The organism is Streptomyces sp. NPDC051173 (assembly GCF_040689515.1).
GTDB lineage: Bacteria > Actinomycetota > Actinomycetes > Streptomycetales > Streptomycetaceae > Streptomyces.
This window is the reverse complement of sequence record NZ_JBFBBD010000002.1, coordinates 228,587-284,892: the sequence shown is the minus strand read 5'-3', so window position 1 is coordinate 284,892 and position 56,306 is coordinate 228,587. Positions and strand designations below refer to the sequence as shown.

52 protein-coding genes and 1 pseudogene (2 of these 53 running past the window's edge) are annotated in these 56,306 nt (G+C 72.5%); 22 read left to right on the top strand and 31 right to left on the bottom strand.

From position 1 onward, the window contains the following. The 3 genes in view from AB0435_RS02755 to AB0435_RS02745 are tightly spaced (at most 49 nt apart) and all read left to right on the top strand, a layout consistent with a single transcriptional unit that may run on beyond the window. On the top strand, positions 1-1,241 hold the 3' portion of the coding sequence (locus tag AB0435_RS02755; protein ID WP_366426029.1) for a glycosyltransferase family 87 protein. It extends 214 nt beyond the left edge of the window; the window shows 1,241 of its 1,455 coding nt (coding positions 215-1,455); the start codon falls outside the window, past its left edge; the stop codon is at positions 1,239-1,241. A 44-nt stretch (positions 1,242-1,285) separates the two neighbouring features. Further along, a complete protein-coding gene (locus AB0435_RS02750) occupies positions 1,286-3,691 on the top strand; it encodes an excinuclease ABC subunit UvrA (RefSeq protein ID WP_366426028.1) in 2,406 nt (801 codons plus the stop codon). A 49-nt stretch (positions 3,692-3,740) separates the two neighbouring features. After that, positions 3,741-4,604: a DNA-formamidopyrimidine glycosylase family protein gene (locus AB0435_RS02745; RefSeq protein ID WP_366006773.1), complete on the top strand. Its 864-nt coding sequence runs from the start codon at positions 3,741-3,743 to the stop codon at positions 4,602-4,604. Positions 4,605-4,608: 4 nt separating this feature from the next. On the opposite strand, the gene AB0435_RS02740 is transcribed toward AB0435_RS02745, so the two are convergent. Together AB0435_RS02740 and AB0435_RS02735 are read right to left on the bottom strand one after the other, a co-directional pair. Next, on the bottom strand, positions 4,609-6,057 hold the full coding sequence (locus AB0435_RS02740; RefSeq protein WP_366426027.1) for an amino acid permease: 1,449 nt from the start codon (positions 6,055-6,057) through the stop codon (positions 4,609-4,611). 93 nt (positions 6,058-6,150) lie between these two features. Further along, positions 6,151-8,496, bottom strand: coding sequence for a GH92 family glycosyl hydrolase (locus AB0435_RS02735; protein ID WP_366426026.1), 2,346 nt, complete (start codon positions 8,494-8,496; stop codon positions 6,151-6,153). A 195-nt stretch (positions 8,497-8,691) separates the two neighbouring features. Here AB0435_RS02735 and AB0435_RS02730 point away from each other — a divergent pair, with 195 nt between their 5' ends. After that, on the top strand, positions 8,692-9,405 hold the full coding sequence (locus AB0435_RS02730) for a (2Fe-2S)-binding protein (RefSeq protein WP_366426025.1): 714 nt from the start codon (positions 8,692-8,694) through the stop codon (positions 9,403-9,405). Here AB0435_RS02730 and AB0435_RS02725 read toward each other — a convergent pair. Next, complete coding sequence (locus AB0435_RS02725) at positions 9,339-10,031, bottom strand: PAS domain S-box protein (RefSeq protein ID WP_366006777.1); 693 nt, start codon at positions 10,029-10,031, stop codon at positions 9,339-9,341. The genes AB0435_RS02730 and AB0435_RS02725 overlap by 67 nt on opposite strands. Before the next feature lie 314 nt (positions 10,032-10,345). Here AB0435_RS02725 and AB0435_RS02720 point away from each other — a divergent pair. The 3 genes and pseudogenes from AB0435_RS02720 to AB0435_RS02710 form a co-directional block, all read left to right on the top strand. Further along, a pseudogene (locus AB0435_RS02720) lies at positions 10,346-10,471 on the top strand (dodecin family protein); the annotation flags it as partial. 85 nt (positions 10,472-10,556) lie between these two features. Further along, complete coding sequence (locus AB0435_RS02715; RefSeq protein ID WP_366426024.1) at positions 10,557-11,060, top strand: recombinase family protein; 504 nt, start codon at positions 10,557-10,559, stop codon at positions 11,058-11,060. Between the two features lie 75 nt (positions 11,061-11,135). Beyond that, the gene (locus AB0435_RS02710; protein WP_366426023.1) at positions 11,136-12,227 is read left to right on the top strand and encodes a recombinase family protein; all 1,092 of its coding nucleotides are present in this window, start codon (positions 11,136-11,138) and stop codon (positions 12,225-12,227) included. Here AB0435_RS02710 and AB0435_RS02705 read toward each other — a convergent pair. Next, positions 12,224-12,445 carry a dodecin gene (locus tag AB0435_RS02705; protein WP_366426022.1) on the bottom strand — a complete coding sequence of 74 codons (222 nt, stop codon included), beginning with the start codon at positions 12,443-12,445 and terminating at the stop codon, positions 12,224-12,226. The genes AB0435_RS02710 and AB0435_RS02705 overlap by 4 nt on opposite strands. A 165-nt stretch (positions 12,446-12,610) precedes the next feature. On the opposite strand from AB0435_RS02705, the gene AB0435_RS02700 reads away from it, so the two are divergent. After that, on the top strand, positions 12,611-13,291 hold the full coding sequence (locus tag AB0435_RS02700) for a PLAT/LH2 domain-containing protein (protein WP_366006781.1): 681 nt from the start codon (positions 12,611-12,613) through the stop codon (positions 13,289-13,291). 399 nt (positions 13,292-13,690) lie between these two features. Here AB0435_RS02700 and AB0435_RS02695 read toward each other — a convergent pair whose 3' ends face one another. The 4 genes from AB0435_RS02695 to AB0435_RS02680 are packed head-to-tail and all read right to left on the bottom strand — an operon-like array spanning position 13,691 to position 15,651. Continuing rightward, on the bottom strand, positions 13,691-13,876 hold the full coding sequence (locus AB0435_RS02695; protein ID WP_366002194.1) for a DUF397 domain-containing protein: 186 nt from the start codon (positions 13,874-13,876) through the stop codon (positions 13,691-13,693). Positions 13,877-13,890: 14 nt separating this feature from the next. Continuing rightward, the gene (locus AB0435_RS02690) at positions 13,891-14,736 is read right to left on the bottom strand and encodes a helix-turn-helix transcriptional regulator (protein WP_366426021.1); all 846 of its coding nucleotides are present in this window, start codon (positions 14,734-14,736) and stop codon (positions 13,891-13,893) included. A 10-nt stretch (positions 14,737-14,746) separates the two neighbouring features. Next, positions 14,747-15,271, bottom strand: a complete 525-nt coding sequence (locus AB0435_RS02685) for a DUF6879 family protein (protein ID WP_366002196.1) — start codon at positions 15,269-15,271, stop codon at positions 14,747-14,749. Continuing rightward, positions 15,262-15,651, bottom strand: coding sequence for a hypothetical protein (locus AB0435_RS02680; RefSeq protein ID WP_366002197.1), 390 nt, complete (start codon positions 15,649-15,651; stop codon positions 15,262-15,264). Before AB0435_RS02680 ends, AB0435_RS02685 begins: the two co-directional genes overlap by 10 nt. Positions 15,652-15,946: 295 nt before the next feature. Between AB0435_RS02680 and AB0435_RS02675 the strand changes: the two genes are divergently transcribed. Next, on the top strand, positions 15,947-16,075 hold the full coding sequence (locus tag AB0435_RS02675; RefSeq protein ID WP_366002198.1) for a hypothetical protein: 129 nt from the start codon (positions 15,947-15,949) through the stop codon (positions 16,073-16,075). Between the two features lie 439 nt (positions 16,076-16,514). On the opposite strand, the gene AB0435_RS02670 is transcribed toward AB0435_RS02675, so the two are convergent. The 5 genes from AB0435_RS02670 to egtA are packed head-to-tail and all read right to left on the bottom strand — an operon-like array spanning position 16,515 to position 21,259. After that, positions 16,515-16,901, bottom strand: a complete 387-nt coding sequence (locus tag AB0435_RS02670) for a hypothetical protein (protein ID WP_366002206.1) — start codon at positions 16,899-16,901, stop codon at positions 16,515-16,517. Then, on the bottom strand, positions 16,898-17,872 hold the full coding sequence (gene egtD, locus AB0435_RS02665) for an L-histidine N(alpha)-methyltransferase (RefSeq protein WP_366002207.1): 975 nt from the start codon (positions 17,870-17,872) through the stop codon (positions 16,898-16,900). Before egtD ends, AB0435_RS02670 begins: the two co-directional genes overlap by 4 nt. Then, on the bottom strand, positions 17,869-18,651 hold the full coding sequence (gene egtC, locus AB0435_RS02660) for an ergothioneine biosynthesis protein EgtC (protein WP_366002209.1): 783 nt from the start codon (positions 18,649-18,651) through the stop codon (positions 17,869-17,871). Before egtC ends, egtD begins: the two co-directional genes overlap by 4 nt. Then, positions 18,651-19,979: an ergothioneine biosynthesis protein EgtB gene (egtB, locus tag AB0435_RS02655; protein ID WP_366426020.1), complete on the bottom strand. Its 1,329-nt coding sequence runs from the start codon at positions 19,977-19,979 to the stop codon at positions 18,651-18,653. Before egtB ends, egtC begins: the two co-directional genes overlap by 1 nt. Next, entirely contained in the window at positions 19,976-21,259 is a 1,284-nt protein-coding gene (gene egtA, locus AB0435_RS02650) for an ergothioneine biosynthesis glutamate--cysteine ligase EgtA (protein WP_366426019.1), read from the bottom strand. The genes egtB and egtA overlap by 4 nt, the downstream gene beginning before the upstream one ends. Before the next feature lie 156 nt (positions 21,260-21,415). Between egtA and AB0435_RS02645 the strand changes: the two genes are divergently transcribed. Then, a complete protein-coding gene (locus AB0435_RS02645) occupies positions 21,416-22,717 on the top strand; it encodes a cytochrome P450 (RefSeq protein ID WP_366002212.1) in 1,302 nt (433 codons plus the stop codon). Here the strand turns inward: AB0435_RS02645 and AB0435_RS02640 are convergent. The 4 genes from AB0435_RS02640 to AB0435_RS02625 all read right to left on the bottom strand — a co-directional run bounded on the left by AB0435_RS02640 (position 22,695) and on the right by AB0435_RS02625 (position 26,886). Next, on the bottom strand, positions 22,695-23,450 hold the full coding sequence (locus AB0435_RS02640; protein WP_366002213.1) for a hypothetical protein: 756 nt from the start codon (positions 23,448-23,450) through the stop codon (positions 22,695-22,697). The two genes, AB0435_RS02645 and AB0435_RS02640, sit on opposite strands and share 23 nt — an antisense overlap. 78 nt (positions 23,451-23,528) lie before the next feature. Continuing rightward, positions 23,529-24,281 (bottom strand): hypothetical protein, encoded by a 753-nt coding sequence (locus AB0435_RS02635; RefSeq protein WP_366002214.1) that lies wholly within the window; start codon positions 24,279-24,281, stop codon positions 23,529-23,531. Between the two features lie 197 nt (positions 24,282-24,478). Then, positions 24,479-25,243, bottom strand: coding sequence for a crotonase/enoyl-CoA hydratase family protein (locus tag AB0435_RS02630; protein WP_366426018.1), 765 nt, complete (start codon positions 25,241-25,243; stop codon positions 24,479-24,481). After that, complete coding sequence (locus tag AB0435_RS02625) at positions 25,240-26,886, bottom strand: acyl-CoA dehydrogenase family protein (protein ID WP_366002216.1); 1,647 nt, start codon at positions 26,884-26,886, stop codon at positions 25,240-25,242. The genes AB0435_RS02630 and AB0435_RS02625 overlap by 4 nt, the downstream gene beginning before the upstream one ends. A 90-nt stretch (positions 26,887-26,976) precedes the next feature. Between AB0435_RS02625 and AB0435_RS02620 the strand changes: the two genes are divergently transcribed. The 5 genes from AB0435_RS02620 (at position 26,977) to AB0435_RS02600 (ending at position 31,669) form a co-directional block, all read left to right on the top strand. After that, positions 26,977-27,717: a PaaX family transcriptional regulator C-terminal domain-containing protein gene (locus tag AB0435_RS02620; RefSeq protein ID WP_366002217.1), complete on the top strand. Its 741-nt coding sequence runs from the start codon at positions 26,977-26,979 to the stop codon at positions 27,715-27,717. Between the two features lie 42 nt (positions 27,718-27,759). After that, entirely contained in the window at positions 27,760-28,848 is a 1,089-nt protein-coding gene (locus AB0435_RS02615; protein ID WP_366002218.1) for a glycosyl hydrolase family 18 protein, read from the top strand. Positions 28,849-28,911: 63 nt separating this feature from the next. Then, the gene (locus tag AB0435_RS02610; RefSeq protein ID WP_366426017.1) at positions 28,912-29,610 is read left to right on the top strand and encodes a response regulator transcription factor; all 699 of its coding nucleotides are present in this window, start codon (positions 28,912-28,914) and stop codon (positions 29,608-29,610) included. A 29-nt stretch (positions 29,611-29,639) separates the two neighbouring features. Further along, on the top strand, positions 29,640-31,106 hold the full coding sequence (locus tag AB0435_RS02605) for an ATP-binding protein (RefSeq protein WP_366426044.1): 1,467 nt from the start codon (positions 29,640-29,642) through the stop codon (positions 31,104-31,106). Further along, entirely contained in the window at positions 31,103-31,669 is a 567-nt protein-coding gene (locus AB0435_RS02600) for a hypothetical protein (RefSeq protein ID WP_366002220.1), read from the top strand. The genes AB0435_RS02605 and AB0435_RS02600 overlap by 4 nt, the downstream gene beginning before the upstream one ends. 6 nt (positions 31,670-31,675) lie before the next feature. Here AB0435_RS02600 and AB0435_RS02595 read toward each other — a convergent pair whose 3' ends face one another. From AB0435_RS02595 to AB0435_RS02575, 5 genes are all read right to left on the bottom strand, one after another. After that, on the bottom strand, positions 31,676-32,428 hold the full coding sequence (locus AB0435_RS02595) for a polysaccharide deacetylase family protein (protein WP_366426016.1): 753 nt from the start codon (positions 32,426-32,428) through the stop codon (positions 31,676-31,678). Positions 32,429-32,605: 177 nt separating this feature from the next. After that, positions 32,606-34,864, bottom strand: coding sequence for a heavy metal translocating P-type ATPase (locus tag AB0435_RS02590; protein WP_366426015.1), 2,259 nt, complete (start codon positions 34,862-34,864; stop codon positions 32,606-32,608). A 234-nt stretch (positions 34,865-35,098) separates the two neighbouring features. Beyond that, positions 35,099-36,112: an acyl-CoA dehydrogenase family protein gene (locus tag AB0435_RS02585; RefSeq protein WP_366426014.1), complete on the bottom strand. Its 1,014-nt coding sequence runs from the start codon at positions 36,110-36,112 to the stop codon at positions 35,099-35,101. Positions 36,113-36,145: 33 nt separating this feature from the next. Continuing rightward, positions 36,146-37,315 (bottom strand): acyl-CoA dehydrogenase family protein, encoded by a 1,170-nt coding sequence (locus tag AB0435_RS02580; RefSeq protein ID WP_366426013.1) that lies wholly within the window; start codon positions 37,313-37,315, stop codon positions 36,146-36,148. After that, positions 37,315-38,169: an enoyl-CoA hydratase gene (locus AB0435_RS02575; protein WP_366426012.1), complete on the bottom strand. Its 855-nt coding sequence runs from the start codon at positions 38,167-38,169 to the stop codon at positions 37,315-37,317. The genes AB0435_RS02580 and AB0435_RS02575 overlap by 1 nt, the downstream gene beginning before the upstream one ends. Positions 38,170-38,207: 38 nt before the next feature. On the opposite strand from AB0435_RS02575, the gene AB0435_RS02570 reads away from it, so the two are divergent. Genes AB0435_RS02570 through AB0435_RS02560 form a run of 3 tightly spaced genes read left to right on the top strand, consistent with a single transcriptional unit; the run spans position 38,208 to position 40,845 of the window. Further along, positions 38,208-39,038 (top strand): SDR family oxidoreductase, encoded by an 831-nt coding sequence (locus tag AB0435_RS02570; protein WP_366426011.1) that lies wholly within the window; start codon positions 38,208-38,210, stop codon positions 39,036-39,038. Between the two features lie 14 nt (positions 39,039-39,052). After that, positions 39,053-39,667: a TetR/AcrR family transcriptional regulator gene (locus AB0435_RS02565; protein WP_366426010.1), complete on the top strand. Its 615-nt coding sequence runs from the start codon at positions 39,053-39,055 to the stop codon at positions 39,665-39,667. 20 nt (positions 39,668-39,687) lie between these two features. Further along, on the top strand, positions 39,688-40,845 hold the full coding sequence (locus AB0435_RS02560; protein WP_366426009.1) for an acetyl-CoA C-acetyltransferase: 1,158 nt from the start codon (positions 39,688-39,690) through the stop codon (positions 40,843-40,845). A gap of 193 nt (positions 40,846-41,038) precedes the next feature. On the opposite strand, the gene AB0435_RS02555 is transcribed toward AB0435_RS02560, so the two are convergent. After that, positions 41,039-41,257 carry a hypothetical protein gene (locus AB0435_RS02555; protein WP_366002230.1) on the bottom strand — a complete coding sequence of 73 codons (219 nt, stop codon included), beginning with the start codon at positions 41,255-41,257 and terminating at the stop codon, positions 41,039-41,041. Between the two features lie 106 nt (positions 41,258-41,363). Between AB0435_RS02555 and AB0435_RS02550 the strand changes: the two genes are divergently transcribed. Together AB0435_RS02550 and AB0435_RS02545 are read left to right on the top strand one after the other, a co-directional pair. Next, the gene (locus AB0435_RS02550) at positions 41,364-42,200 is read left to right on the top strand and encodes a helix-turn-helix transcriptional regulator (RefSeq protein WP_366426008.1); all 837 of its coding nucleotides are present in this window, start codon (positions 41,364-41,366) and stop codon (positions 42,198-42,200) included. Further along, a complete protein-coding gene (locus AB0435_RS02545; protein WP_366002232.1) occupies positions 42,197-42,412 on the top strand; it encodes a DUF397 domain-containing protein in 216 nt (71 codons plus the stop codon). Before AB0435_RS02550 ends, AB0435_RS02545 begins: the two co-directional genes overlap by 4 nt. Before the next feature lie 66 nt (positions 42,413-42,478). On the opposite strand, the gene AB0435_RS02540 is transcribed toward AB0435_RS02545, so the two are convergent. The 4 genes from AB0435_RS02540 to AB0435_RS02525 are packed head-to-tail and all read right to left on the bottom strand — an operon-like array spanning position 42,479 to position 45,901. After that, a complete protein-coding gene (locus AB0435_RS02540; protein ID WP_366426007.1) occupies positions 42,479-43,528 on the bottom strand; it encodes a nitronate monooxygenase in 1,050 nt (349 codons plus the stop codon). Then, on the bottom strand, positions 43,525-44,277 hold the full coding sequence (locus AB0435_RS02535; RefSeq protein ID WP_366426006.1) for a CoA-transferase: 753 nt from the start codon (positions 44,275-44,277) through the stop codon (positions 43,525-43,527). Before AB0435_RS02535 ends, AB0435_RS02540 begins: the two co-directional genes overlap by 4 nt. Further along, positions 44,274-45,140 carry a CoA-transferase gene (locus tag AB0435_RS02530; RefSeq protein WP_366426005.1) on the bottom strand — a complete coding sequence of 289 codons (867 nt, stop codon included), beginning with the start codon at positions 45,138-45,140 and terminating at the stop codon, positions 44,274-44,276. The genes AB0435_RS02535 and AB0435_RS02530 overlap by 4 nt, the downstream gene beginning before the upstream one ends. Next, positions 45,137-45,901, bottom strand: a complete 765-nt coding sequence (locus AB0435_RS02525; protein WP_366002236.1) for an enoyl-CoA hydratase family protein — start codon at positions 45,899-45,901, stop codon at positions 45,137-45,139. The genes AB0435_RS02530 and AB0435_RS02525 overlap by 4 nt, the downstream gene beginning before the upstream one ends. A gap of 79 nt (positions 45,902-45,980) precedes the next feature. Between AB0435_RS02525 and AB0435_RS02520 the strand changes: the two genes are divergently transcribed. Together AB0435_RS02520 and AB0435_RS02515 are read left to right on the top strand one after the other, a co-directional pair. Continuing rightward, a complete protein-coding gene (locus tag AB0435_RS02520; protein WP_366426004.1) occupies positions 45,981-46,766 on the top strand; it encodes an SDR family oxidoreductase in 786 nt (261 codons plus the stop codon). Between the two features lies 1 nt (position 46,767). Beyond that, positions 46,768-47,688 carry an SDR family oxidoreductase gene (locus AB0435_RS02515; protein WP_366426003.1) on the top strand — a complete coding sequence of 307 codons (921 nt, stop codon included), beginning with the start codon at positions 46,768-46,770 and terminating at the stop codon, positions 47,686-47,688. A gap of 31 nt (positions 47,689-47,719) precedes the next feature. On the opposite strand, the gene AB0435_RS02510 is transcribed toward AB0435_RS02515, so the two are convergent. From AB0435_RS02510 to AB0435_RS02495, 4 genes are all read right to left on the bottom strand, one after another. Beyond that, positions 47,720-48,586: an ABC transporter permease gene (locus tag AB0435_RS02510; RefSeq protein ID WP_366002239.1), complete on the bottom strand. Its 867-nt coding sequence runs from the start codon at positions 48,584-48,586 to the stop codon at positions 47,720-47,722. Next, complete coding sequence (locus AB0435_RS02505; protein ID WP_366426002.1) at positions 48,583-51,333, bottom strand: alpha/beta fold hydrolase; 2,751 nt, start codon at positions 51,331-51,333, stop codon at positions 48,583-48,585. The genes AB0435_RS02510 and AB0435_RS02505 overlap by 4 nt, the downstream gene beginning before the upstream one ends. A 170-nt stretch (positions 51,334-51,503) precedes the next feature. Further along, positions 51,504-54,515 carry a glycoside hydrolase family 38 C-terminal domain-containing protein gene (locus AB0435_RS02500; RefSeq protein WP_366426001.1) on the bottom strand — a complete coding sequence of 1,004 codons (3,012 nt, stop codon included), beginning with the start codon at positions 54,513-54,515 and terminating at the stop codon, positions 51,504-51,506. A gap of 26 nt (positions 54,516-54,541) precedes the next feature. Beyond that, positions 54,542-56,306: the 3' portion of an endo-beta-N-acetylglucosaminidase gene (locus tag AB0435_RS02495; RefSeq protein ID WP_366426000.1), read on the bottom strand. It continues 257 nt past the right edge of the window; only the last 1,765 of its 2,022 coding nucleotides appear in the window; the start codon falls outside the window, past its right edge — the gene reads right to left on this strand; it ends in the stop codon at positions 54,542-54,544.

Here is a 56,306-nt window from a genome sequence, read left to right as displayed (position 1 = left end):
TCGCCGTCGCCGCCACCGGGCTGCTCGCCGAACCCCGCACCAGCTCGGACGCCTTCCGCTACGTGTGGGACGGGCGGGTGCAGGCCGCGGGCATCTCGCCGTACGACCACGCACCGGCCGACCCCCGGCTGGCGCACCTGCGCGACCCCTGGCTCTTCCCCCAAGGCGCCCAGTGCGAGCGGCCGGAGCGCTTCCGCATCGCCCCGGACACCGGGCAGGGGGCGTGCACGCGCATCAACCGGCCGTACGCGCACACCATTTACCCGCCCGTCGCCGAGGGGTACTTCCTCCTCGTCCACGCGCTGTCCCCGCCCGGCACCCGCCACAAGCCCTTCCAGGTGGGCGGCGCGCTGCTCGCCGTGGCCACCTCGGGGCTCCTGCTGTACGCGCTGCGCAGGCGCGGCGACGGCCGGGCCGCCGCGTACTGGGCGTGGTGCCCGGCCGTCGCCGTCGAAGCGGTCAACAACGCCCACGCCGACGCGCTGAGCGTGCTGTTCACCGTCGCCGCCTTCACCGTCGTCGCCGGCCGCCGCCCGCTCGGCGGCGCCCTGCTCGGCGCGGGCATCGCCACCAAACTGCTGCCTGCCGTCACCCTGCCGGGAGCGCTGAGCGGCCTCGCCCGCCGCCCACGCGAGGCGCTCGCGGTGCTGCTGCCCGCCACCGCCGTCGTCGCCCTCGGCTATCTGCCCTACATCCTCGTCTCGGACAGCTCCGTCCTCGGCTATCTGAGCGGCTACACCCAGGAGGAGGGCTACGACGACGCCACCGTGAAGAACCGGTACGCCCTCCTGCGCCTGGTGCTCCCCGACTCCTGGGCCCTGCCCGCCACGCTCGTCGTGCTGGCCGCGGTGGTGGCGTACGTGCTCCGGCGCGGCGACCCCGGGCGGCCGTGGCGCGGCGCGCTGCTGGTCACGGGGACGGCGTTCCTGCTGCTGACCCCCGGCTACTCCTGGTACGCGCTGCTCCTCGTCGGCCTGGTGGCCCTCGACGGGCGGTGGGAGTGGCTCGGCGTCGCGGTGGCCGGGGCGGCGAAGTACATCGGCGGCCGGGCCGTCGGCGACCCGAACCTGCTCGGCACGGTGGCCTACGCGGTGGCCGCGCTCGCGGTGACGGGCGGCTGGGCCCTGCGCCGCGCCGCGGCGAAGCGCGCGGGCCGGGCCGCACCCGAGGCGGCACCCGAGGCCACCGGCCGGACCCGGCGTACGGCCCCCGAGCGCGAACCCGAGCCCCCACGCCCATAAAATCGGGGCGAAACGTACAGCGCCTACCCGCGGAGAGCACCCCGATGACGACCCCCGACGGCGGCGCGCACGACCCCTACGTGCGGGTCCGCGGCGCGCGCGAGCACAATCTGCGGGCCGTCGACGTCGACATCCCGCGCGACGCCCTCGTCGTCTTCACCGGCGTCTCCGGCTCCGGGAAGTCCTCGCTCGCCTTCGGCACCGTCTACGCCGAGGCCCAGCGGCGCTACTTCGAGTCCGTGGCCCCCTACGCCCGCCGGCTCATCCACCAGGTGGGCGCGCCCAAGGTCGAGGAGATCAGCGGGCTGCCGCCCGCCGTCGCCCTCGAACAGCGCAGGTCCGCGCCGACCTCCCGGTCCTCCGTCGGCACCGTCACCACCCTCTCCAACTCCCTGCGCATGCTCTTCTCCCGCGCAGGTACCTACCCCGAGGGCGCGGAGCAGCTGGACTCCGACGCCTTCTCGCCCAACACGGCCGCCGGGGCGTGCCCGGAGTGCCACGGCCTGGGCCAGGTCCACCGGGTCACCGAGGAATCGCTGGTCCCCGACCCGTCGCTGTCCATCCGCGACGGCGCGATCGCCGCCTGGCCGGGCGCCTGGCAGGGCAAGAACCTCCGCGACATCCTCGGCGCCCTCGGCCACGACCTCGACCGGCCCTGGCGCGACCTGCCACGGGCCGACCGCGACTGGATCCTCTTCACCGAGGAACAGCCCGTCGTCACCGTCCACCCCGTACGCGACGCCGACCGCATCCAACGCCCTTACCAGGGCACCTACATGAGCGCCAAGCGCTACGTCCTGCACACCGTCGCCGACTCCAAGAGCGCCTCCCTGCGCGCCCGCGCCGAGCGGCACCTCGTCAGCGGCCCCTGCCCGGTGTGCGGCGGGCGGCGGCTGCGGCCCGAGGCGCTGGCCGTCACCTTCGCCGGGCGGGACATCGCCACGCTCGCCGCCCTCCCGCTCGCCGACCTCGCGCGGACCCTGCGCCCGGCGCGCGAGGGCGACGGAGTGGCCGCGGCCCTCGCCACCGACCTCGTCGCCCGCATCGAGGTGCTCACCGAACTCGGCCTGGGCTACCTCGCCACGGACCGGCCCACCCCCACCCTCTCCGCGGGCGAGCTCCAGCGGCTGCGGCTCGCCACCCAGCTGCGCTCGGGCCTCTTCGGCGTCGTCTACGTCCTGGACGAGCCCTCGGCCGGACTCCACCCCGCCGACAGCGCCGCGCTGCTCACCGTCCTGGACCGGCTCAAGGCCGCCGGGAACTCGCTGTTCGTCGTCGAGCACCACCTGGACGTCGTGCGCCGCGCCGACTGGATCGTCGACGTCGGACCACGGGCCGGAGAACACGGCGGCGAGGTCCTCTACAGCGGGCCCGTCGCCGGGCTGGCCGGCGTGGCCGGCTCCGCGACCCGGCGGTTCGTCTTCCCCGACGGGGCGGCGCCCCCGCCGCGTACGCCCCGCGAGCCCACCGGCGCGCTGAGGCTGCGCGGCGTCGCCCGGCACAACCTCCGCGGCCTCGACGTGGACTTCCCCCTCGGCGTCTTCGCCGCCGTCACCGGGGTCTCCGGCTCGGGCAAGTCGACCCTGGTCGGACAGGTCCTCGCGGAGAAGGCGACCGCCCACCTGGAGGGCGAGACCGTCACCGGCGCCGAGGGGCTGGAGGCCGTCGACCGGCTCGTCACGGTCGACCAGAAGCCGATCGGCCGCACGCCGCGCTCCAACCTCGCCACGTACACGGGCCTGTTCGACGCCGTGCGCAAGGTCTTCGCGGCCACCGACGAGGCCCGCGCCCGCGGCTACACCGTCGGCCGCTTCTCGTTCAACGTCACCGCCGGGCGGTGCGAGGTCTGCCAGGGCGAGGGCTTCGTCGCCGTCGAACTGCTCTTCCTGCCCGGCACGTACGCACCGTGCGCCGCGTGTCAGGGGGCGCGCTACAACCCGGAGACACTGGAGATCGCCTACCGCGGCGCGAACATCGCCGAGGTCCTCGACATGACCGTCGACGCCGCGGCCGGCTTCCTCGCCGACGTGCCCGCCGCGGCCCGCAGCCTGCGCACCCTCCAGGACGTCGGCCTCGGCTACCTCCGCCTGGGCCAGCCCGCCACCGAACTCTCCGGCGGCGAGGCACAGCGCATCAAACTCGCCACGGAACTCCAGCGCACCCGCCGGGGCCACACGCTCTACCTCCTCGACGAGCCCACCACCGGCCTCCACCCGGCCGACACCGAACTGCTCCTGCGGCAGCTGCACGGGCTGGTCGACGCGGGCAACTCCGTGGTGGTCGTGGAGCACGACATGACGGTGGCCGCGGGCGCGGACCACGTCATCGACCTGGGGCCCGGCGGCGGGGACGCGGGCGGGCGCGTGGTGGCGGCGGGCCCGCCGGCCGCGGTGGCCGGGGCACCGGACAGCGTGACCGCGCCATATCTCAGGGCGGCGCTGCGGCGCTGACCGGACCCGGCCGGGTTGCCGCGCCCCGGGGCCGCGGCAGACTGGACCCATGCCGGAGCTGCCCGAGGTCGAGGCCCTGGCCGGGTTCCTCGCCGAGCACCTCGCGGGACGGACGGTCGAGCGGGTGCTCCCGGTGGCCGTGTCCGTGCTCAAGACGTACGACCCGCCGCTGAGCGAGGCCGAGGGACGGCGGGTCACCGCCGTGCGGCGGTACGGCAAGTTCCTGGACCTCGCCACCGACGGCGGCCCGCACCTGGCCTTCCACCTCGCCCGCGCGGGCTGGCTGCGCTGGCACGACCGCCTCCCCGACGCCCCGCCGCGCCCCGGCAAGGGCCCGCTCGCGCTGCGGGTCCGCCTCACCGACGGCGCGGGCTTCGACCTCACCGAGGCGGGCACCCGGAAGCGGCTCGCCGTCCACTGGGTCCGCGAGGTCCTCGACGTACCCGGCATCGCCCGGCTCGGCCCCGACCCCCTCGCGCCGGACTTCACCCGCGACGCCTTCGCCGCGCTGCTCCGTGACGAGCGGCGGCGGCTCAAGGGCGTCCTGCGGGACCAGAGCGTGATCGCGGGCATCGGCAACGCCTACTCCGACGAGATCCTGCACGCCGCCCGGATGTCCCCCTTCAAACTCGCGGCGAGCCTGACCGAGGGCGAGGTCACCGCGCTCCACGAGGCGCTGGACACGACGCTGCGCGCGGCCGTCGAGCGGGCGCGCGGCCACGCGGCGGCGGAGCTGAAGGCCGGGAAGAGGAGCGGACTGCGGGTGCACGGGCGTACGGGAGCGCCGTGCCCGGTCTGCGGCGACACGATCCGCGAGGTCTTCTACCGGGACTCCTCGCTGCAGTACTGCCCCACCTGCCAGACGGGCGGCATGCCGCTCGCCGACCGCAGGCTGTCCCGCCTGCTCAAATAGCCGCTCACTCCTGGGGGATCCCGCGCGCGTCCGCGTGGGCCAGTTCCGAATGCTTGTAGGAGTAGGCGAAGTACACGACCATCCCCACCGCGAACCAGACCGCGAACCGCACCCACGTCTGCCACGCGAGATAGGTGATCAGCCAGATCGACGCGGCGACCCCGACCGCGGGCACCACCGGCACCCAGGGGCAGCGGAAGGAGCGCGGCAGGTCCGGGCGCTTGCGGCGGAGCACGATCACCGCCGTGCACACCACCGCGAACGCCAGCAGGATGCCGATGTTGGTCAGCTCGGCCGCCTCGCCGATCGGCACGAGACCGGCGATGGCCGCGGAGGCCACACCCACGATCCACGTCACGCGCGTCGGCACGTGCCGCGTCGGGTGCGTCTTGGCGAACCACTTGGGCAGCAGCCCGTCCCTGCTCATCGCGAACCACACACGGGTGACACCCAGCATGAACGTGAACATGACGGTGAGGATGCCGATGATCGCGCCCACCGCGATGACGTCCGCGATCCCGTCCAGCCCCACCGACTTGAAGGCCGTGGAGAAGCCGCTCTTCTTGTCGATGTCCTTGTAGCTCTGCATGCCCGTCAGCACCAGGCAGGCCAGCACGTACAGCACCATCGACACGGCCAGCGAGTAGAGGATCGCCCTGGGCATGTGGCGCTGCGCGTCCTTGGACTCCTCGGCGGCCGTCGACATCGCGTCGTAGCCGAAGACGGCGAAGAAGACCGTGGCCGCGCCCGTGAAGGCGCCGCTGACCCCGAACGGGAAGAAGGGCGTGTAGTGGGACGACTTCACATGGAAGAAGCCCACGACGACCACCAGCAGCACCACCCCGATCTTCAGACCCACCACGACCGTCTCGAAGCGCGCCGCGTTCCGCATCCCCATGGTGAGCAGCCAGGCGATCAGCAGGCACAGCAGCGCCGCGAACAGATCGATCCGGTGCCCGCTCCCGGTGCCCGGCGCGCCCAGCATCCACGTGGGCAGCTTCGCGTTCATCTCCCCGAGCAGGAAGTTGATGTAGCCGGAGATGCCGATGGCCACCACCGCGACGATCGCCGTGTATTCGAGCAGCAGGTCCCAGCCGATGAACCAGCCGCCGATCTCCCCGAGCACGGCGTAGCCGTACGTATAGGCCGATCCGGCCCGGGGGATCAGGCCCGCGAACTCCGCGTACGAGAAGGCCGCCGCCGCGCTCGCCACGCCCGCGATGAGGAAGGACACGAGCACCGCGGGGCCGGCGACACCGTTGGCGATGGTCCCGGCAAGGCTGAAGATGCCCGCGCCGATGATGCCGCCGACGCCGATGGCCGTCAGCTGCCACACCCCGAGGGACCGGGTCAGCCGCTGGGCCGGGCCGCCGCCCTCGACGGTCTCCGCCTCTTCGATGGTCTCGATCGGTTTGCGGCGCAGTACGCCCTGACCCGCGCGGAGCCTGGCCATGTGTCATGTCCTCTCGTCGACCCTGCCGGGGGCGGACATCATCGCGGAGCGGGGGCGGCTTCGGAAGGCGCCGCCCCGCACCGGGCCCCGGGTTCAGCCGATGGCGGGCGCCACGGCCGACGGCGTCGTGCCCCACCGTGACGGCGTCCCGCCGACGGTGAAGTCGAGTCGCGAGCTGTCCTTGAGCTGCGCGGTCGTCAGATAGGTGCGGTCGTGGGGCGAGCCGTCGAGGCGCACCGACCGGATGTAGCGGTCGGTGTCCGAGGTGCCGGGCGCGGTCACGGTCAGCCGCCCGCGCGGGTACCAGCGCCGGTCCAGCCGCAGGTCCACCCGCTCGAACACCGGCGTGCTCAGACCCCAGGTGTCCGCGCCCGGCTGCACCGGATAGACGCCGATGGCGGAGAGGACCATCCACGCGGACATGGTGCCCAGGTCGTCGTTGCCGGTCATGCCGGCCGGGGTGTCGGTGAAGAGGGTGAGCGCGGCGTGCACCACGTCCGTGGTCTGCCACGGCCGGCCGGTGGAGAGGTAGGTGTACGGCGCGATGAGGTCGGGCTCGTTCTGCGGGTTGTACTTGTCGGCGTTGTAGTAGTCGTACGGGCCGTTGACCCACACCTCGCGGGCGGTGCGCGCCGGGTCCTTCAGCAGCCGGTCGTAGGCGAAGAAGGAGTCGAGCCGGGCGTTCGCCTTGTCCGCGCCGCCGATCAGCCGCACCATGCCGGGCAGGTCCTGCGGGACCAGCCACTGGTACTGCCAGGCCGTGCCCTCGTGGAAGCCGACGCTCTTCGCCGGATCGGCGGGACCGGTGAAGGCGCCCTTCCCGTCCCGGGCGCGGAAGAAGCCGGTCGAGGGGTCGTGGACGTTGCGGTAGTTCCGGGCGCGCTCGGCGTAGCGCTCGGCGTCCGCGCGGTGGCCCAGGCCGCGGGCCATCTTCGCGAGCACCGCGTCGGCGAGCGCGTACTCCAGGGTCGCCGACGCGCCCTGCTGGTAGTCGGAGTCGCCGGGCTTCTCCCTGGGGCGGTCCGGCAGATAGGGCACGTAGCCGTGTCCGATGTACTCCGCGTTGCCGTCCCGGCCGGCGTAGGGGGAGGAGGCGGGCGGCACCCCGTCCGCGTTCTTCCTCAGCGCGCGGTACGCCTCCTCCTCGTGGCCCGCGAGCAGCCCGGCCTGGTAGGCGTTGGTGAGGTACGGGGTCACCGGGTCGCCGGTCATGATGTTCGTCTCGACCGTGCCGTAGCCCCACTTGGGCAGCCAGCCGCCGTCGCGGTCGACGCGCAGCACCGACAGCGCCATGTCCCGCGACTCACGCGGCGCGAGCAGCGCCAGCAGCTGCGCCTGGGTGCGGTAGGTGTCCCACAGCGACCAGTTCTGGTAGTAGGTGAACCCCTCGGCGCGGTGCGGCTGCTGGTCCCAGCCGGTGTAGCGGCCGTCCGCGTCGCTGCCGATGTTGGGCGAGAGGAACGCGCGGTAGAGCGAGGAGTAGAAGGCGCGCCGCAGCGCCCGGCCGCCGCCCTGGGCCCGGACGTCGGTCAGCCGTCGCTCCCAGGCCGCGCGCGCCTGCCGCGCGGTGCGGTCGAAACCGCCGCTCTCCGCGCGGAGGTTGCCCTCCGCGCCCGCGGCGTCGACGTAGCTGATGGCGGTCGTGGCCTCGACGGTCCGGTCGTGGGTGGTGTCGAAGCGCACCCACGCGCCGTTGCGCCCGGTGGAGGTGGAGAGCTTGGAACCCGGGGTGATCCGGTCGCCGCTCCAGGTGCCGAAGCCGGTGAAGGGGCGGTCGAAGCGGGTGATGGTGTGCAGGGTGTAGGGGCGGGTGTCCTGGCAGAAGCCCCGGCCGGTGATGGTGGAGCGGACCGTACGGGAGTCCACGACCTCGACGGTGGTGGAGACCGTGCGGTGCAGCGACTGGCCCGTGTTGAGCAGGACGTTGGCCTTGTCGGTCGAGGGGAAGGTGTAGCGCTGGACGCCGGTCCGCTCGCTCGCCGTCAGCTCGGCGGTGATCCCGCCGTACGAGGAGAGCCCGACCTTGTAGTAGCCGGGCCGGGACCGCTCGTCGTCGTGGCTGAACGCCGCCGCGTAGCGGGCGTTGTCCGTGCGGGTCACCTCGCCGGTGGTGGGCAGCACGGGCAGGTCACCGCCGATGCGGCAGCCGACGCCGGACAGGTGCACGGCGCTGAAGCCCCGGATGTGACCGTCCTTGTAGTCGTAGCCGGTGCTGTGGCCGGTGTCGGGGGACAGCTGCACCATCCCGAACGGCACGGCGGCACCGGGGAAGGTGTTGCCCTCGTTCTGGGTGCCGATGAACGGGTTCACCAGGCCGGTGAGGTCGTCGTCGGCCGCCACGGCCCGCTGCGGGGGTACGAGCGCCGCGCCGGCCAGCGTCGCCGCGAAGGCGAGCGCGGCCGCGCCGGCGCGCAGCCGCAGGTGTGCGGTCCATCTCATCGTCCACGCCCCTCGTCTGACACGTCATATGACCTGACATCGTTGTCAGCGCCGAGGGTATCGAGAGGTTGACGCGCTGTCATGATGTCCGGCGTGCCTGGTGTGGCGATCCCCGGCCCAGGAGACGCGTACGGCGGCGGGCCGTGAAAGGCTGACGGCGACCCCGCCCGCCCGCCGAACGGACCCGCCCCGCCCATGGACCTCCGCGAACTCGCCTCCGTGGGGCCCTTCTTCGCCCTGCGCACCGACGCCGGCCCCGGCGGCCCGGGGGAGTACCTGCCGCTGGCGGACCGGACCGAGGAGGCTGTGCGGCGCAGGGTGGCGACCGTGGCGGAGCGGCTGGGGACGGCGGACCGGCGGGTCGCCGCGTCCATCGCCTACCAGGGCATCGCCGGACGGCTGCTGTCCGTGGCCCTCGGCTCCGCCGTGCTCACCGGCCGCGTACCCGACCTCGCCGACGGCCGGCTCCGCTGGCATCCCGCGCGCACGGCCCCCGATGACCTGTGGCTGCCCGAGCCCGCCGCCCTGCCGCCCGCCGCCGACCTGGCGGGCCAGCTGCGCGACCACGTCCTGGACGGCTCGCTGACCACCTTGCACGCCACGACGCGTGCCGTCGTCCCCGTCTCCGGCCGGCTGCTGTGGGGCAACGCCGCCTCGTCGCTCGCCGGATCACTGCGGGTGCTGCACGCGTGGTGCCGCGAACGGCACCGGCCCGAGGAGGCGGCCCGCGCGCTCGCCCTGACGCGCGCGCTGCTCGGCGCGCCACCGCTGAGCGGCACCGGCACCCTGACCGCCGCCGCGCCGGGCGGCCCGGCCTTCGCCCGCACCACCTGCTGTCTGTACTACCGCGTCCTGCCCGGCGGGATGTGCGGCGACTGCGTGCTGCGGCACGCGCCCCGCGCCCGCTGAGGCGCCGGGGCGGGCGGCCACTCCCGCGTGGACAGCACACCGAGGACGTACGCCTTCGCCACCAGAGCCGTGCGGTTGGGCACACGCCAGCGCCGGGTGAGCCTGGTCAAGTGGTAGTTGACGCCGTCCACGGTCAGGCCGACGGCCTTGCCGATGGCGGCGGTCGTGGCCCCGGCGGCGGCCAGCGCGAGGATGTTCCCCTCCACCACACTCACCTCCGCCATCGGCTCCACCGGCCGGTGCGAGGGATCCGTCCGCACGCGCAGGATCGCCAGCAGCATCGGGTTCGCGGGGAAGGCGTCACCCACCGGGTCCACCAGCAGTTCGCCCTCCCGCTCGATCCCGTCCGCGCCGGTCACCCAGCGCACCTCGATCGGGTGACGGGGCCGGCGGCCCAGCCGCAGCGCCTCGATGTGCCGGTCGAGCCTGCCGAGGGCACGCGGCCGGAACAGCTCCTGGAGGTTGCGGCCGCGCAGTCTGCCGGGCGCCGTGCCCCACTCGGCGGCCATGGCCGGGTTGGCGACCGTCACCTCGCCGTCCGCCCGGCAGACCGCGATCGGCGTCGGGATCCGGTCGAGCAGCAGCAGAAAGTGGTTGCGCCAGCTGGTGTATTCCTCGCCGCCCATGTCCGCACCGGCCCCTCGCTCGTTCCACGCCCGTCCAAGGGCCCGTCCAGTGCTTGCCCTGCGGGGCCCGCGCAGGAGCGTCGAGCTTCCCACCACTGCAGGATCGTGCAGTTCTGCATACGAGTGGGTGAGCTCATTTGCATGAGCCCGTCCGGAGTTCGAGGACACCGCCGCGAAGCGGAACACCCGCAGGACCACCACAAGATCCGCCGGAGGCCCGCCGTGTCTTCCAACGGCCGCGCTCGCCTCGCGAGGTGGCGCGTGGTGGGTCACGGTGGGGGTGTCCGGACCGTTCCACGCCTGGAGCCTGTGCCATGACCCACCACACGTATCGCGTGACCGAGATCGTCGGCTCGTCACCGGACGGCGTCGACGCCGCCGTGCGCAACGGTCTCGGGCGGGCGTCCCAGACGCTGCGCAACCTCGACTGGTTCGAGGTAGAGATCACAAAACCCCTCGTCGCTTGACCAGTCCTTTACCATTGCGACGGGGGGTGTGATCGGACATGTAAGGCAAGCACCCCCTATGCACACAACACCGCCCAAGCCCGGCCCCGGAACCCTGGTTCTCGGCGTCCGGCGCATCAGCCACGACACCGAGGCAAGCTCCGCTCTCGTTCGCCAGAAGAAGGAGCACGACGCCGCCGAGAAGCGTTTCGGCTTCCAGATGGTCGGCGACGTCGAGGACGCCACAGTCTCCGGCTCCGTGAATCTCGCCGACCGTCCCTCGCTCGGCAAGTGGATGGTCGAACCTAAGATCCACGAGTGGCAAGCTCTCATGGTCACCGCTCAGGATCGAATCACCCGCGATGACTGGGAGTGGATGGCTTTCCTGCTGCTGTGCCGAGAGCACGGCAAGCAAGTGATCATCCTCGAAGAACCGAACTTCGATCTCTACGACCGCAGCTCCCGAATGATGTCCCACTTCCGGTCCTACAAGGACTCGGAGTACCTGGACTCAATCAAGAAGAAGAAGCAGGACCAGGTCCAAGACTTCCGCGAACAGGGACTCTGGCCTGGGGGGAACTGACCCTTCGGATACCGAACCGAGAGGTTCTTCCACGAGCCCTCCGGGAAGCTCCGGTGGCGACTCGCCATCGACCCCGTGACCAGCAAGCTGGTCCGTGAGGCGTACTCCAGGATCGTTGAACAGGGCTGGTCAACCGGTCGGCTGGTCGGGGACTGGAACAAGCGGAAGATCCTCACCGCGCGCGACTACCAGCGCCACGTCAACGCACTTGAACGTGGCGACAGCGTGGAGGTCAATGCCAAGGTCAAGGGGACCAAGTGGAGTCACCGCGCCATGTTCACGATGCTCTCCAAGAGGCATCTCATCGGACAGCGGGTACACAAGGGCGAAGTCATCATGGGGCCCGACGGACTTCCGCAGAAGTTCTGCGAACCCATCCTTACCCAGTCGGAGTGGGATGTCCTTCAGGAAGTCCTCCAGACTCGGGGCGACAAGTACCGCAAGAAGGAGAAGCTCGGGTCCGGTGATCTCACCGGGGTTGTCTACTGCCTGTGTGGTCGCAAGCAACACGAGCTGCACAGCCACAAGAAGGCCACCAAGACGAGCCCGAGGATCAAGAACTACTACCACTACTTCTGGTGCTCCAGCAGGCCGGCCTCCTACCTTGAGGTCTGCGACTACGTGGTCTGCTGGCCCCAACAGCAGGTGAAGGACGAGCTGGAGTCGGCGTTCCTGCATCGCCTGGGGAACATCGAGATCAAGAACAAGTCGTTCAAGCCCGGAGTGGACAATCGCCCGCAGATCGAAGAGATCAAGAAGGGCGTCGCACGTCTCACCAACCGTCTCTTGAAGTTCGACGATGACGACCCCCGGTACATCGCGACCGAGAAGCTGCTCGAAGATCACACCGCAACGCTCAGGGAGCTAGAGAAGGAGCCGGTGGTCCCGTCTCAGTGGGTCGAGCAAGGGACTGGCGTGACCTTTGCGCAGCGCTGGGCCGAGATGGATTGGGAGCAGCGGGGCTGGCTGCTGAAGGGCCTGGGCATCCGCTTCATACCGGCCGGCACGCCGAAGCAGCCCATGTACTTCCTCGTCCATCCCGACGACGTGGTGGAGAAGGCTCACCACGCGGCCGGCGGCATGGTGGACGCCTTGAGCAAGGAGGTCTGGCTCAGGGAGGTCGAGGAGTTCCAGAGGATCGTGGCTGCGATGCGGCTGGCTGCTTAGACTTCCGCGTCGTCTTCCAGCCGGAAGCCGACCTTCATGGCGACCTGGAAGTGGGCTACCTGCCCGTTCTCGATGTGTCCGCGGATCTGGGTGACCTCGAACCAATCGACTTGGCGGAGGCTTTCGCACGCACGGCTGATGCCGTTCCGGATGGCTGTGTCGATCCCTTCCGGGGACGATCCAACGATCTCGGTCACTCGGTAGACGTGGTCCGCCATGACGGCTTCTCCTTCGGTCCGATGACTCCACACTGCATCGGACGAGCGGGCGGCGCGAGTCGGCCTTGACGAGCGCCCCCGTCCCGGACGCCGGATCTCTCGCGGATACGACCCTGGCGGCGTGTCTTCTCTCCGTTCCTCATTCCTGCACGATAGAGATCGGGAGTGAACAACAGTGGCCGCACCTTCAACGCTGACCGCCCCTACAAGGTCCGCGTCACCACCTGCAATTTCCATGGAGCCGGAACCGACTCCACCATCTCTGCACGTCTCATCGGCCGGAAGGATAAGGAATCCGACTGGACCGAGCTGGACATTTCCGGCTACCAGGACCTTGAACGCGGAGACGACGACGTCTACGGCATCAACGTTCCCAACGACTTCGGTCCCCCATGCTCCATCGAGTTCAAAACCAGCGGTGGTGACGCGTGGGCAGTGTGCCGCATCCAGGTCCAAGGACCTGATGGCACCGTCTACTTCACCGCAGACCACTCCAGAACCGGAATCTACGGAACCGGTACCCCTCGCTGGCTCTCGAACGAGGAGGAAAGCCACCTAAAGGATATGCCGTTGTCGATTGGTTCGTTCCGCAGCCCGCTCTACACGAGTGACGGCTACAAAGCCTGCATCAGCAGCGACAAGAAACAGAAGATCATCAAAGCGCTCAAGACTGCCACAGAGGACTACGCCAAGGGAAAAAACAGTGTCGTCAAGGTCTGCGAGGACGAAGACGGCAACGCTACTGTCACGGTCGTCACCCTCAGCGAAGACGAACTAAACATGATTCCGGACGACCCGAAATGCGAAATCATCCACCCTCTCTCCCTTCGTCGGAACCTCGGTTAGTCTCTGCGTCGAAGGGCACTTGTCCACGCAGGTCAGGCCGCGGGCTTTGTGCTCTTCGCGGCACGGTGGGCACGGACCCGGCAGGCCGTCGAGCAGTACTGGCGCCGCCGCCCGGTCGCGGAGTCTGCCATTCATGGCATCCGTGCGGTGGCGGTTTTCGGAAGATCAACCGCGGCAGGTGCTGTTGAGCACCTGCCTGCCTGAGGTGGTCGGCCGTACAGCATCGGTAGAACAGGGAGGGCCCTGGCTCCGGCCGGGGGTGCTTTCACAGGCTGGCGCCGCCCCTTCTGGCACGGCAAGATCAGGCACCATGACGATTTCCGTTCTGGCTCATGGGTGGCTCTCGCTTCCTCATTCGTTGAGGGTGGCCCCTCGGCCCACAGCCGAGGGGCCACCGTGTCAGCGGCCGGTACTGATGTGGTCAATAAACACGCTCCAAGCCCTTGGGCTCGTGGAGACTTCAGGAGCAGTCCGGCGCTTGGTGTCTCGGATGTGGATCTTGCCCGGGTCGTTGTCGGCCACCTCAACGCAACTGTCAGTCTTCGTGTAGGTACTGGTCCGCCAGTTCAGGGGCTCGGTCGTCATGTCGTCTCCCTAGGTCAGTACCGGTCGTAGTACCGGATGGCACCACGGATCAGCTCCTTGGCCGAGTCGCCGTAGACCGCTGATCGTTTAAGGAGCCCGAAGGCTTTGATGTACGTCTCGATCTCCGAGGGCTTCGACACCGTCAGCTCGGCGGAGAACGTCTCCACCAGCACCAGCCTGCTGTCGAACATCGAGAACGAGTTGCCGGGCCAGATCCACAGCGGAGCAGCGCGAGGCACGAACCCCAGGCTCAGCCGTGGAAGTCGCATCACGTGGAGCAGCCACTCAAGCTGCTCCAGCATCACGTTCCGCCCTCCGAAGTTGCTGTACAGGGCCTGTTCACCGAGGATGACGTGGAAGGCACGGTCTCCCTCGTAGAGGTACTTCTGCCGCTCCAGGCGCTTGTCCCGGGCGGATTCGATGTCGTCGGGGATGTCGTAGAAGTTGACGACCTGCTTGAAGGTGTCCGCGGCGTAGTCGGCGGTTTGCAGGGCTCCCCAGACGAGCGTCGGGTGCCAGATCCTGAAGAGCTTGGTCTTGGCGTAGACCGGTATGGCCTTCTGCTGCCGGGAGGTCGCGCCGTCCTTGAGCTGTCGCTTCCACTCCAGCCACAGTTCGTTGATGTGCCGCAGAACGGCAATCAGGTCCGCTACCTGATCTTGTTGCCCGGTTGCCTCGCACCAGACGCGGAGGTCTTCCTCGCTCGGCTTCTGCCGGCCGTGCTCGATCCGGGAGACCTTGGATTCGTGCCAGCCGGCGGCGGCAGCGAAGGCACGCCCGCTGGTGTATCCCGCGTCCTTCCGGAACACACGCAGACGGGCGCCCAGGGCCTCTCGTTGGTCTTGTGCCTCTGTGCTCACGGTCCGATGATCAGGGCTTGTACTCGGTGTGGGGAATGGCGAGGCCCCAAAGGAGGTCTCGGATTCGGATGCACTCGGCCACGATCTTGGGATCTGTGATCAGCTCTGATCCGAGAACCCTGCCTTCGGTGTCGAAGTGGCCGACCGCGAGGAGCTTGTCGTCGTAGAGCCACCAGTCGTTGCCCTGTACGGGGAAGGCGATCCCTTCGGGGAGTTGGTGACGCGGAAGCCAGCGGATGTCCTCGCCCACCTCGATGTTCTGTACCGTTAGCGAGTGCTCCCACCGGACGTACTGCGTGTGGGGCTCGGTGATCACCCTGACCCGTCGTACGGTCTTGCCCGCACCCGTGGAACGGCGCATGAGCGACTTCCAGGGGTCCAGCCACTCAAAGTTGTCCGGCTCGCCTCGCTGCCAGCGCGCATAGGGCGTGTCCTCGACCGGGGAGCCGTAGTCGTCTCTCAGCTCTAGGTGGAAGGCGTCGCGCTCGAAGCTGTTGAACAGCTCGTCACGCTGTGCGCTGGTGATCAGGTCCACTCGTCTTCCTCCAAGAGGTGCAAGATCGCGGATCGCGGGACTTCGAGGCAGTCCTCGTAGTCGGGCAGTCGCATCTGACTCAGGGCTTCCGGGTCGCGCATTTTGGGCCCCTGCACGATGCATGTCCCCTGTTTCGTGCAGATCATGATCGGGGCCGAGAAGTTCTTGATCGTCCCGGACGATAGTCCGTCCTTCGTCAGGTGCTCAAAAAGCTCGATGGGGACCTCGACGGCGACGTCCCCTTGGGGGACGTCGAGCTGCATGAGCAGATCGTTCGCGTAGATCTTCCAGCCTTGGATGACGTAGCTGTCTCGGTCACTGGCGTACAGCGTCGGGCTGTCGCCCGGGGTCGAGTTCTTACCAAGGAACCGTAGCTTCATGGTCGCTCTCCCGTCCTCCGCCTTGCGCAAGTTTGCGCGATACACCGATGGTCGACTAGCCGTTCGGGCCCGTCAATCGCGATGCTGCAAACTGCCGCAAGCTTCTTGGGAGTTGGGAACGCCTGGTTCTACGTTCGAGAGGACTTCCCGAGCGACACAGGAACGAGGCGAAGCAATGGCAAGCTTCCGAGGAAGTACCTGTACACCGGCTCGAACGGTCCTCTCGGATCACGCCGAACCCACGACCGTCTCGGAACGTGCCCCCTGCTCGGGGCCCCCGCCGCACCCCAGGTGCATGCCCTGCACGAGAGCCGACGAGGACCGCACGTCGGCCCGCGACGAGGGCGACCTCCGCAGGGAGGGCGCGTGCAACCGGGAGATACTGCGCCACCCCCACCGGGGCCGTCCCCTCTCGGCGCGGTGATCCGCGTGGCGATGACGATCAGAGTCTCGCGCGACAGCGGCCAGACCTACGAGAGCCAGGTCGTTTACAAGACGAGCAAGGACAAGCCCCCTGTCCTTGAGCCCAGTTCGGCCTGGCCCCCGTGCATGTGCTTCCTCTGCAAGGCGAAGAGGCGCCAGGCGTGAAGTGGAAGTGGCCCACGCCCGGCGACCTAGCCCTCGGGGCCCTCTGGGCGGGAGTTGTCGCCCTCTGCGTCAGTCGGATCTCCTCCGGCTGACCCCCAAGTCCCCCGCTCCTCAGGGGGCGGGCTGCAAGTGCCATCACGTTCATCCGACGAAGGAGAAGCCCTTCCCTCCAGAAGAGCTACACCCAAAGACAATAAGACCCCCGCGCCCTGAGTGGGCATGGGGGTCTTCTGGTGTATAGCTATCAGCAGAACAACTGACGCACCGTCAGATTGCTACGGCGCAGCCAGCAACCTGAGCTTTTGGATCTCGCCGTCAGAGAAGCCCAGCTCTGTGCCACCGGGCGCGATCAGCACACCGAGAGTGGTCCCGTAGATGGGGTACATCTCGTCCGTGATGCGGGTGACCATGAGGGAGGCCCGGAGGTTGCCCTCACACGGGCCCGTCGTCTGCGACTCCTCGCAGACGTACAGCACGAGCGGGTACCCGCCGAACGCCTCGGGGACGTACACGGGCATCAGGTCACCGGTCGGCTGCACCTTCTCGCGCACAAGCGCCAGACGTTCGCCATGATCCTTCGGCCACTCAAGCTCTTCGATCGGAGCGTCCAGGTTGGCCGGTATGATGCCCTCGCCGCGCCGCTGGTCCTTCTCCTCGTTCACACCGCGAGGCTAACCGGCACGGACAGCGAAAGCGCGAAGCGCCCCTGCTCGTCGGTCCACCAGCGGCGCAGTTCCAGCCCCGCGGCCGCCAGCTCCCGGCGCACCCCCTCGTGGCGGAACTTCGCCGAGATCTCCGTCCGCAGCTCCTCACCCTCCTCGAAGTGCACCGCGAGGTCCAGCGCGGGGATCTTCACCACGACGGCGCTGCGGGCCCGCAGCCGCATCTCGATCCACTCCCGCCGCTCGTCCCAGAGGGCGACGTGGTCGAAGTCCGCGGGGTCGAAGTCGGCGCCGAGCTCACGGTTGACGACGGCGAGGACGTTCTTGTCGAACTCGGCCGTCACCCCCGCGGCGTCGTCGTAGGCGGCGACCAGCGTCCGCTCGTCCTTGACCAGGTCCGTGCCCAGCAGGAACGCGTCACCGCGCGCGAGCCCGGACCGCACCGCGCCGAAGAAGACCGCCCGCTCCTCCGGCTGGAGATTGCCGATCGTGCCGCCGAGGAAGGCGAGGAGCCGGGGGCCGGGCGTGTCTGGCAGCGCCAGGCCGTACTGGAAGTCGGCGACGAGGGCGTGCACGGTCAGGCCGGGGTTCTCGGCGAGCAGCGTCCGTGCCGCGCCCTCCAGGGCGCTCGCGCTGACGTCGACGGGCACGTAGTGGTCGATGGAGGGCAGTGCCGAAAGGAGGTGGCGGGTCTTGTCGGAGGAGCCGGAGCCCAGCTCCACCAGCGTCCGCGGCCGCAGGACCTCGGCGATCCCGGCGGCCCGGGTGAGGAGGATCTCCCGCTCGGCGCGCGTCGGGTAGTACTCGGGCAGCAGGGTGATCGCGTCGAACAGCTCGCTGCCGCGGGCGTCGTAGAACCACTTCGGGGGGAGCGCCTTGGGGGTACGGGTCAGCCCGGTCGCGACGTCCGCGCGCAGGGCGGCGGCGGTCGCGTCGGCGGGAAGGGTGCGGGTCAGGGCGAACGGACTCACAGAACGGGCTCCTTGAGCGCGGAGTGCGGGGTGAGCGGGGAGAGGGGCGACAGCGCGACGCCGGCGCGGGTGGCGGTGAGCAGGGTGCGGTCGGGGACCTCGGTCCAGGCGGGGTCGTCGTCGTAGGGCTCGGAGGCGACGACGGTCCGCCCCGCGGAGTCGCGAAGACACCAGAGGGAGTCGCCCCACGCGGTCGCCGCGACGGTCGCCCCGTCGGTCAGCAGCAGGTTCAGCCGGGAGCCGGGGGCGGCGCCGGCCACGGCCGCGACCGTGTCCGCGAGGGCGGGCCCCAGGGCCGCGCCGGCGCGCAGCCGGTGCTCGACCAGCGCCCAGACGAACGCCGAGTCGCACCGCGCCGCCAGCCGCAGCACCGCCCCCGGGGGCAGCGCGGCGGCGAGCGCGGCGACGGAGTCCGGCCAGCCGGTCAGTGCCCCGTTGTGGCTGAACAGCCAGGGCCCGGAGGAGAACGGCGCGGTGGCGGCCTCCCCGTCGGCGTCCGCCTCGGTGGCGTCCCGCACGGAGGCGAGCAGTGCCTCGGTGCGCACCACCCGGGCGAGGTCGGCGAACGTCAGGTCGCCCCACACCGGCCCGGCCCGCCGGTAGCGCGCGGGCTCGGGGTCGCCCGGCGCGTACCACCCGATGCCGAAGCCGTCCGCGTTGACCGTGCCGTGCCGCTGCCGGCGGGGCGCCCACGACTGGCGGACGAGCGAGTGCGGCGGCTCGGTCACGGTCGCGCCGATCGGGGATTCCGGCCCCAGGACCGCGAGATGACGGCACATCAGGACGGCTCCGCGTCACGGGCCGTACGGAACCCGGCGAAGATCTGCCGGCGGACCGGCAGGTCCCAGTTGCGGAACGTGCCCCGGCAGGCGACCGGGTCGACGCCGAAGGACCCGCCGCGCAGCACCTTGTGGGCACTGCCGAAGAACACCTCCGAATACTCGCGGTAGGGAAAGGCCCGGAAGCCCGGATACGGCAGGAAGTCGCTCGCCGTCCACTCCCACACGTCGCCGATCAACTGCCGTACGCCCAGCGGTGAGTCACCCGCCGCGTACGCCCCGACCGGGGCCGGGCGCAGATGGCGCTGGCCCAGGTTGGCGCGGGCCGGAGTGGGGTCCTCGTCGCCCCACGGGTAGCGGCGCGAGCGGCCCGAGGCCGGGTCGTGGCGGGCGGCCTTCTCCCACTCGGCCTCGGTGGGCAGCCGCCGTCCGGCCCAGGCGGCGTAGGCCGCCGCCTCGTACCAGCTGACGTGCAGCACCGGCTCGTCCGGCGGTACGGGCTCCACGACCCCGAACCTCCGCCGCACCCAGGCCGTGCCCTCGCGCCGCCAGAACAGCGGCGCGGCCAGCTCGTGGGTCCGCACCTGCTCCCAGCCCTCGGGCGGCCACCAGCGCCGGTCGGCGTAGCCGCCGTCCTCGATGAACCGCTGATAGGCGCCGTTGCTCACCGGCAGGGTGTCGAGGAAGAAGGACGGCACGGAACGGGTGTGGGCGGGCCGCTCGTTGTCCAGGGCCCAGGGCTCGGCGGAGGTGCCCATCGTGAACGGGCCGCCCTCGACGAGGACCTCCGCGGGCAGCAGGCCCGCGTCCGGCGCCGCGGGTGGCGGCTCGGGCGCGGTGAGGGCCGCCGGGCCCCGGCGCAGCTGATGGGTGATCAGCATGGTCTCGTCGTGCTGCTGCTCGTGCTGGGCGATCATACCGAAGGCGAAACCGGACTCCACCAGCGGTGCGCCGCGCAGCGGGGTGGCCGCCAGCAGGTCGAGGACCCGGCCGCGCACGTCCGCGACATAGCCCCGCGCCTCCGCGGGCGGCAGGAGCGGCAGCGCCGGGCGCCGGGCACGCGGGTGCTCGAACGCGTCGTACACCGAGTCGATCTCCGGGCGCAGCGCCGCGCGGCCGCCCACCGCGCGCAGCAGCCACTGCTCCTCCTGGTTGCCGATGTGCGCGAGGTCCCAGACCAGCGGGGACATCAACGGGGAGTGCTGGGCGAGGAGTTCCGGCTCGTCCACGCAGCCGGTGAGCCGCCCGGTGCGCTCGCGCGCCGTGACGAGGGCGGTCACGGCGCGCTGCCGGAGGGGTTCGGGGTCCGGCGGGGTGCTGTTGGTCATGTGCGGCTCTCCTTGCCGATGACGTGGTCGAGGACGTCGTCGGCGGGACATCGGCGCCGGTCGACATAGCGTGCGGTGAAGGAGTCGACGGCGGCCAGCACGCGGGGCGGCGCGCCCAGCCGGGGCAGCGCCTCACGGGCGGCGGCGAAGCAGGTGACGGCGGCCCCGTGCAGCTCGGGGTCGGCGAGACCGTGGCGGGCCGCATTGCGCCACAGGGCGTTGCGTGGTGCGGGATCCGGGCCCGCGGTGTCCGCGAGCGCCTTCACCGAGCGGTAGGCGGTCTCGGCGGCCACCGGGTCGTCGAAGAGCGCGGCGGCCACGGCGAGCGGCACCAGCCAGCCGTCCTCCCCGGGCTGGGCGTCGATCATGCGCAGCTCCAGGTGGCCCCGCGGCCGCACCGGCGGGAACAACGTTGTCAGGTGATAGGCGACGTCACCGGCCGTCACCGGCCGGGGCCGCCCCGAGCGGACCCAGCCCCGCAGGTCCAGGCCCGCGGGCGGCCGCCAGGACGCGGCGTCCTCCGACGGCACGCACATCACCGGGGCGTCCAGCGCGTACCGCGCCCAGGCCGCGCGCGGCTCCAGCGCCTCGTCCGGCGCCAGGGTGCGCCCCGGGTCCATCCGCGTGTACGTGGCCTGCCTGCTGGAGCGCCAGCCGGTCGGGCGGCCCAGGTGGAGGGGGGAGTTGGCGAACGCGGCCACCAGCACCGCGCCCAGCAGGTGCGCGAGCCGCCACCGCCGCCCGAACCCCAGCGGCCCCGGCTCCTCGAAGCCCGCGTCCACGCACACCTGCACGGACGCCGTACGGCACATCACGGTGCGCCCGGCGCCGTTGATGCGGTCGTAGTGGGCCTCCATCGCGTCGTAACGCGGCGTGTCGAGGACGCGGCGGGGCAGGTGCCAGGGGTCCTGGCCGTAACCGGCGAGGACGAGGCCGAGGTCGCGCAGCGCGGGCCTGGCGAGGGCGAGATCGGCGGAGACCTCCGTCACGCAGGAGGCGAGGGACTCCGCGGGCCGGGAGCTGAACTCCACCTGGCCACCGGGTTCGACCGTGAGCAGGGACTTCAGCGGCAGGGTCCGCAGCCGGTCGACGGCGGCTGCCAGCAGGGCCGGGGTGACGGGACGGGCGGGATCGCGAAGATCGTGGACGAGCCATTCCAGTTCGACGCCGAGGCGCCGCGGCGGCCCGGTCTTGAAACAGATCCCCCGCACCAGCGCGTCCACTTCCGCTTCGCCGACGACGCGGGCGGCGCCCGCCCGGTCGGGCTCGGTGTCGGTCACGGTCCGTACCTCCGTCCGTTTCCCGCTTCCTGCTCTCGTTCCCTGTCCGCGTGCGGTCAAATCGTCCCCCTCGCCTCTCACCATGGGCGCAGGGGTCCCTCCGACATTGTGGCCAGCCCTTGACGCGCCCGCCAGAGGAGGGCGTACGGTCCCGAGGTGACCGCACCCGAGGTGACCTCCGACGTCTTCCTCCCCGGCACCTACGCCCGCGGAGTGCCGTACGCCCGCTTCCGCGAGTTACGGGCGAGCGCCCCCGTCAGCCGGATCGGGGAACCGGCCGTGGGCCCCTGGCCGGAGGGCCCCGGCTACTGGGCGGTCTTCCGGCACGCCGACGTCAAGACGGTGCTGCGCACCCCGGAGGTCTACTCCTCGCACCTCGGCGCGACCCAGCTGCGCGACCCCGCCACCGCGGAGGAGCTCGCGTTCGTCCGGGCCATGATGCTCAACCAGGACCGGCCCGGCCACGCCCGGCTGCGCCGCATCGTCGCCTCGGCGTTCACCCCGCGGGCCGTCCGGGAGCTGGAGTCCGTCATCGAGGCCCGCGCGGAGGCGCTCGTGGACGGCGTCGCCGGGCGGGGCGCGGCGGACTTCGTGGAGCTCACCGCAGACCTGCCCGTGCGGATGCTCGCCCATCTCATGGGGGTGCCGGATGAGGACCGGCTGCTGCTGTACGACTGGTCGAACCGCGTCATCGGCTATCAGGACGCCGACCACGCGGAGTCCAGCACCGCCGACCCCGGGGCGCTGAGCCCGATGGGCCGCGCGGCCCTCGCCCACCGCCCGCCGACGTACCGGCGGCCCGACGGCAGCATGATCGGTCCGCGGTCGCGCGAGGGGCTCGCCGACATGTTCGCCTACGCCCACGCGCTGGCCGACGAGGTCCGCCCCGGCAGCGTGCTGGCCCGCATGTGCGGGGGCGGCCTGACCCGCGACGAGTTCGAGACGATGTTCTTCCTCTTCGTGGTGGCCGGGAACGAGACGCTGCGCAACGCCATCCCCGGTGGGCTGCTCACCCTCCTCGGCCACCCCGAGCAGTACGAGCTCTTCCGGACCGAACCCGCCACGACGGACACGGCGGTGGAGGAGGTGCTCCGCTACTGGCCGCCCGTCATCGACTTCCGGCGCACCGCCGCCCGCGACACCGAACTGGCCGGGGTGCGCATCCGGCGCGGCGAGAAGGTCGTCGTCTACCACGCCTCCGCCAACCGCGACGAGAGCGTCTTCCCCGACCCCGACCGCTTCGACATCACCCGCACGCCCAACGACCACGTCAGCTTCGGCTACGGGCCGCACTTCTGCCTGGGCGCCCACCTGGCGCGCACCCAACTGCGGGCCATGCTGCGGGCGGCCGTCGACCGGCTGCCCGGCCTGGAGCTCGCGGGCGAACCGGTGCGGCTGACGTCCAACCTCCAGAACGGGCTCAAGCGACTGCCCGTCAGGTGGCGAACATGTTCGTGAACGGGCCGACGGCGTCCGACACCTCGTGGCCGAAAGGTGTGTTGAAGTCCCAGATCAGGAAGAGCAGGAAGGCGATCATCGCGCTGTAGACACCCGCGAGCAGCAACTCGCGCGGGGAGCGCCGGATCTGGAGGGTGAAGATCAGTCCGACGGCGACCACGGCGCCCCCGATCAGCCCGAACCACACCACGCCCGGCATGGTGTCGTCCGCGTTCTGGGACCGCGCGGAACGCGCGGCGTCCGCGGCCCCCACCTGGTCCAGCAGCGGCTGGTACGACTGCGCCTCATGGTCGTCGCGCGGCACGTACGACGTGACGTCCTCGCGTACTTTGGACAGCAACTGCTCGCTGCGGTCGGTGAGCTCACCCCGCTTGAGCATCACCGGCCACTCCTTGTGCACCACGTAGCTCACATAGGCGTTGACGTCCTCACGGGTGCGGTCCCGGACCGCGGGCGCGTACGCCTGGACCCGCTCGCTGACCTCGTGCAGTGCCTGCGCCTCCGCGCGGACCCCGTCCTGCGCGGCGTTGCGCGCCTCCCAGACGCCGGCGATGGCCAGGCCGAGCACGATGGCGTACACGACCCCGATCATCATCGTCATGTACTCGATCACGTCGGGTGTCTCGGAGGGGTCGTCGTGCTCGCTCAGCCTGCGTTCCCTGAGCACGGTGATCGTCAGGACGACCGCGCACGCGGCGGCCATCGCGAGGGTCAGGACCAGCCACTCGGCCAAGGGGAACCTCCGGGAAGGGCGGGAGAGACAAGGGGGGAAGACAAGGGGGAGCAGGGTGGAGACGGCGTACCGGGCGGGTCAGCCTTGCCCGCCGCCGCCACTGCCACCGCGCGGGCGCAGCATGGCCGCGGCGAGCACGGCCGGGGCGGTGAGCACCAGCATGAGCACGACCGGCGAGGAGCCGCCCGGGGCAGGCTTTCCGGCCGCCTGGTGGTAGGCGCGGGGCGCGATGTGGGCCGCGGCGACCACAGGAGACGGGTTCGGGGGCGGGGGAGCGGACGGGGCCGGGGGTGGCGGCGTCGGTGCCGCGCGTTTCACCGCTACGCGCACGGGGGCCGGGGCGGGCGGCGGGGGAGGAGTGGACCGGGGCGGTGGGGGAGCCGGGGCGCGGGGCGCGGGCCGGGGACCGGCAGGCCGTGCGGGCGGCCGCGGCGCTTCCGGGCATTCGGCGCTGATCACCGCCGAACTCTCCGCGCCGTGCGAGAGGACCGTCAGACAGCCCCGCCCCCGGATGACCACCGAAGTGCCCTCGTCGCCCCCGCCGCCCGAGACCCGGACCTGCCGGTGGCGTCCGTCGTCGATGACGACCGACGGCGAGAGGCCGCCCGGCCCGTCGTCCGTCACGCGGACCGAGGGCGGGCGGCCACCGTCACGCTCACGCTCCGGCGCCGCGGCGCGCGTGGTGCCGGGGACGGCGGTCGCGTGGGACGGGCGCGGCCCGCCCGCCGCCGGCCCGGGGTCACCGTCCGGTGCCGGCGCGCCCGCCGCTGTCGCCAGCACGGCCGCGAAGGTCACCATGCCCGTACGCCCTGCCCGTACCCATCCACTCACGAAGCAGATCCTGGCGGTCGCGCGCGCCTTGAAGCCAATCCCCCGGCGTAATCCCTTCGATGGGATGAAGAACTGTGTGCGTTGTGTGCAGAAACGTAACGTTCAACTCCGGTACGCGGAGGGGCGATCCGGGGCTGCCGCTCTCGGATGTCCCTCACATGCCCGCAGGTGTTCCGCGGGCGTCCCGCAAGTGACTCTCAGATGCGGGAGAAGTCCCCGTGCCGTCCCGCCCCCGCCGCGAAGCGGGCCGCTCCTTCGGCCGCCTCGGCCAAGGAGGCGCTCCCGTGGGCGAGTTCGGCCGCCAGGGCCGCCTCCTCGGGGAGGCCCTCCTGCTCCAGCAGGGAGGCGCGGTCGCCGCGCAGGCACGACTGCGGGAACCGGGCGATCTCGGCGGCCAGTTCCTCCGCCGCCGCGCGGGCCCCGCCGGGCGGTACGAGCCTGTTGGCGAGGCCCATGGCGTACGCCTCCGGAGCGGGCACGGGGCGGCCCGTGAGGATCAGGTCCATGGCCCGGCTCGCCCCGATCAGCCGCGGCAGCCGCACCGTGCCGCCGTCGACGAGCGGCACGCCCCAGCGGCGGCAGAACACCCCGAAGACCGCGTCCTCCTCCGCCACCCGCAGATCGCACCACAGCGCCAATTCCAGCCCGCCCGCGACCGCGTGACCGCTCACGGCCGCGACGACCGGCTTCGACAGGCGCAGCCGGGTCGGGCCCATCGGGCCGTCGCCGTCGGGCGCGACGCGGTTGCCCCGCTCCGTGCCGAAGGCCTTGAGGTCGGCGCCCGCGCAGAACGTACCGCCCTCGCCCCACAGCACCGCCACCCGCGCCGCGTCGTCGGCCTCGAACTCCCGGAAGGCGTCGGCCAGCAGGGCGGCCGTCGGGCCGTCCACGGCGTTGCGCGCGGCGGGCCGGGCGAGGACGACCGTCGTCACCGGGCCGGAGCGTTCCGTACGGACCGTCACAGCGCCTCCTTCGCCCGCGCGCGGTCCAGGATCGGGCCGAGGTCGGCGCCGGTGGGCAGGGTGCCGAACGCGTGGCCCCAGTCGCCGCCCAGCCGGGACGCGCAGAAGGCGTCGGCGACGGCCGGCGTGCCGTACCGCACGAGCAGGCTGCCCTGGAGCACGAGCGTGAGCTGCTCGGCGACGCGGCGCGCCAGCAGTTGGGCGCGGTGCGGGTCGGCGAGCGAGCCGAGGAGGCCGCGCAGGCGCCCCACGGCGGCGTCGAGCCGCGCGTCCGCCCCCGCCGCCGAGCCGACCTCCGCGAAGTAGGCTTCCAGGGCCGCCGGTTCCTTGGCCAGCGCGCGCAGCACGTCCAGCGCGCCCACGTTGCCGGAGCCCTCCCAGATGGACAGCAGCGGCGCCTCGCGGTAGAGCCGGGGCATCCCCGATTCCTCGACGTAGCCGTTGCCGCCCAGGCATTCGAGGGCCTCGGCGGCGTGCGCGCTGCCGCGCTTGCAGACCCAGAACTTCCCGGCGGCGAGCGCGAGCCTGCGCAGCGCGGCCTCCGCGGCGTCCCCCGCCTCGGAGGCGTCGAGCGCGGCCGCCAGCCGCATCGCCAGCACCGTGGCCGCCTCGGACTCCACGGCGAGGTCGGCCAGGACGTTGCGCATCAGCGGCTGGTCGATCAGCTCGGCCCCGAACGCCCGCCGGTGCGCCGTGTGGTGCAGCGCCTGCCGCAGCCCGGCCCGCATGCCGGCCGCCGAGCCGATGACGCAGTCGAGCCGCGTCATGTTGACCATCTCGACGATCGTGCGCACCCCGCGCCCGGGCTCGCCCACCGGCCAGGCCACGGCCCCCTCGTACTCGATCTCCGCCGAGGCGTTGGAGCGGTTGCCGAGCTTGTCCTTCAGCCGCTGGAGGCGCATGGCGTTGCGCGTGCCGTCGGGCAGCACCCGCGGCATGAGGAAGCAGGTGAGCCCCTCGGGCGCCTGAGCGAGCATCAGGAACACGTCGCTCATCGGCGCCGACGTGAACCACTTGTGGCCGGTGACCACATAGGAGCCGTCGCCCGCGGGCACCGCCGTCGTCGTGTTGGCCCGGACGTCCGAGCCGCCCTGCTTCTCCGTCATCGACATGCCCGCGATCAGCCCCCGCTTGCCCAGCGGGGGCCGGAGGCCGTAGTCGTACGTCCGCGAGGCGAGCAGGGGCTCGTAGGCGGCGGCGAGGTCCGGCTGGGCGCGCAGCGCCGGCACCGCGGCGTACGTCATGGAGACGGGACAGCCGTGCCCCGGCTCGGCCTGTGCCCAGACGTAGAACTTCGCGGCGCGCACCAGATGGGCCCCGGCGCGGGGCTCGGCCCAGGGCGCGGCGTGCTGCCCGCTCGCGACGGCCTCGGCCATCAGCTCGTGCCAGGCCGGGTGGAACTCCACCTCGTCCACCCGGTGGCCGTACCGGTCGTGCGTGCGCAGCACCGGCGGGTACGCCTCCGCGAGCCGCGCCCGCTCCTGGACCTCCTCCGATCCGGCGCGCGCTCCCAGCGTGCGCACCTCAGGCTCGCCCCAGCCGCCGCCGTCGCGGCGCAGAGCCTCCAGCAGCGCCGGGTCGTCGGCGGTGGTGAAGCCGGTCAGGGGCGGGGCCTGGTTGAACACGTCGTGGGTGGTGCTCACGGGGGACCTCCGGACGGACGGGTGCGCAGCTGTTCATTACAGTTTTATGATGCGTGATCCAGCACTGTAATGAACAGGGTTTCGACAACCATGGACGACACCGGCAACCGCCTGCCCCTCCGGCCGCTGACCGCGCGCTCGGTCGTGCTCTCCACCCTGCTCGGCCACCACCCGCCCGCGCTGCCCGCCCGCGCCCTCGTCCGCGCGGGCGCGCTCTTCGGCACCGCCGAGGGCACGGTCCGCACCGCCCTCACCCGCATGGTCGCCGCCGGTGACCTCGAACAGCGCGACGGCACCTACCGCCTCACCGACCGCCTCCTCGCCCGCCAGGCCCGGCAGGACGACAGCCGGGCCCCGCGCACCCGGGCCTGGGGCGGCGGCTGGGAGATCGCCGTCGTCACCACCGAGCGCCGGGCCCCCGCCGACCGCGCGGCCCTCCGCCAGGCGATGGCGGCCCTGCGCCTCGCCGAGCTCCGCGAGGGCTGCTGGCTCCGCCCCGCCAACCTCGTCCGCGACCGGCCCCCCGTCGTCGCCGAGCAGTGCGCGGTCCTCACCGGCGAACCCGAGGGCGACCCGGCGGACCTCGCGGCACAGCTCTGGGACCTGGACGGATGGGCGGCGCGTGCGGTCGCGCTGGAGGCGGCGCTCCGCCCCGGCGGCCTCGCCGAGCAGTTCACCGTCTCGGCGGCGGTCCTGCGCCACCTCCTGGCGGACCCGGTCCTGCCGGACGCGCTGCTGCCGCCGCACTGGCCGGGGGAGCGGCTCCGCAGGCACTACGAGGCGTTCGACCACGACTTCCGCGAGCTGCTGCTGAGGCATCTGGAGGTGTAGCCCCGGCTCGCGCCACCGGCCGCCCCGCACCACGCTGGTCACATGATCCGCACCCGCGCAGCGGTCCTGGTCGCGCTGGCCGCACTGAGCGCCGCCCCCGCGACCGCCCCCGCCGACGCCGCGCCGCCGCCGAAGCGGGACGTCTCCGCCTGGCTGCCCTACTGGGAGCCCGGCGCCTACCAGGACGCGCTCGCCCACGCGGAGCAACTGCACACCGTCAGCCCCTTCTGGTACGAGGCCACCGCCGCCGACCGGGTCACGGCGCACCCCGGCGCCGGCGACCGGTCCGTGATCGACGGGCTGCACCAGGCCGGGATCAAGGTCGTGCCCACCGTCACCGAGACCCTCGGCGCCGCCGCGATGGCGGACCTGACTGACGACGCCAAGGCCCGCGCCACACACGTCGAGACCCTGCTGCGCCTCGCCATCGACCTCCCGTACGACGGCCTCGACCTCGACTACGAGCAGATGAACGACAGCGCGAGCGCCCCCGGCCTCGTCGAGCGGGTGCGCACCGGCTTCAGCGCCTTGACCGACGAGGTCTGCGGCAGGCTGCACGCGCTGCGCAAGGAGTGCACGGCGGCCGTCTTCCCCCGCTCCGCCACTCCCGGCCACGACCTCGGCCCCGCCTACGACTACGCCCGGCTGGGCCGCTCCCTCGACCGGCTGCGGATCATGGGCTACAACCTCCACGACGCCCTCGCCCCGCCGGGCCCGCTCTCCACCCCCGACTGGTACGACGAGATCCTGCGCTACGCCACTGCCAGGCTCCCCGCGAAGAAGATCGAGATGGGCATCCCGGCCTACGGCTGGGACCACGCGGTGGGCGACCCCGGCCGGGCCACCCACCGCACCTGGCGGGAGGCCGACGAACTGCGCCGCAGGACCGGCGCGCCCTACGCCCTGGACCCCGTCGCGCACACCCCGCACTTCACCTACACCGAGGACGGAAGACAGCGCGAGGTCTGGTACCAGGACGCGCGCGGGACCGCCGACCACCTGCGTGTCCTGCGGAAGTACGGGGTCGAGGGGACGGCGCTGTGGGCGCTCGGCTTCGAGGACCCCGGCCTGTGGCCCGTCCTCGCGGGAGCCCTGCCCGCCGCCGCTCCGGCGAATATGAGCAGTCGGTGACAGTTCGGCCGCCCGAAGGGCCGAACGTCGCACTGATGTGCTGATGGGACGGATACTGGCCGCATGTCACGCGTGCTTCTGATCGAGGACGACCGAGCCGTACGGGAAGGTGTCACGCTCACCCTGCGCCGCCGCGGCCACGAGGTCGAGGGCGCGGCGACCGGCGAGGCCGGTATCGCCGCCATGGAGACCTTCCGGCCGGACCTCGTCCTGCTCGATCTGATGCTGCCCGACAAGAGCGGCTTCGAGGTGTGCCGCAGGATCCGCGCCACCCGGCAGATCCCGATCATCATGCTCACCGCGCGCGGCGACGACATCGACGTCGTCCTCGGCCTGGAGGCGGGCGCCGACGACTACATCGTCAAGCCCGCCCGCGGCGAGGTCCTCGAAGCCCGGATCCGGGCCGTGCTGCGCCGCGCCGCGCCCGGCGACGGCGGCCCCGACCCGGCGGTGGCCCAGCCGGTCGAGACGCACGGCGACCTCACCATCGACCGCGCCGGCCTGCTCGTGGCCAGGCACGGCCAGGACCTGCCGCTCGCCCCCTCCGAGATGAAGCTGCTGCTGTACCTCTCCTCGACTCCCGGCCGGGTCTTCAGCCGCCAGCAGCTCCTGGAGCACGTGTGGGAGCACAGCTACCACGGTGACGCGCGGCTGGTCGACGCCTGCGTGATGCGCCTGCGGACCAAGATCGAGGAGTCCACGAGGTCACCGCAGTACATCCAGACCGTGCGCGGTTTCGGCTACCGGTTCGGGCCCCTGTGACACGCCGGCTCCTCCCGCGCCCCGGCGGACTGCGCCGCCCGGAATTCCGCCGCCCGAAGCTGCGCGGCGCCGCGAGCGGGCTGCGCGCCCGCCTGGTCGTGGCGTTCCTGCTGGTCGCGGCCCTGAGCGCGCTCACCACGGCCGGGCTGACCTTCCGCTCGGCCCGCACCGCGATCCTCAAGCACACCCAGGACACCGCCATCGACTCCCTGCGCTCGCAGGTGAACTCGCAGGTGCCCGACTACACCTTCCCGCTGACCCCGCAGGCCCAGGCGGACCTCGGCCGCCGGCTCTCCGCGGCGGGCGGCGCGCAGCGCTGGATCATCCACCTCCGCTACCAGGGCGGGGCCATGGTGCCCGCGGCGGACACCAGCCGGACCATCCCGCAGGGGCTGCAGCAGAAGGTCCGCTCTGGCATCCCGGCCTTCCAGCGCATGGACACCGACGGCCCCTGGCTCGCCATCGGCCTGCCCGTCACCTTCAAGGACACCAGCCAGGACTCCGGCCTGGAGGTCTACGCCCAGATGCCGCTCCGCGAGGACGAGGCCAATGTGCAGGCCCTGGTCAAGGCCGCCCAGAGCGGCGCAGTGCCCGCCGTCGCGCTGGCCGCCGTGCCCGCCCTGATCGCCGCCCGCGGCGTGCTGCGGCCCGTACGCGAACTGCGCCGCGCCTCCCGGAAGATCGCCGCGGGCGAGCTCGACACCCGGCTGCGGGTGACCGGCCGCGACGAGCTCGCCGACCTCTCCCGGACCTTCAACGACATGGCCGAGGCCCTGGAGGAGAACGTCGCCGAGCTGCGCCGCATGGAGGCCAACTCGCGGCGCTTCGCCGCCGACGTCTCGCACGAGCTGCGCACCCCGCTGGCCGCCATGACCGCCGTCGTCGACGTCCTCGACGAGGACGCCGCCACGCTCGACCCCGACACCGCCTACGCCGTCCGGCTCATCAGCGAGGAGACGGGGAAGCTCGCCCGCATGGTCGAGGACCTCATGGAGATCTCCCGCTTCGACGCGGGCGCCGCCGCCCTCCACCTCGACGAGGTCGACGTCTCGGAGACCGTCCGCAAGACCCTCCAGGCACGCGGCTGGCAGGACAAGGTGGCCGCCGACCTGCCCGAGGGCGTACGGGCCAGGCTGGACCCGCGGCGCATCGACGTCGTGGTCGCCAACCTCGTCGGCAACGCGCTCAAGCACGGCGGGGAACCGGTCAGCGTCGCCGTCCGCGCCGAGGAACAGGCCACCGGCGACCGGCTGCTGATCGAGATCGCCGACCGGGGCCGGGGCATCGACCCCGACGTGCTGCCGCACGTCTTCGACCGGTTCTTCAAGGCCGACTCCGCCCGCGCCCGCTCCGAGGGCAGCGGCCTCGGCCTCGCCATCACCCTGGAGAACGTCCGCCTGCACGACGGAACGGTGCGGGCCGCCAACGCACCCGGAGGAGGAGCGGTGTTCACCGTGGAACTGCCCCTGCGCCACGGCGGGGGTGAGGAGGCGTGAGGATCCCCGCCGGGAAGCCGCGCGCGGCCGCCGCCGCGCTGCTGCTCACCACGCTCGCGGGCTGCGGTGTCACCACCACCGGCGCGATCGACGCGGGCCAGCCCGCCACGGGCGCGCGGAAGCAGGGCGTGACCAACACCTATGAGGTCAGGCTCTACTTCATGACGCCGACCGGCATGGCCTCCAGCAGCCGGGACGCCGGGGACACGGTCGGCCCGGAGGACGCGGTCGCCCTGCTCCTGAAGGGGACCAACCAGCCGGAGAGGGAACGCGGGATGTACTCCGACCTGCCGAAGATGAACGGCGAGGTCCACGTCACCACCGGCACCATGCGGGTGGGCGTCCAGCTGCCGTACAACGTGGTGAAGCTGTCCCTCGTCGCCCGCAGCCAGCTCGTGTGCACGGCGGCGAACGCCGAGGTGCCCCGGGGGCGGCCGATCCAGGACGTGAAGGTCGAGCTCAGCGGCGGCGGTTCCGTCATCTCGGACCTGGCCTGCGACAACAACAACGCCTTCCCCGCGGCCCAGGTACCCACCAAGGCCGCGGTGGTGCCCGCCCCCTGACAGCGGTCAGATCTTGGGGAAGCTGAAGGTGTAGCCCTCCTGCTTGAGCCAGGGCAGCAGCCGGGCGAGCGCCTCGACCGTCTGGGCGCGCGAGCCGCCGCCGTCGTGCATCAGCACCGTCGGGCCCTTGGCCAGCTCCCGCTCGGCGGTGGCCAGGATCTTGTCGACACCGGGGTGCTCGAAGTCCTTGGTGTCCACGTTCCAGCCGAGCGGGCGCATGCCGTTCTCGGCGGCGATCCGCCGGCTGTCGGGGGTGAACGCCCCGCCCGGAGCCCGGTAGTAGCGCACCGGCTCACCGCCCGACGCGTCCTCGATGAGCTTCTTCGCGTCCAGGATCTCCTTCTCCTGATACGCCACCGGCTTCTTGTCCATGGTGGTGTCGTGCGATATCGAGTGGTCGCACAGCCGGTGCCCCGCCGCCACGACCTTCTTCACCAGGTCCGGGTGCTTCTGGGCGTTCGGGCCGATCATGCAGAAGGTCGCCTTGGCGCCGTACTGCTCCAGCAGGGCCAGGACCTTGGGGGTCCAGGTGGGGTCCGGGCCGTCGTCGAAGGTGAGGTTGACGGTCTTCCCCGGGTCCTCCGAGATCCGTACGATCTCGTCGCTCACGCCCTTCGCGGGCGCGGGACGGTCCGACACCTTGGCGCTGTTCCCACCGCCCCCGCCGTGCTCGGCCGCCACGGCGATGGTTCCCGCGGCCACCGAGAGGACCGCCGCCGCGGCCGCGATCCGGATCGTGTGCTTCTTCTGCAGCGCCATGGCTTCTGCCCTCCCTGTCGGCGGTGATTGACACCAGCGAAGAGGGCCGGGGGCGGAAGGAGGGTGCGCCTGTTACCGATTCATCATGAACCGGGTACAGGGGGCTCATTTCCCGACCCCGGCGCATGACGGTACGTCAGGGGCCGTGCTGGTGCGGACGACCGGCCCGGCGAACGCCTACGCGGCGGAGAAACGCCGCAGCCGGAGGCTGTTGCCGACCACGAAGACCGAGGAGAAGGCCATCGCCGCTCCGGCGATCATGGGGTTGAGCAGGCCGGCCGCGGCCAGGGGCAGCGCGGCCACGTTGTAGCCGAAGGCCCAGAAGAGGTTGCCCTTGATGGTTCCGAGCGTCCTGCGGGCCAGCCGGATCGCGTCCGCCGCGACCCGCAGGTCGCCGCGGACGAGCGTGAGGTCGCCCGCCTCGATCGCCGCGTCGGTGCCGGTGCCCATCGCGAGCCCCAGGTCGGCCTGGGCCAGCGCGGCCGCGTCGTTGACCCCGTCACCGACCATCGCCACCGAACGGCCCTCGCCCTGCAGGCGCCTGACGACGGCGGCCTTGTCCTCCGGCATGACCTCGGCGATCACCTCGTCGATGCCGACCTCGGCGGCCACGGCCTCGGCCACGGCGCGGTTGTCGCCGGTCAGCAGGATCGGGGTCAGGCCCAGCGCGCGCAGCCGCCGGACGGCCTCCGCGCTCGTCCCCTTCACCGCGTCCGCGACCTCCAGCACCGCCCGCGCCTCGCCGTCCCAGGCCACCGCGACCGCGGTACGCCCCGCGGCCTCGGCCTCCTCCTTCGCCCGGGCCAGGCCCGGGGGCAGCGGCATCGACCACGCGTCGAGCAGCTTCTCCCGGCCGACGAGCACCGCGTGGCCGTCCACGACGCCCTGCACACCGAGACCGGGGGCGTTGGCGAAGTCCTCCGGCACGGGCAGCGCGCCCACCCGCTCGGCCGCGCCCGAGGCGATCGCCCGCGCGACGGGGTGCTCCGAGGCGTGCTCCAGCGCGCCCGCGAGCCGCAGCACCTCGGCCTCCGCCGTGCCCTCGGCGGTGTGCACCTTCAGCAGCGTCATCCGGCCCGTCGTGACCGTGCCCGTCTTGTCCAGCACGATCGTGTCGACCTTGCGCGTGGTCTCCAGCACCTCGGGCCCCTTGATGAGGATGCCGAGCTGCGCGCCCCGGCCCGTACCGACCATGAGCGCGGTCGGTGTCGCGAGCCCCAGGGCGCACGGGCAGGCGATGATCAGCACGGCGACCGCGGCGGTGAACGCGGCCGTCAGGCCCGCGCCGCTGATCAGCCAGAAGGCCGGCGTGCCGAGCGCGAGGGCGATGACCACGGGCACGAAGACCGCGGAGATCCGGTCGGCGAGCCGCTGCGCGGCCGCCTTGCCGTTCTGGGCGTCCGCCACCAGCCCGGCCATGCGGGCCAGTTGGGTGTCCGCGCCGACGCGGGTCGCCGCCACGACGAGCCGCCCGCCGGCGTTGAGCGTCGCGCCGGTGACCCCGTCGCCCACCCCCACCTCGACCGGGACGGACTCACCGGTGAGCATCGAGGCGTCCACGGCGGACGCGCCCTCGACGACGGTGCCGTCCGTGGCGATCTTCTCGCCGGGCCGGACGACGAAGTGGTCGCCGACCGCGAGGTCCTCGGTGCGGATCAGCTCCTCGCGGCCGTCGCGGAGCACGGTCACCTCCTTGGCGCCCAGCTCCAGCAGGGCCTTGAGCGCGGCTCCCGCCTTGCGCTTGGAGCGGGCCTCGAAGTAGCGCCCGGCCAGGATGAACGCCGTCACCCCGGCGGCCGCTTCGAGATAGATGTTCCCCGCGCCGTCGCCGCGCGCGATGGTCAGCTCGAAGGGGTGCGTCATGCCCGGCATGCCCGCGCTGCCGAAGAACAGCGCCCACAGCGACCACAGGAACGCGGCCGAGGTGCCCACGGAGATCAGGGTGTCCATGGTCGCCGCGCCGTGCCGGGCGTTGGTGAAGGCGGCGCGGTGGAAGGGCCAGGCCGCGTAGGTGACGACCGGGGCGGTCAGGGTCAGGGACAGCCACTGCCAGTACGTGAACTGCCAGGCCGGCACCATCGCCAGCACGACCACGGGCACGGCGAGGACCACGGCGGTGAGGAGCCGCTGCCGCAGCGTGCGCAGCTCGCCGCCCCCGTCGTCCGCCTCGTCCGCGCCGCCGCCGGGTCCGGGTGCCGGGCCGCTCTTCCGTACGGGCCGGGGCACGGCGGCGGTGTAGCCGGTGGCCTCCACCGTGGCGACGAGGTCGGCGACGGTGAGGTCTTCGCGGTAGGTGACCTTGGCCTTCTCTGTGGCGTAGTTGACGGTGGCCTCCACGCCGTCCATGCGGTTGAGCTTCTTCTCGACGCGCGCGGCGCACGAGGCGCAGGTCATCCCGCCGATGGTGAGTTCGACCTGGGTGGCCGTGGTGCTCATTGCCGACTCCTGAGGCTGAGGTGATACCCCCTGGGGGTATCTGACAGGGACAGGTATACCCCCAGGGTGTATGGCGGGGCAAGGGGTGGACGTGGGGTGGGGTCAATGCCTGGTGGGGGTATCGGCGGCTTGACGGTGCCATGCGGATCAGCCACGCGAGCGCGCCGCAGGTCAGGATGAGCCCGGCGTGGCAGGGCACCTCGCCCGGCCGCCGAGTGGACGTCAGGAAGCGTTTTACTCGAAAAACAGCTGCATCGCGCGCGCCCTGCACTCCGCCGGCGTGCCCCAGGCGGATCGCAGGGCGCGGGCCTTGCCGAGCCACAGCGACAGGTCGTACTCCGCGGTGTAGCCGAGCGCCCCGTGCAGCTGGAGCGCGGTGCGGGCCGCTGCGTACGCCACGTCGCAGGCGGTGGCCTTCGCGGCGGCGACCTCGGCCGTAGCGCTCCGCGCGCCCTTCGCGAGCGCGACCGCCGCGCCGGAGATCAGCGGCCTGGCGAACTCCAGGCCCACCAGCGTGTCCGCCAGCCGGTGCTTGACCGCCTGGAACGCGCCGACCGGCGAGCCGAACTGGGTGCGCTGCCGTACGTACGCCACCGTGCGCTCCAGCAACGCGCACCCCACGCCCAGCGCCTGCGCGGCGACCGCGAACGCCGCGAGGTCCGCCGCGTGCGCCGCCGCCTCCCGCACGGCCGGGCCCGCGGCCAGCACCTCGCCGCCGCCGTCCGGGCGGGCGAGGCGCCGCGCGGGATCGAGCGACAGCCGTACGGGGCCGTGGGCGGTGACCAGCCGCAGGGTGTCCGTGCCCGGTGCCACCGCGAGCACCGCGTCGCACGCGTCCGCGTCCAGCGCGTACGGACCGCCACCGGGCAGCGTCAGGGTGAGCCTCGCCGAGCCGGCGCCGACGCGGGGGAGCCAGGCCGCGGCGGGGGCGGTCTCGCCGTGCTCGGCCAGCCGGGAGAGGAGCGCGGCCGCCGCGACCGTCTCGACGTAGGGTCCGGGCACCGCGTGGCGCCCCAACTCGGTGAAGGCGACGGAGAGTTCCACGGGCGACGTGCCCGAACCGCCGTGCGTCTCCGGCGTGGCCAGCCCGAGGACGCCCATGGCCGCCACCCGCTCCCACAGCGCCAGCCCGGGCCCGTGCTCGCCGCGGGCCCACGCGCGGACGGCCGACGGTGTGTCGGCCTCCTTGAGCATGCGCGCCAGGGCGCGCTGGAAGTCGAGTTGCGCGGTGTCGAGCGAAAGCCTCACGTCATGTCCTCTCGCCGGAGGAGGCGGCGGGGGTCACGCCCGCCGGCGCCCGCGGGGCAGGCCCAGCAGGCGCTCGGCCACCACATCCCGCTGGATCTCGTTCGTCCCCGCGTAGATCGGCCCCGCCAGCGCGAAGACATAGCCCTCCGCCCACGGGCCCGCCGCCGAATTGCCCGCTGCCAACTCGCCCTGCGGGCCCAGCAGATCGAGCGCCGTCTCGTGCAGCGCGAGGTCCAGTTCGGACCAGAAGATCTTGTTGAGGCTGCTCTCGGCCCCGAGCGAGCCCCCGGCGGACAGCCGCTCCGCGTGGGCGTACGTGAACAACTGGTACGCCCGCGCCCTGATGGCCGCCTCGGCCACCCGTTCCCGGAGCGCCGTGTCGCCCGGATCCGCCCTCTCGCGCCACAGGGTCACCAGCCGGCGCGCGGTGGCGAGGAAGCGGCCGGGGCTGCGCAGGGTCAGCCCGCGTTCGTTGCCCGCGGTGCTCATGGCGACGCCCCAGCCCTGCCCCGGCTCGCCGATCACGTCCGCGTCCGGCACCAACACGTCGTCGAGGGAGATCTCCGCGAAGGCCGGCCTGCCGTCGAGGCGGCCGATCGGACGCACCGTCACCCCGGCCGCGTCGAGCGGGAACATCACGTACGTCAGCCCGTGGTGCGGTGGCCGGTCCGGGTCGGCGTGGCTGCGGAACAGCCCGAAGGCCCGGTCGGCGAAGGCCGCGCGCGACGACCAGGTCTTCCGGCCGCGCAGCACCCAGCCGCCCCGCTCGCGCACCGCGACCGACCGCAGGGCCGCGAGGTCGGAGCCCGCCTCGGGCTCCGACCACGCCTGCGCCCAGACCGTCTCGCCGCTCGCCATCGCCGGCAGCAGGCGGGCGCGCTGCTCCTCGGTGCCATGGGCGAAGAGGGTGGGGGCGAGCAGGCCGATGCCGTTCTGGGTGACCCGGCCGGGGGCGCCCGCCGCGTGGTACTCCTCCTCGAAGAGCAGCCACTCCAGCAGCGAGCGGTCCCGGCCGCCGTACGCCGCGGGCCAGGAGACCACCGACCAGCGGTCGGCCGCCAACTCCCGCTCCCACTCCCGGTGTTCGGAGAACCCTTCCCGGGTCTCCAGCGAGCGCAGGGGAGTGCCCGGCACGTGCGCGGCGAGCCACGCGCGGGCCTCGGCGCGGAACTCCTCCTCCTGTGCCGTCAGGTCCAGGTCCATCAGGCGCCGCGCCCCTTCGCCTTCATCGCGTCGATGTCCATGCCGCCGAGCGGATCGTCGCCGGTTTCGGCGTTGTGGGCGTGCGCGAGGTGGTGGAGGGCGAAGGCCGCGTCGAGACCGCTGTGCAGCCCCTGGAGATCCTCGGCCTGGTTCACGGCCCGCTTCGCGAGGGCGAGACCCATGCGCGGCATCGCGGCCATCCGGGTCGCCAACGCCTGTGATCTCACGTCGAGTTCCTCGCGCGGCACCACGTGGTTGACCATGCCGATCTCGTACGCGCGCCGGGCGTTCATCCGGTCGCCCGTATAGAGGAACTCCTTGGCGACGCGCGGCGGCATCACCCATGGATGGGCGAAGTACTCGACACCGGGGATGCCCATCCGGACGACCGGGTCGGCGAAGAAGGCGTCCTCGCTCGCCACGATCAGGTCGCAGACCCACGCCAGCATCAACCCGCCCGCCACACAGGCGCCCTGGACCGACGCGATCAGCGGCTTGGGCAGTTCGCGCCACCGCCGGCACATGCCGAGATAGACCTCGGCCTCGCGGGCGAAGCGGTTGTCCGCGCCCGCCTTGCCGCAGTGGTCCCACCACAGGCCCGCCCGGCGCGCGTGCGGGAGATGGGCGTCGCGCTCCGGGGTGCCGATGTCATGGCCCGCGGAGAAGTGCTCACCGGCCCCGGCGAGGATCACGACCTTGACCCCGTCGTCCCCCGCGGCCCGCTGGAAGGCGTCGTCGAGGGCGTAGGTCATCGCCGAATTCTGCGCGTTGCGGTACCGCGGCCGGTTCATCGTGACCGTCGCGACCGGGCCCTTCCGCTCGTAACGCACTGTCGGGTCAGTGGACATGCCCATCCTTCCCTAACAAGTGTTTGGTAGGTTAACGTACGGCCATGAGCAGCGTCGAGGAGTCCCGCACGGAGTCCCGCACCGCCTCCCGGCCCGCACCGCCGCCCTATCTCCCCGGCCACGGACTGCTGTCGGGCCGCACCGCCGTCATCACCGCCGCCGCGGGCACCGGCATCGGCGGCGCCACCGCGCGGCGGTTCCTCGAAGAGGGCGCACGCGTCGTGCTCGGCGACGCCCACGCCCGCCGGCTCCGGGCGACCGTCGCGGCGCTGTGCGACGGCTTCGGCGCCCGGCAGGTCGCCGGACTGCCCTGCGACGTCACCGACGAGGCCCAGGTCACCGCCCTGTTCGAGCTCGCCGAGGAACGCCACGGCGCGCTCGATATCGTCGTCAACAACGCGGGCCTCGGCGGCACCGCCGATCTGGTGGACATGACCGACGAGCAGTGGGACAAGGTCGTCGACACCTCCCTGAACGGCACCTTCCGCTGCACCCGCGCCGCCCTGCGCCGCATGCGCGCCACGGGCGCCGGGGGCGTCGTCGTCAACAACGCCTCCGTCGTCGGCTGGCGCGCCCAGCGCGGACAGGCCCACTACGCCGCCGCCAAGGCGGGCGTCATGGCCCTCACCCGCTGCGCCGCCGTCGAGGCCGCGGCCTACGGCGTACGCGTCAACGCCGTCGCACCCAGCCTCGCCATGCACCCCCACCTCGCCAAGGTCACCACCCCCGAACTGCTCGCCGAGCTCACCGCGCGCGAGCCCTTCGGCCGCCCCGCGGAACCCTGGGAGGTGGCCAACGTCATCGTCTTCCTCGCCAGCGGCTACTCCTCGTACATGACGGGGGAGACGGTCTCCGTCAGCGGCCAGCACGCGTGACCGAGAATGACCCCGTGCCGAACAGCAAGCAGACCACCGCGAACCCCGCCGCCCCCGAGCGGCGCCGCGAACTCCTCGCCACCGCCGCCGAGGTGTTCGCCGCCCACGGCTACAACGCCACCACCGTCCGCCGGATCGCCGACGAAGCAGGGCTGCTCGCGGGCAGCCTCTACTACCACTTCGACTCCAAGGAGTCGATGCTCGACGAGATCCTCTCCACCTTCCTGGCCGAGCTCTGGGCGGGCTACGACGCCGTGCTCGCCGCCGGCCTCGGCCCCCGCGAGACGCTGGAGGCCCTCGTCACCGAGTCCTTCCGCGAGATCGACCGGCACCGCCCCGCCGTCGCCATCTACCAGAAGGAGTCCCGCCACCTCGCCGCCCGGCCCCGCTTCGCCTATCTCGCCGACTCGCAGCGCAGGTTCGAGAAGGCGTGGCTCGGCACCCTGCGGCGCGGTGTCGCCGAGGGGATGTTCCGCGCCGACCTTGACACCCGGCTCACGTACCGCTTCGTACGCGACACCGTGTGGGTCGCCGCGTCCTGGTACCGGCCGGGCGGACAGCACACGCCCGAGGAGATCGCCCACCAGTACCTGTCGATGGTCCTGGACGGCATCGCCGTACCGGACTGACGGACCCTCAAGGAGCGGCCATGGCCGAGGCATACATCGTCGATGCGGTGCGCACCCCTGTCGGCCGGCGGGGCGGCGGGCTCTCCGCCGCCCACCCCGCCGACCTCGGAGCCCATGTGCTGCGCGCCCTGATGGGCCGGACGGGCGTGGATCCGGCCGCCGTCGACGACGTCGTCCTCGGCTGCCTCGACGCGGTCGGGCCGCAGGCCGGTGACATCGCCCGCACGAGCTGGCTGGCCGCCGGCCTGCCCGAGGAGGTCCCGGGCGTCACCGTCGACCGGCAGTGCGGCTCCGGGCAGCAGGCCGTCCACTTCGCCGCCCAGGCCGTGCTCTCCGGCACCCAGGACCTCGTCGTCGCGGGCGGCGTGCAGAACATGTCGCAGATCCCCATCGCCTACGCCTCCCGCCGGGCCGCCGAACCGCTGGGGCTCGCCGACGGCCCGTACGCCGGGTCCGACGGCTGGCGGGCCCGCTACGGCGACCGGCCCGTCAGCCAGTTCCACGGCGCCGAGATGATCGCCGAACAGTGGGGCATCAGCCGCGCGGCCATGGAGGAGTACGCGCTGCGCTCGCACCGGCGGGCCGTGCGCGCCGCCGACGAGGGGCGCTTCGACCGCGAACTCGTCCCCTGGGGAGGCGTCGACGCCGACGAGGGCCCGCGCCGCGACACTTCGGCGGCGAAGATGGCCGCGCTCCCGCCCGTCCTCACCGGGGGCACGCTCACCGCCGCCCTCTCCTCCCAGATCTCGGACGGGGCGGCCGCCGTCCTGATCGCGAACGACCGCGCCCTGCGCGACCACGGGCTCACCCCCCGGGCACGCGTCCACCACCTGTCCGTACGGGCCGAGGACCCCATCCGCATGCTGTCCGCACCCATCCCCGCGACGGCCCGCGCCCTGAAGCGGGCCGGTCTGGCGATGGATGCCATGGACCTGGTCGAGATCAACGAGGCGTTCGCCTCCGTGGTCCTGGCATGGCTCCAGGAGACGGGGGCGGATCCTGACCGGGTCAATGTCAACGGAGGCGCGATCGCTCTGGGGCATCCGTTGGGGGCGACGGGGGCTCGGCTGCTGACGACGTTGCTGTGCGAGCTGGAACGGCGGGGTGGGCGATACGGGTTGCTGACGATGTGTGAGGGCGGGGGACAGGCGAATGTGACGATCGTGGAGCGGCTGTAGGGGAGGAGCGGAGCCTTGTAGGAGCCTTCGGGCTGTCCTCCGTGCAGCCGGAAGAGCGGTGGTGCACCCGCCCCGGCGGAACGGACCTCAACCGTGCACCGGGGCGGGCGGTGGTGCCTGCCCCTCCGTGATCGGCATGCACCTCTCGGGGGAGTAAGGCGCATCAACGGAGGGACAGGCGGTCTGGCGGGCCTCAGATGCTCCGAGGTCCGAGTCCGAGAGTGGCGCGCTCTTCGGTGGTGGCCAGTCGGACGGCGCGCTTGTCGGCGGTCCACTCGGGCGGCGGGGCGCCCTTCGCCCCCTTGAGGGTGTACCTCTCGCCGTCGAAGGCGACGCTGACGCCGATGCGGTTGGTGGACGTGTCCACCACGAGTGCGCCGGATCGGTAACCAGTCCAGGGGTCGGCGGACACGATCACTCCTCTCCGTAGTTCTTTCACTACCGGGGAGGTTCAGCGTGGCCCACGCCTGGGCACCCTTCAAGCTGTAGAAGAGGAATGAAGGGATGGTCAAAGTCACTTGAACCGCAAGGAGTTGAACCCGGACGCCTCGCCACAGGCGGCCTACGGTGCACGTCTACGCAGCTTGCGTGAGGCGCGCGGCTGGACTCAAGACGACCTTGCCGCACGCATGGAATACTCCAGTGTGCATATCTCGGCAGTTGAAACTGGCCGGAAGCCTCCAACTCTTCGCTTCTCGCGTAGCGCGGACAAGGTGTTCGGCATCGACGGCACCGCAGACTCGTTCGATCGCGAGTGCCGCGCGATCAAGACCGGTTCGCTGCTGGAGGGATTCCCGGAGTACGTCACGCACGAGGGTCGGGCTGTAGAGCTCCGGCTTTACGAGATCGGGATCATTCCCGGCCTGTTGCAGACTCCCGAATACGCACGGGTTCTGGCTGACAGCGCTGTACGCCGAGGAGCCATCACACCCGAACAGGCCGACGAACGCGTTTCGTTTCTGGCGAATCGCCAGGCAGCGCTGATGCGGCCCCATCCACCCATGGTGTTCGTGACTATGGACGAAAGCTGCATCTGTCGTACTGTCGGCGGTCCCATCGTCATGGACAACCAGTTGGCGCGCTTGGTCGAGTTCGCTGAATTGCCCAACACGCTGCTACAGGTGGCGCCGTACGCGATAGGCGAGCGTCGAACGTTTGACCTGCCCGTCAACCTCTTGACCTTGCCGGACCGGTCCCTGATCTGCTACGCCGAGTCTCAGGCGCAAGGCAATCTCGACCGCGAGAGTACATCCGTAGTGCCCATGTTGACCGCCTACCATCAGCTACAGGCCGAAGCGCTGTCGCAGGCGGCATCTGTGGCCATGATCGAGCAGGTACGAAAGGGCACACCGTGACGACCACGACCGACTCCTTCCGCTGGTTCAAGTCTTCCTACAGCAACAACGGCGGCAACTGTATAGAGGTCGCCGCCGACCTCGTCGTCACGAGCGGTACTGTCCCCGTCCGTGACAGCAAGGACCCCAACGGGCCAGTGCTCACCTTCCCCTCCGGCGCCTGGTCCTCGTTCGTGACCGGCGTCAAGGACGCGTCGGAGCCGGGTCTGTAGCCCCTGGCCGGCCCCGGCCTGGCGCGAGCGGGCCGGGGCTCGCCTGCGGATGGAGGCCAGTCGGTTTCACCGTCCCGACCCCAAAGACGCCAGCACCTCCGACGCCTCCGACACCACCCGCTCCACCAACTCCCCGCACGACGGGAGGTCGTCGATCACTCCCGCCACCTGCCCCGAAGCCATCACCCCCGCATCCGTGCGGCCGTCCACCATCGCCGCCCTCAACAACATCGGCGTGCTCGCGGCCAGCAGCACCTGACTCCACGTCAACTCCGCGTCGCGCCGCATCGCCACCCCTTCCCGAAGTATCCGCACCGGACCCAGCCCCGACACCTCGCGGAACGCGAAAGCGTGCCGCGCGGCCCGTACGAGCCCGGCGGTGCGCCCCGACCGTTCCAGTGCCGTGACGAAGGGCGTGCGCAGCATCCGGTGGGGGAGGCCGTCGACCTTCGTGGTCACCGTGACGTCCGTGACGGACGCGGCGAGGTACGCGGCCTTCACCGCCGCCGGGACGGGGCTGTCGGAGGTGAGCAGGAAGCGCGTGCCCATGGCGATCCCGGCCGCGCCGAAGGCCAGCGCGGCCGCCAGTCCGCGCCCGTCGTGGAAGCCGCCCGCCGCGATCACCGGGATGCCGACCGCGTCCACGACCTGGGGCAGCAGTACCGTCGTCGCGACCCGGCCCGTATGGCCGCCGCCCTCGGCGCCCTGCACCACGACCGCGTCCGCGCCCCACGCCGCGACCTTCTCGGCGTGCCGTCGCGCGCCCACCGAGGGGATGACGACGACACCGGCGTCCTTGAGGCGGGCGATCAGCTCCCGCGAGGGGGCGAGGGCGAAGGAGGCGACGCGTACCCCCTCCTCGATGATCAGGGACACGCGCTCGGCCGCGTCCCCGGCGTCCGCGCGGAGGTTGACGCCGAAGGGGCGGTCCGTGCGCGAGTGCACCTCCCGGACCGCGTCGCGGAGCTGATCGAGCGTCATGGTCGCGGAGGCGAGGATGCCCAGCGCCCCCGCGTCCGCCGAGGCCGACACCAGCCGGGGCCCCGCCACCCAGCCCATGCCGGTCTGGACGACCGGGTGCCGGACGCCCGTCAGCTCGGTGAGCGCGGTCCTCACGTCCGCACCTCGCCAGCCCGCAGGGTGTGCGGGTCGAGGACGTCGCGGATCAGGCGCAGTTCCCCGGCGGTCGGGGCGCGGGTGCGCGGCGCGTGGTCCGGCACGTCGAGCCGGAAGCCCGTCGCCGCCCGCAGCTCCTCGGCGGTGACGCCGGGGTGCAGGGAGTTCACCCGCATCGTGCGGTCCGGCGTCTCGAAGTCGAGTACGGCCAGGTCGGTGACGACGCGGGGGATGCGGTGGAAGCGTGTGGCGGACGGGCCGGCGGCGGCCGCCCGGTCGTAGCCGACACCGCAGACCATGTCGACCTTCTCGACCAGCACCCGGGGGGAGTGCCGCGGGATCCAGTAACTGGTCGGATGGTTCAAGGAGTTGGCCGGAGCGCCGCGCACGCCGAGGAGCTGCCGGGCGGGCCGCGCCCAGTCGCCGACGCACGAGATGTTCTGGTTGCCGTACCGGTCGAGCTGGCTCGCGCCCATCATCACATGCCGTCTGCCGCCCGTGACCAGCGCGAGGTGGCGGCGGAAGGGCAGCCACCCCTCGACGGCCGTGGCGGGCTCGCCCAGCGCCGGCACGTCGGCGATCAGCATCGCCTCGCCGTCCGTCAGCAGCAGATCCGGCGAGAACGTCAGCCGCGCCAGCCGCGCGCCGATCGTCGGCACCACCCCCATCGGGCTCGCCAAAATCTCGCCGTCGCCGCGCCACGCCTCCGCGCACGCCACGACGCACACCTCGGCCCTGGTCGCCGTCACGCCGCCGCCCCCTTGAAGTCCGCGACGGCCGCGCGGTAGGCGTCCTCGTCGCCCGAGAGGAAGCGGGCCGTGAACTCCCGCCATCGCACCGGGTCGGCGGCCGCCTCGGCGTACGCGGCCTGGAACGTCTCGTCCCGTTCGTAGTCGGGCACGCAGGACGTGAAGTGGGCGCCGCCCGGTGCCTCGACGACGCCGTTGACGCACGTCCGCTGCACCAGCAGCGTCTGCGGCCCGCCCCCGGCGGCGAACTCCGCGCTGTCGACGACGCGTTCGCAGGAGACGTACGCCTCCCGCGCGGCCTCGCAGAAGAGGTCGTCGAAGTACGGATCGGGGCCGAGGTACTGGGCGTTGCCGCGGGCGTCGGCCCGGTTGAGGTGCACCAGCGCGGCGTCCAGCGTCAGCGCGGGCACCGCGACGTACTCCTCGCCGTCCTCGTACGGTGAAGTGACGGTGCGCAGGCGCGGGTTGACCGTCATCACGTCGGAGCCGAGGCCGGCCCGTACGGGCAGGAACGACAGCCGGTGCGCGGCCGCCGTCAGCCCCCACATGAACATCGCCTCGTCCAGCTCCGTCAGCTCGATCTCCCCGCGCTGCCGGGCGGTCCGGAAGTGCGGTTCGAGGGGGATGGAGTCCAGCGTGGCGAAGGGGGCGACGAGCCTGCGGATCCGCCCGGCCGCCGCCAGCAGGCCCACGTCCGGGCCGCCGCAGGACACGACGGTGAGGTCGCCGACGCCCGACCGCAGCAGGGCCCGCACCAGCGCCATCGGCTTGCGCCGCGAGCCCCAGCCGCCGATGCCGACCGTCATCCCGCTCTCCAGGCGGGCGACGGCCTCGTCCGCGGTCATCCTCTTGTCGGTGGTCATGGCTTCCGCTCCTTCCCCGCCCCGCCCTGGACGAAGGCGTCCCGTCGCCGGTCCGCGACCCCGCTCAGGCCGGCCTCGAAGGTGAAGCTCTGTTCGTAGCGGTAGCTGCGGTGGACGTCGACCGGGTCGATGCCGTTGATGGCGGCCTTGGCCATGCGCAGCAGCGTGCCGTCCTTGGCGGCGATCTCCCGCGCCAACTCCAGGGCCGCGTCGGACAGTTGCCCGCGTGTCACGACCCGCCACACGGCGCCGTGCCGGTGCAGCTCCTCGGCGGTGACCGTGCGCGAGGTGTAGTAAAGCGTGCGCATCAGGTGCTGCGGCACCAGCCGCGAGAGGTGGGTGGCCGCGCCCAGCGCGCCCCGGTCCAGCTCGGGCAGGCCGAAGGTCGCGTCGTCGGAGGCGACGACGGCGTCGGCGTTGCCGACGAGTCCGATGCCGCCGCCGAGGCAGAAGCCCTGCACGGCGGCCACGACCGGGACCTCGCAGTCGTAGACGGCCGAAAAGGCCGCCGCGCAGCCGTGGTTGGCGCCGATCAGGGCCTGCCGGCCGGGGGAGCGCTGGATCTCCTTGAGGTCGACGCCGGCGTTGAAGCCGCGCCCCGCGGCGCCGAGTACCACACAGCGGACCGCGGGATCGCTGCCCGCCGCGCGGACGGCTGCGGCGAGGTCGTACCAGCCGCGCACGGGCAGGGCGTTGACCGGAGGGAAGTCCACGGTGACGACTGCCACGGCGGATTCGGGGCGGGAGGTGGAGACACCCATCGGAGGATCAGCTACCTTTCCACCAAACGTTTGTTAGGTGTGAAGGTAGCAGCGGACAGGCCGACGCGGGAGGTGCGAAGTGGGCGGAGCCGAGGGGGAGTCGGGCCGGGTCGTCGTCGTCACCGGCGGGACGCGCGGCGTCGGCACGGGCATCGCGCGGGCGTTCCTGGACACCGGGGCGCGGGTGGTCGTCTGCGCACGCAGGCCGCCGGAGCGGCCGGTCGCCACCGAGCGCGGCAGCGCCCGCTTCCTGCCCGTCGACCTCCGGGACGCGGACGGCGTACGGGCCTTCTTCGCCCGGGTCGACGAGGCGTACGGGCGGCTGGACGTACTGGTCAACAACGCCGGGGGGACGCCCTTCCAGCCCCTCGGCGAAGGAGCGGACGAACGCCACGCCCGCGTCCTCGGCCTCAACCTCCTCGCGCCGCTGACCGCGTCGCTCGCCGCGTACCGCGTCATGCGCCGGCAGCCGGAGGGCGGGTGTGTCCTCATGACCGGCAGCGTGAGCGGCACCCGCCCCTCGCCCGGCACCGCCGCCTACGGTGCGGCCAAGGCGGGGCTGGAGCACCTCGCCCGCTCCATGGCCGTCGAATGGGCGCCCGCGATCCGGGTCAACACCCTCGTCCTCGGCATGGTCCGCACCGCCTCGGCGCACCTCCACTACGGCGACGAGGACGGCGTCGCCGCCGTCGCCCGGACGGTGCCCGCCGGGCGGCTCGCCGAGCCCGGCGAGATCGGCGCCGCGGCCGTCTTCCTCGCCTCCGCGGACGCCGCCTACATCACGGGCGCGAGCCTGCTCGTCCACGGTGGCGGGGAACGCCCCGCCTTCCTCGACGCCGCGACCGTCCACCACGAGGAGCGCTGACATGCCCGTCGGACCCACCGGAATCTGCGCGGGACGCGTCGCCGTCGTCACCGGCGCCGGCCGCGGCCTCGGCCGCGCGCACGCGCTCGCCCTCGCCGCCGAGGGGGCCAAGGTCGTCGTCAACGACCTGGGGGTGGAGCTCGACGGGCACGGCGGCTCGGCGGACCCGGCCCGGCGCGTCGCCGAGGAGATCACCGCGCGCGGCGGCGAAGCGGTCGCGCACCACGGCGACATCGCCACCGACGGGGGCGCCGCGTCCCTCGTCGCGACCGCCCTGGACACCTACGGGCGGCTCGACGCGCTCGTCAACAACGCCGGGTTCCTGCGCGACCGGATGCTCGTCAACCTCGGCGAGGACGACTGGGACGCGGTCGTGCGCGTCCACCTCAAGGGTCACTTCCTGCCGCTCCGGCACGCCGTCGCGCACTGGCGCGCCGAGGCCAAGGCCGGCCGTCGGCCCGCGGCGCGCGTCGTCAACACGGCCTCGGGGGCGGGACTGCTGGGCAGCGTGGGACAGGCCAACTACGCGGCGGCCAAGGCCGGGATCGTCGCCCTCACCCTCGTCGCCGCCGCCGAACTCGCCCGCTACGGCGTCCAGGTCAACGCCATCGCCCCCGCCGCCCGCACCCGCATGACCGAACGCGCCTTCGCCGCCACGATGGCCGCGCCCCCGGCCGGCTTCGACGCGATGGCCCCGGCCAACGTCTCCCCGCTGGTGGTCTGGCTGGCCTCCGCCGGCTCCGCGGACGTCAGCGGCCACGTCTTCGAGGCCGACGGCGGCCGCATCACGGTGCTGGAAGGCTGGCACCCGGGCCCGACGGCCGACAAGGGCTCCCGCTGGTCTCCGGCGGAGGCGGGAGAAGCGGTCCGAGACCTGCTGAAGGCGGTGCGCCCGCCGGGGGCCGTGTACGGGGCGGGCTGAGCGCGCTCTCCCGCCCCGTGCCGGGGCCCGACTACGACACCACGTCCTTCCCCCGGAAGTGCCGGAACGCGAAAGCGAGGAGCACCAGCGCGTACGACACCGACACCGCCGTGCCCTTGACCATGCCCGACCACTCCAGGTGCGGCTGGAGCGCGTCCGCCCAGGCGAACTGCCAGTGCGCCGGGAGGAAGTCGCGCCAGTGCCCGAGTGCCGTCACCGCGTCCAGGACGTTGCCCACGATGGTCAGGCCCACCGCGCCGCCCACCGCGCCCAGGGGCGCGTCCGTGACGGTCGACAGCCAGAACGCGAGTCCGGCCGTCACCAACTGCCCGACGAAGATGTACGCGACGACGATCGCGAGCCGCTCGACCGCCGTGCCACCGGGCAGCGAGCCACCGGTGGGGATCTGGAGCGGCCCCCAGCCGTACGCCGCCGTGCCCGCGGCCAGGGCCACCACCGGCAGCAGCACCATCGCGGCAGCGCTGAAGCCCAGCGCCACGGCCAGCTTGCTCAGCAGCAGCCGCGCCCGCGGCACCGGTGCCGCCAGCAGATAGCGCAGGGACGACCAGCTCGCCTCGGACGCCACCGCGTCACCGCAGAACAGCGCCACCGGCACCACCAGCAGGAAGCCAGCCGAGACGAACAGGCACGTCGCCGCGAAGTTGACGCCGGAGGAGGTCGCGGTGTCGATCAGCGTCACCCTGCCGTCCCGCCCGCTCGGCTGCCCGCCGATCGCGAAGGCCGCGATCAGGACGAACGGCAGCACGGCCAGGACCGCCCCGACCACGAGCGTGCGCCGTCGCCGCAACTGCCGCATCGCCTCGACCCGCAGCGGCAGCGTGTGCCGCGCGCGATAACCCGGCGCGGCCTCCGGGGCGATGTCCGTCGCCGTGCTCATGCGGAGCCTCCGATCAGGGTCAGGAACGCGTCCTCCAGACGGCGGTGCGGACCCACACGCTCCACCGGGACCTCCAGCCGGACCAGCTCCGCCAGCAGCGCCGCCGCGCTCATCCCGTCGAGCTCCACCAGCAGCCCCTCGTCCGTCCGCACCGCGGACGCCACGCCCGGCAGCGCCGCCACCTTCTCGGCGACGGCCTCCGCCGGCCCGCCCTCGACGCCGACCAGCAGCGTGTCGCCCGAGCCGACGATGTCCGCGACGGGACCGGCCGTGACCAGCCGCCCGCGGTCCATCACCACCAGGTGCGTACAGCTCTGCTCGACCTCGGCGAGGAGGTGGCTGGAGACGATGACCGTGCGCCCGGCCGCCGCGTAGCGGATCATCACCTCGCGCATCTCCCGGATCTGCGGCGGGTCGAGACCGTTGGTCGGCTCGTCCAGGATCAGCAGGTCCGGCAGTCCGAGCATGGCCTGCGCGATCGCGAGCCGCTGCCGCATGCCCTGGGAGTACGTCCGCACGGCGCGCTCCAGCGCGGAACCCAGCCCGGCGATCTCCAGGGCCTCGTCGACGTGGGCGTCCTCGGCCGGGCGGCCGGTGGCCTGCCAGTACAGATCGAGGTTGGCACGGCCGGACAGGTGCGGCAGGAAACCGGCGCCCTCCACGAACGCGCCGACCCGGGACAGCACCGGCGCGCCCGGCCGGATCGCGTGCCCGAAGACCCGCACCTCGCCACCGTCGGGCCGGATGAGGCCCATGAGCATCCGCAGGGTCGTGGTCTTGCCCGCGCCGTTCGGGCCGAGCAGACCGAGCACCTGCCCCCGCTCCACCCGGAAGGACAGGTCACGGACGGCATACCGGTCGGCGGACTTGGCGTAGCGCTTGCTCAAGTCCGTGATCTGCAACGGCACCTCGGCGAGCGCCGGATCGGGCGCGGGCACGGCCGCGCGCCGCCGCCCGGTCAGCAGCACGGCCGCCGCGACGGCGGCGCCGGCCACCGGCAGCCCCCACGTCCACCACGGCAGCGCGGCCGAGGCCGTCCGCACCTCCGGTGCCGTCGGCACGCTCAGCCCGCCGCCCTCCAGGGCGACGGTGTACGTCGCGGGCCGGGCCGGCGAGGCGTAGGCCAGGTCCGTGGCGGCGAGCACGAGCCGCATCCGGTGCCCGGCCTCGAAGGTGTGGTCGATGGCGGGAAGCCGCAGCTCGACCGTCCGGCCGTCCTTGGCGCCGGTCACCCGCGCGGGCGCGACGAGCTGCGCGGGCAGCACCTGCTGCCCGTTGGGCCCCACGTCGTAGACCTTGGCGAAGAGGACCGCCTCCCCGGAGTCCGAGGTGACCTTCGCCCTGACCGTCGGCGACCCGGTGACCCGCACCCCCTCCGTCAGCCGCGCGGATTCGAAACGGGCGTACTGACCGGGGAAGTCCAGCGAAAGACCCACGCCCAGCCCCGACAGCTGCGACACCGCGCCGATCCCCGGCACTGCGGAGATCGCCGGAGGCGCGGCACCCGCGGGATTGCCGAACGACTGCGGACGGCCGGTCAGCGGGACCGCGCGAGCGTCGTTGCGCAGCCCCGGATAGCGGTCCGCGCTCGCGCCGCGCACCTGTGCCTTGCCGTCGGTGGTGTCGATGCCACCGGTCCTGCTGACACGGAACGCCGGTCCGGTGCCGGCGCTCTTGTCGTCCTTGAGGTAGCGGTCGAACCACGCGCGCGTGCGCTGCTCGACGCGACCGCTCTCGGTCATGCCGCCGTCGTGCCCGCCCGCGATCCAGTCGACGGAGACGGGCGCGCCGTTGTGGGCGATGGCCCTGGCCGCGGCGTCGGACTGGTCGAGAGGGAACAGGGAGTCCGCCTGCCCCTGGAGGAGCAGCGTGGGCACCTTGATGCGGTCGGCGACGGCGGACGGGCTGCGGTGCTCCAGCAGTTCGCGCGCCTGCGCGTCCGGCTTCCCGGCGACGGCCACCCTCTCGTACATCTCGCACAGCGCCGGCTCGAAGCCGCCGCAGCCGCCCCGCGCCGCGGAGGGCGGGGCCTGGGCTCCCGCGCCCGGTCCGGCCGTGACCGGGCCGCCGGTGGAGCCGGTGGTGAAGAAGACGCCGGCCCAGAGCTTCTTGAAGACCCCGGGGTCCCGGCTCGCGTCCCCGGGCTCCTTGACGACGCCGTTCGGGAAGAGCGAGTCGGCGAGGTTCCAGTAGGTGATCTGCGGGGCGATCGCGTCGACGCGCTTGTCGTACCCGGCCGCGAGGAGGGAGACCGCGCCGCCGTAGGAACCGCCCGCGATCCCGACCCGCGGGTCGCCCGCCTTGTCGAGCTTCACCTCGGGCCGCCCGGCCAGCCAGTCGATGAGCCGGCTCACGTCGGCGACCTCGTGGTCCGGGTCGTTCAGCCCGATCCGGCCGGTGGACTTCCCGAAACCCCGCGCGGACCACGTCAGCACCGCGTATCCGTCACGCGCCAGGTCCTCGGCCTGGCCGCGCAGGTCCTCCTTGCTGCCGCCGAAACCGTGCGCGAGCAGCACGGCGGGCCTGCGCCCGGTGTCACCGGCCGTGAAGTACGACATGTCGATCCGGACCTTGTCACCGCTGCCCGGCGACTCGGGCACGCTCAGGAACCGGTCCTCGCGGTGCACGGCAGGTCCGCCGCCACCGGCCGAAGCCGCCGTCCAGGTGCCGGCCCCGGCCAGTACGGCACCGGCGGCCACGGCGGCGAACAGCCGCCGACGCCGTGGCCGAGGGAATCGCAGTTTCATGCAGTGATGCTATGCGCAGGCACTGACACAAGGGTCGGCCGGTTCGCCGCCTGCGGCGGGAGCGCCGGGCTGAATTCAGCCCGTCCGGCGTTTGAGGACAAGCGGCGCAGCCGCTTCGGAGGTCCGGGGGTCTCCCCCGGTTTCGGGAAGGGGCGGGGCTGGGGAAGGAATCATGCCCGCGTCAGCCGCAGCGTGACGATCTCGAAGGGGCGGAAGGACAAGCGGAGGTCATGCGCATCGGCCGCTGCAACAGGCCGCTCCAACAGATCGCACACCGACGCCGACCCCACCGCAAACCCCGCCGTCAGGCGGACCCGCGCCCGCCCGCCGCCCGCCTCGTACAGCCGCACCACCACATCACCGCTGCCGTCGTCCGCGAGCTTGACGGCCGACACGACGACGGCGTCGTCCGAGACCGACACCAGCGGTTCCACCGCGCGGGCCCCGGACACCCGCCGCTCCGGCAGGTTGATCCGGTGTCCCTCCCGCACCGCGTCCCCCAAGGACGCGTTCGGCACCAGCGCGTAGCGGAAGCGGTGGACGCCCTGGTCCGTTCGCGGGTCGGGGAAGCGGGGGGCCCGCAGCAGGGAGAGGCGCAGGGTGGTCGTGGTGCCCGTGCCGCCGTCGCGTACGGCACGCGTCACGTCGTAGCCGTACGTGGAGTCGTTGACGACCGCCACGCCCCAGCCGGGCTCCTCCAGGTGGACGAAGCGGTGCGCGCACGCCTCGAACTTGGCCGCGTCCCAGCTGGTGTTGGTGTGCGTGGGGCGGTAGAGGTGACCGAACTGGGTCTCCGCCGCCGTACGGTCGGTGTGCACGTCCAGCGGGAACGCCGCCTTGAGGAACTTCTCCGTCTCGTGCCAGTCGACCTCCGTCGTGATCTCCAGCCGCCGCTCACCCTCCGGCAGGCCGATGAACTGCTCCACCCGCGAAGCCCCGAAGGCCCGCGTCACCCGTACCGCGCCGGCGTCCGTGAGCTCCAGCGATTCGACGTCGGTGAGGTCCGTGACGGTGTTGCGGTAGAAGTGGTCGACATCCCAGGCGTCCCACATGTTCGGGAAGTCCGGGTGCAGTTGGAGGAGGTTCGCCGCCGCGCCCGGCGCGACCGTCTCGCGGTCCGCCGCCAGGTCGTGCACGGAGACCACCAGCCCCCGCCCGTCGACCACCACCCGCAGCAGCCCGTTGTCGAGCACGAACCCGCCGCCCTCGCGGGGCTCCGCGCGCACCGGCTCGCCGGCCGCCGGGCCCTCCACGGCCGCGCCGAGCGCCGGCACGCCCCCGCGCCCGTGCGGCGCCGCGTTGAAGACCACGCTGCCGCCCGCCGAGGTGCCCCCGGCCAGCGCCGCCAGCGCGTCCGCGATGATCGCTTCCAGTTCCGCCGCGACCGCCGCGTAGGTCGCCGCCGCCTCCCGGTGCACCCAGGCGATCGACGTACCGGGCAGGATGTCGTGGAACTGGTGCAGCAGCACCGTCTTCCACAGCCGGTCCAGCGCCTCGTACGGATACGGGAAACCGGTACGCACGGCCGCCGTCGCCGCCCACAGCTCCGCCTCCCGCAGCAGGTGCTCCGAGCGGCGGTTGCCCTGCTTGGTCCGCGCCTGGCTGGTGAGCGTCGCCCGGTGCAGCTCCAGATACAGCTCGCCCACCCACACGGGCGCGTGGGCGTACTCCGCGTGCGCCTTCTCGAAGAACGCCGACGGCTTCTCGAAGGTGACCCGGGCCGACCCCTCCAGATCCGCGAGCCGCTTCGCGCGGGCGAGCATCTCGCGCGTCGTCCCGCCGCCGCCGTCACCCCAGCCGGTCGGCGCGAGGGAACGCGTCGCGCCGCCCTTCTCCTGGAAGTTGCGGACGGCGTGCGCGACCTCCTTGCCCGACAGCTGCGCGTTGTAGGTGTCGATGGGCGGGAAGTGCGTGAAGACGCGCGTCCCGTCCAGCCCCTCCCACCAGAAGGTGTGGTGCGGGAACTTGTTGGTCCGGCTCCACGAGATCTTCTGCGTCAGGAACCACTTCGCCCCCGCCAGTCTCACCAACTGGGGCAGCGCCGCCGAATAGCCGAACGTGTCCGGCAGCCACACCTCCTCCGTCTCGATCCCGAACTCCTCCAGGAAGAACCGCTTCCCGTGCACGAACTGCCGTGCCAGCGCCTCCGACCCCGGCATGTTGGTGTCGGACTCCACCCACATGCCGCCCACGGGCACGAAACGGCCCTCCGCGACCGCCTTCTTCACCCGCGCGTAGACCTCCGGCCGGTGCTCCTTGATCCAGGCGAACTGCTGCGCCTGCGACATGGCGTAGACGAAGTCCGGCTCGTCCTCCAGCAGCGCCGTCATGTTCGACGTCGTCCGCGCGACCTTGCGCACCGTCTCGCGCAGCGGCCACAGCCACGCCGAGTCGATGTGCGCGTGCCCGACCGCGCTGATCCGGTGGGCCGAGGCGTGGGCGGGCGCGGACAGCACGCCGGTGAGCCGCTCACGCGCGCGTGCCGCAGTGCCGCCCACGTCCTGGAGGTCGACCGCGTCCAGCGCCCGCTCCACGGCGCGCAGGATCTCCCAGCGGCGCGGGGAGTCCACCGACAGCTCGGCCATCAGCTCACCCAGCACCTCCAGGTCCTGGACCAGCTCCCACACCGTCCGGTCGAAGACGGCGAGGTCCATCCGCCCCAGCCGGTAGCGCGGCGCGTCGTCCGCCGTCTCCCTGTCGCCCAGTTCGGTCGGCAGGAAGGGGTGGTAGTCCAGGATCACCGGGTTCGACGACGCCTCGATGTGCAGCGTCACCTCCTCGCCACCGGCGACCTTCTCGCCGACGCGCACCCACTGGTTGCGGGGATTGAGCCCCTTCACCGGCGAGCCGTCCGGGCGGTGGACGAGCCCTTCGCACTGGAAGCCCGGCATGTTCTCGTCGAAGCCCAGGTCGAGCAGCGCCTCGACGGTCCGGCCCGCCCACTCCGGCGGCACCGTTCCCGTGACGGTGAACCAGCTCGTCCCCCAGGGAGGACCCCACTGCGCGCCGGTCCGGATCGGCACCCGCTCGGCTGCCAGCCCCTCCGCCACGGGGACGGGCTCGCCCGGGGCGTTCCACACCGAGACGGCCAGCGGCACCGACTCGGGGTAGACGGCGGGCCGGATGCGCTCGTCCAGCACCCGCTTCAGTCGGGCTTCGGTGATGGTGCGGTCGTTGTGCATGGAGTCGGTGTCCTCACGCAGTAGGTCTACCAGCGGAAAGTGACGGACGCGGGTGCCGAGGTGGCGTACAGCTCGTCCACGGCGCGCACTTCGACGCGCGTGGCCGCCTCCTCGGCGGTGCGGCGCAGCCCCGCGACGTAGTAGGCATGCCCACAGGTGCCGCCGAGGAAGCGACGGCCACCGCCGGGGAGCACCTGATGGAGCTCGTAATGGCGCACGGGTGCCCGGCTCGCCCCCCAGGCCAGCCGGAGCTCCGCCGCGCCGTCGCCGGTCCGGCGGGAGGCGGTCACCCGGACGCGGCCGGGCCGGGCGGGCGCGGGTGGTGCCGCGTCGTGGACCGCGAGGCCCCCGAGCCGCCAGCGGACCGTGCCGCCGTCCGGCGCGGTGAGACGTACGCCCAGGGCGTGGACGGTGCCGTGCGGCAGTGCGCCGAGGCGCAGCCGTACGGTCGTCCAGCCGCGGCCCCCTCCCGGCAGTGTGCCCGCGGGCAGGTGGTGGAATGATCCCGGGCGCGGTGACACGGCCAGCTCCACGCGTACCGCGGCCGACCCGGCGTCGGTGCGGTGGGCCAGTTCCACGACGGTGGCGCGGGACAGCGGCAGCCGTGCCGCGTACAGCTCGACCGTCGCCGGCGCGGTCGGCGCGCCCTCCACGAGGAGGCTGCTGCCGCCGCGCCAGGCGTCGTCGAAGTCGAAGCCGACGGTGGGCCGGGTGCCCTCCGTGCGGACGACCCAGCGGCGGCCGGGCAGCCGGTCCTGGAGCCCGAGGTGGTTCCAGGCGGCGTCGGAGAGGCGCTCGCCCCTCTCCCACCAGCCGGTCCCGTGGCCGGTGTTGAAGCTCGTCGCGAACGGCAGCGCGGTCAGCGTGGAGCGGTCCGCGACGGACGCGGCGGGCGCCCGCCAGGGCCCGGCCGGCGGCGCCGTGGGGTCGAGGCCCTCGCCGGACCAGAAGCGGTCGTCCCGCGCGTGGAAGGCCGCTGGGGAGCGCCCGCCCGCCGGCAGGCTCGTCCAGGTCCACTCGGGCCGGTAGAAGCCGTACGAGACGGTGTGCGGGCCGCTCGCCGGGACGACCGCGTCCCAGTCGACCGGGGTGTCCCAGCCGCGCGCCTCGACGTCGACACCCGCCCACAGCGCGTACGGGCTCCGCCCCAGCCGCCCCGCGCGCTCGGCCGACACCGCGAGCCCGGCACGGCTCCAGCCGAAGTTGAGGAACATCGAGCCGGCCGCCCGGAAGAACGGGGCGTTGCGGTCGTCGAGTTCGTTCTGCCAGGCGATGTCGCCGGAGACGGCCATCGCGTCGTACCACGTGACCCGCAGCCCTGTGCCGCGCTCCCGCAGGTACACCACGAAGTCCCGCACGGCCGCGCCCAGCCGGGCGTCCCCGCCGCCGGTCTCGGCGTTGAGGAACCAGCCGTCGAAGCCGTACGCCCGCGCCACCTGGATCAGCTTGTCGGCCAGCGGGAAGCGGCCGCCCGACCCGCGCCGCACCAGGTCCTCCGTCCAGCGCAGCTGCCCGCCGTACGCGACCGGAGGCAGGAACACCGTGCCCAGGACAGGCACGCCGTTGCGGTGCGCGGCGTCCACGACCGGCGCGTTCGGGGCGAGGATCAGCCCCTCGTCCGAGGAGCCGCCCCAGAAGACCAGCTCGTCGAGGTACGCCCAGTGGGTGAGCGCGTAGTGGTCGGCGGTGTCCGAGCCCTGGGACGGGTTGCCGGACGTGTGCGCGAAGGCGGCGAGCGCGGAGACGCGTGCCTGTCCGGCACGCGCGGTGGTGTTGACGGGCGGGGGAGTG

Bases quoted from the DNA above. Each gene is read 5' to 3' on its own strand.
- AB0435_RS02505 (WP_366426002.1), bottom strand. From the start codon at position 51,333: ATGAAACTGCGATTCCCTCGGCCACGGCGTCGGCGGCTGTTCGCCGCC.
- AB0435_RS02745 (WP_366006773.1), top strand. From the start codon at position 3,741: ATGCCGGAGCTGCCCGAGGTCGAGGCCCTGGCCGGGTTCCTCGCCGAG.
- egtC (WP_366002209.1), bottom strand. From the start codon at position 18,651: ATGTGCCGTCATCTCGCGGTCCTGGGGCCGGAATCCCCGATCGGCGCG.
- AB0435_RS02730 (WP_366426025.1), top strand. From the start codon at position 8,692: ATGGACCTCCGCGAACTCGCCTCCGTGGGGCCCTTCTTCGCCCTGCGC.
- AB0435_RS02560 (WP_366426009.1), top strand. From the start codon at position 39,688: ATGGCCGAGGCATACATCGTCGATGCGGTGCGCACCCCTGTCGGCCGG.
- AB0435_RS02530 (WP_366426005.1), bottom strand. From the start codon at position 45,140: ATGACCACCGACAAGAGGATGACCGCGGACGAGGCCGTCGCCCGCCTG.
- AB0435_RS02615 (WP_366002218.1), top strand. From the start codon at position 27,760: ATGATCCGCACCCGCGCAGCGGTCCTGGTCGCGCTGGCCGCACTGAGC.
- AB0435_RS02750 (WP_366426028.1), top strand. From the start codon at position 1,286: ATGACGACCCCCGACGGCGGCGCGCACGACCCCTACGTGCGGGTCCGC.
- AB0435_RS02500 (WP_366426001.1), bottom strand. From the start codon at position 54,515: ATGCACAACGACCGCACCATCACCGAAGCCCGACTGAAGCGGGTGCTG.
- AB0435_RS02740 (WP_366426027.1), bottom strand. From the start codon at position 6,057: ATGGCCAGGCTCCGCGCGGGTCAGGGCGTACTGCGCCGCAAACCGATC.
- AB0435_RS02595 (WP_366426016.1), bottom strand. From the start codon at position 32,428: ATGGCGCTGCAGAAGAAGCACACGATCCGGATCGCGGCCGCGGCGGCG.
- AB0435_RS02515 (WP_366426003.1), top strand. From the start codon at position 46,768: ATGCCCGTCGGACCCACCGGAATCTGCGCGGGACGCGTCGCCGTCGTC.
- AB0435_RS02570 (WP_366426011.1), top strand. From the start codon at position 38,208: ATGAGCAGCGTCGAGGAGTCCCGCACGGAGTCCCGCACCGCCTCCCGG.
- AB0435_RS02575 (WP_366426012.1), bottom strand. From the start codon at position 38,169: ATGGGCATGTCCACTGACCCGACAGTGCGTTACGAGCGGAAGGGCCCG.
- AB0435_RS02580 (WP_366426013.1), bottom strand. From the start codon at position 37,315: ATGGACCTGGACCTGACGGCACAGGAGGAGGAGTTCCGCGCCGAGGCC.
- AB0435_RS02715 (WP_366426024.1), top strand. From the start codon at position 10,557: ATGCACACAACACCGCCCAAGCCCGGCCCCGGAACCCTGGTTCTCGGC.
- AB0435_RS02695 (WP_366002194.1), bottom strand. From the start codon at position 13,876: ATGACGACCGAGCCCCTGAACTGGCGGACCAGTACCTACACGAAGACT.
- AB0435_RS02735 (WP_366426026.1), bottom strand. From the start codon at position 8,496: ATGAGATGGACCGCACACCTGCGGCTGCGCGCCGGCGCGGCCGCGCTC.
- egtB (WP_366426020.1), bottom strand. From the start codon at position 19,979: ATGACCAACAGCACCCCGCCGGACCCCGAACCCCTCCGGCAGCGCGCC.
- AB0435_RS02680 (WP_366002197.1), bottom strand. From the start codon at position 15,651: ATGAAGCTACGGTTCCTTGGTAAGAACTCGACCCCGGGCGACAGCCCG.
- AB0435_RS02590 (WP_366426015.1), bottom strand. From the start codon at position 34,864: ATGAGCACCACGGCCACCCAGGTCGAACTCACCATCGGCGGGATGACC.
- AB0435_RS02620 (WP_366002217.1), top strand. From the start codon at position 26,977: ATGGACGACACCGGCAACCGCCTGCCCCTCCGGCCGCTGACCGCGCGC.
- AB0435_RS02610 (WP_366426017.1), top strand. From the start codon at position 28,912: ATGTCACGCGTGCTTCTGATCGAGGACGACCGAGCCGTACGGGAAGGT.
- AB0435_RS02675 (WP_366002198.1), top strand. From the start codon at position 15,947: ATGCCCTGCACGAGAGCCGACGAGGACCGCACGTCGGCCCGCGACGAG.
- AB0435_RS02510 (WP_366002239.1), bottom strand. From the start codon at position 48,586: ATGAGCACGGCGACGGACATCGCCCCGGAGGCCGCGCCGGGTTATCGC.
- AB0435_RS02725 (WP_366006777.1), bottom strand. From the start codon at position 10,031: ATGGGCGGCGAGGAATACACCAGCTGGCGCAACCACTTTCTGCTGCTG.
- AB0435_RS02525 (WP_366002236.1), bottom strand. From the start codon at position 45,901: ATGGGTGTCTCCACCTCCCGCCCCGAATCCGCCGTGGCAGTCGTCACC.
- AB0435_RS02705 (WP_366426022.1), bottom strand. From the start codon at position 12,445: ATGGCGGACCACGTCTACCGAGTGACCGAGATCGTTGGATCGTCCCCG.